The organism is Embleya sp. NPDC055664, assembly GCF_053618075.1.
This window is the reverse complement of record NZ_JBSHGZ010000007.1, coordinates 1-56,934: the sequence shown is the minus strand read 5'-3', so window position 1 is coordinate 56,934 and position 56,934 is coordinate 1. Positions and strand designations below refer to the sequence as shown.

Below are 56,934 nucleotides of genomic sequence, written 5' to 3'. Positions count from 1 at the left end.
AGCGCGTCCAGGGCCTGGGCGACGATGCCGAGCGCCCGGTCGGCGGGCATGGTCGTGGCGCCGGCGGCGGCCGACACCGCGTCCAGCGGCAGGCCGTCGACGAGTTCCATCACGATGTAGGCGACGCGCGGTTCCGATCCGCTCTCGCCGTAGTCGTGTACGTCGACGATGCCCGGGTGGTCGAGTGCCGCCAAGACCTTGGCCTCACGCCGGAACCGCTCGGCGAACCTGGCGTCCTCGAGCAGCGCGGGCAGCAGGATCTTGACCGCGACCGGCCGTTCCAGCACGCCGTCGTCGGCGCGCCACACCTCGCCCATGGCACCACCGCCCAGCCGCTCGGCCAGCGTGTAGCGGTCGCCCAGCACCGTGCCCCGACCCCACATGCCCCGTTCCCCCGTAGGCTCCAGAGTTTCCGCGCGTCGGCGACGCACGATTCGTCGGGGGCGCTCTGTCCGGGTCCGGAGCCCGGAAGTGCCCTCGGCAGGCGATCATTTCATCGCACGGTGACACCGGGGGTCGCATGGGACTCCCTCGATCGGCTTCGGGGATCATGCCTCCGGTTCCGTCGCCGAAGGCCCGCATCGCGATGGCCGCGGTCGCGGCGGGGGCCGTGGTCATGGCCGCCGTCCTGGTCGTCCCGCCACTGCTGGACGGTGACGGGGACGCAGACGGCGGCGAGGACTCCGGGTCGGCCGACGGCTCCGGCACCGACCCCACGGACGGCGCCCCGACCGCGGCGCCGGTGGTGACCCTTCCGCGCCGGGGCGCGCCGGATCCCCGTGGAGCACGGCGGAGCACGAGTGGCGCACCTCTATATATAGGGGCGCGCCCGGCGCGACTTTCGACGCGAGGGAATCCGCTTTCCCGACGGCCCGGATCGTGATAACAACGGCCCTTTCCCAGGGCGCCGGCTTCCGGAAGGATGTCTTCCGTGCCGGTGTCCTTCGAAAGGGGCTCAAATAGCCCCTCGTACGGGTGAAAGTGGCGCGGGTCACAACTTTCCATGTGGCCTGGATCGCATTCGGCATACTTTTCCGGCCGGTGGCGGAACGCTCTCGCAGCGTACATATGCCCAGGTTGGAAAGGGTGTCCAGGTCGACTGCCGGCCGGTTATACCCGCTGTGCCCACCGACTGCCACGGTCGGATTTGTGATGCCGCTCACTCCACACGTGTAAGTCGGACATAAAGGTGTTTAAGGCTCCGTCGAAATACCGGTTCCAGGCCGCTCGGGCGCGTGATCGTTCGATCGCAACCGGTGATAATTCGACACTGTGTCACGGAGTGAGCGCACAGCGTGTAGAGCTGGTGGTCAAAACGGGCAAAAGGTTCCCAGGTTTGCGGCGCGGTAAACGCGAATCCGGCCCGGAACGGGCTCCCGAGCACTGCTCTCGGCATTTCCGGTACCTATCCTGACCTGCGTAAATGCAAGAGCGGGTTGATAAGGGCCGGATCACCTGTTTATGGTCCTGGCGATGTGCAAATCGCACCTCCTGGGTTCCCGCCGGCACGGCATGGCGGAACTCGCGGTCTGGGAGGGCCGCGGGGTTGCGGCATCGGACATCACGTCTCCGGCGTGAACGTTCGGTTCCGGGCGGGGGTGATCCGCAAGGATCGCGCCGGTCCATCCGCCCCAGGGGAATTCCGAGAGGAATGTATGTCTCTCCGCAACGCTTTCGGTCGTACCAACACGCACCGCGGCATGGGCCGTACCCAGCGCCGCCTGCGCACCGCGACCATCGTCGGCGTCGTCGCCGCCACCCCGCTCGTCGGGCTCGCGACCGCGACCTCGGCCGGCGCTGCCACGACGTCCACGTGGGACAAGGTCGCCGAGTGCGAGAGCGGTGGCAACTGGTCCATCAACACCGGCAACGGCTACTACGGCGGCCTGCAGTTCACGCAGAGCACGTGGCGTGCCAACGGCGGTACGGGCAGCCCGCAGGGCGCCTCGAAGGCCGAGCAGATCCGGGTCGCCGAGAACGTGCTCAAGTCCCAGGGCCCGGGCGCCTGGCCGGTGTGCTCGAAGAAGGCCGGTCTGACCCGCGGCGGCGGCAGCCCGTCCGACTCGGGCAGCACCACCTCCTCGAAGGCGTCGACTCCGAAGAGCACGACTTCGAAGACCACGCCGAAGAAGGCCGTCGCGCCGCAGAGCGAGACGCCGAAGAAGTCCGCTCCGGTCACCAAGTCGGAGCCGACGACCGCCAAGGTCGAGACCACCACCACCGCGACCGAGGGCACCTACGTCGTCAAGACCGGTGACACCCTCAGCGCGATCGCCGCGGCGAACAACGTGAGCGGTGGCTGGCAGTCGCTGTACGCGAAGAACCAGGGCGTGGTCGGCACCAACCCCGACCTGATCCTCCCGGGCCAGAAGCTGGTCCTGCGCTAGAACCACCCGGGGCCGTGGGTCCAGAACGGTTCGGCGTACGCCGTGTGTCGGTCGCGACGCGGTGCACGGCGGTCGAGTGAAGAGCGCGAAGACGGTCGGGGGCGGCCGCATCTCCTGTGTGTACACCGGGAGATGCGGCCGCCTCCGGTCGTTGTGGGAAGACGGCCGCCCGCGGCCGTCGTAGAGGGACATGTTTCCGGTTCGGTCACCACGGCACCGGCAGCACTACGGCGTGCCGTGGAGGGGACGGAACGTCGCGAGGACCCCGGACCGGTCTCGAACAGGCCCCGGTGGTCCGACAGTCGGCCCGGGCGGCACCGTCAGGCGCGGCCCGGGCCGCGCTGCCTCGCGGCCGCCTCGGCGGCGCACAGCGACTCCAGGCGGCGGGCGATCGAGGCCGCGCGCTCGACCAGCAGCCGGGCACGCTCGTGCTCGGCGTCGCTCCACTCGCCGGGGTCCGCGCGATGGCCGCCCGGATGATGACCGTTGTTGCCCATAACCGCTTGGTTCCCACCCGATGGGGAAAATCATTCACGATGCGCCGGCCGATCACTCGTGATGCCGATCACGTCCACCTTCCGGGCGGTGCGGACACCTCTGCGGGAGGCCGCCCGTTCGGGCCACACTGGCGACCATGACGACTCTGATCGCCGGGGCGAACATCCCGGTTCCCGCGGGTCCGTTGACCCTGGTGATCCGCCGTGCGGCGGACGCGCCGAGTGTGGACGCCTCGGCGCTGCTGCTCGGATCGCACGGCAAGGTGCGTACGGACGCGGACTTCGTGTTCTACAACCAGCCCACCGGCGCGGACGGCGCGGTGCGCCACGTCGGTTCGAACGCCGAGGGCGAGAGTGTTCGGGTCGATCCCGGTGCGCTGCCCGCCGATGTGGAGCGGGTGGTGCTGGCCGCCTCCGTGCATGAGGGCACGTTCGCCGGCGTGGGTGGGTTGTCGCTGGTGGCGCTGGACGCTGCGGGCGCGGTCGCGGCGACCTTCGAGGTGCGGGCGGGCGGGGCCGAGACGGTGATGGTGCTCGGCGAGTTGTACCGGCGGCAGGGCGCGTGGAAGTTGCGCGCGATCGGGCAGGGGTACGACAGCGGGCTGGCCGGGCTCGCGAGCGACTACGGCGTGGACGTGGGCGAGGAGGACCAGGTCGCGGAGGCCGCCGGGGTGCCGGTCGGGGCCGGTGTGCCCGTCGGGACGTTGCCGGTGGTGCCGGTGGGCGGCCCGCCGCTGGGTGTCACGCCCGGGTGGGCGCCGCCGCCGTACAGCGACGAGCCGACCATGCGGTTGCCCGCACCCTCGGACGACCCGCAACTGGCCGGGCTGCCGCCGGAGGTGGGCGCGCGGATCTCGCTGCGCAAGGAGGCGGTGCGGATCTGCCTGGAGAAGAAGGGCCTGCACGGGGTGCGGGCCCGGGTGGCGATCGTGCTCGACCGCTCCGGCTCGATGCGCGCGCAGTACGCCGGGGGCGCGGTGGGGCGCCTGGTGGAGCGCATGGCACCGATCGCGGCTCGGCTCGACGACGACGGCGAGTTGGACGCGTGGATTTTTGCCGACGAGTACGCGCCGCTCGACCCGGTGCGGATCCCGGAACTGCCGCGCTGGATCGCGGACAACGTCTACATCGACGGCGGTGGCCGCCGCCCGCAGTCGCCGCCGCTGCCGGACGGGTCGCAACGTTCGCCGGACCTGCTGGCCGGGGTGTACGGCGGCAACAACGAGCCGGCGGTGATCGAGGACATCATCGCGCGCTACCGGCGTGAGCCGGGCGCGCCGGTGCTGGTGCTGTTCTTCTCGGACGGCGGGGTCAACCGGAGCAAGCAGATCCAGCGGTTGTTGACGGACGCCGCCGGGTTGCCGATCTTCTGGCAGTTCGTCGGCCTGGGGCGGTCCGACTACGGGATCCTGGAGCGGATCGACACGATGCCGGGGCGGCTGGTGGACAACGCCGGGTTCTTCCAGGTGGACGACATCGACCGGATCTCCGACGTCGAGTTGTACGAGCGCATCCTCTCCGAGTTCCCGCAGTGGCTGACGGCGGCGCGGACGGCGGGCGTGGTGCGCTGAGTCGGGGCTCGGGCGAGGTTCGCCTACGCCGTGTGCCGTGTGCCGCGCGTTCGTGGAGTGCCGTGTGCCCGACGTGATTGGGGGCTGACGCGACGTCACCGGGGCGGTCACAATGGGACATTGCGCCGTCCTTTCACACCACGTCGTCGGGCAGTCGAGGCACGCGGAGGGATTCCATGGCGGTATCGGGCGAATTCGCCGATTGGGCCACAGAATTGACGTTGCGTCATATACCGGTCACGGTACGGCGGGCGACGGGTCGGCGGATCCTGACGGCGATCGCGGGCGGGGTCGGCGCGGCCCGGGTGGGCGTCGTCGACCCGGCCGTGCACGTCGCGGTCGGCATCGGCGGCCCGCCCGAGGCGGAACTGATCGGCCATGCCGCCGGCCGGCTCGCCGCGCCCGCCGCCGCGCTCGCGAACGGGATGCTGATCGGCGCGGCGGGCCCCCAGCCCGATAACCCGGCCGGCGCGATGGCCGTGGTGCTGCCGGTGGCGCTCGCGGTGGGCCAAGAGGTCAAGGCGCGCGGCGACGAGGTGTTGGTGGCGGTGGTCGCCGGGCACGAGATGGCGTGCCGGCTGGCCGACCGGGACGGCTCGCCCTCGATCGGGATGCTCGGCGCCGCGCTGGCGGCGGCCCGGCTGATGACGCTCGACCGTCGCCGGATCCGGGACGCGGTGGGCATCGCGGGGGAGTTCGCGGGCGGCCCGGTCGGCCGGGGCGGCACCGTCGGGGTGGCCGAGGGAGTCGCGGCCGGCAACGCGGTGATCGCCGCCCGCCTGGCCGCCTCCGGCGCGAGCGGCCCGGTCGGCGGCATCGACGAGTTGTGCCGGGCCCGACGGCTGCACCCGGAGGCGGTACTCGACGGCCTGGGCGGTCTCGGCGGCAGCTGGGCCTGCGAGCGGCACCCGGCGGCCGAGGTGACGGACTACCAGTTCGATCTGGAAACCTGCGAACTCCTCGGCGGCCGGCGCCGCGACGCCAGGGCCCTGGTCGCCGAGATCCGCGCCCTGGCCTTCGCCCCGTCCCTCGACTCGATCCTGTCCCTGACGGTCAAGGTCGCAGCGGGCACGTGAGAGTCGGCCGGGCGGGTGTGGCCCGACGCGTTACCAGTGGCAGCCCCAGTCGATGCGGCGCAGGGTGCTGCCGATGTCGTGGCGGGTGACGCGGTGGGTGTTCTCCAGGCCGCGCAGGTGGAGGAGTCGACGGTCGTCCAGCAGGCGGGCGCGCTCGGGGGAGACGTCGCCGACGATGAACCACGACGTCGGCCCACGCTTCGGCGTGAACCACCCACACTCGTGATGCGCCCACCCGTCGGTGAGCGAGGCGACCACGGCGAGACCCCGCCCGGACTCCAGTCGCCGACGGGGCAAGTGGGTGAGCCCAACCTCGCGAAACACCACGGCCGGCGCGGGCCGCCCCTCGGCCGTGGCGCCCGTGACGTCCAGAACATACGACGTCGCCTCGCCCGCGAAGAGCGCTTCGCTCACCAACTCGGTGACCATCAACCCGACATCGCCCCGCCGCTCACCGTCGATCCCGATCCCGTCCCCCACCTCCCACACGAGACGCCGCGCAGCCCCCGCCGCCTCCGCAACGGCCGGCAGCGACCGCGACACGACGACGAGCACCGCCTGCGGCGCGGCGGGCGCCGATGTCGTGACGTGGCCGAACGACGTGAATGGCTTGCTCACGACGAGCCCCTTTCCGAGATGTTGTTCGCCGAGCCACGGCCCGGGCCCGAACGGGTCGGCACGACTCGGGCGAAAGCGACGTGATGCGGCACTCGACGCCCGGCAATGTCCGTGTGGGTAGCATCAGGCCGAAAATGCGGCGATCGGGGACGGATTGTCCCCGGTCGCTTTGTGTACCCGCTTCGCTACGCGACGATCAGGCCGATCCGGTTGGCCGGCCGAAGAGCGTCCTCACGCACGGTTGCCCCGCCGTGGTCGACCAAGCCGGAGACCAGCGTCCGGCCGATGGGAGAGTAGGTGAGCGTCTCGGAACTGGTGCGCCAGGACCGATCGAGCAGGCTTGCCGCCGCGAGTTGGTCGCCACGGTGATGGGCACCCCGAGCCGGCTCGATCCAGTGCCGGGCCCGCCGTTCGACGCTGGGGATCGAGAGCGGGTCCAGTCGGTCGGCCTTGCGCTGCGCCTCACCGGCTTGCCCGAGTTCCACGTCGATCATGACGTCGTAGAGGTCGACGATCGCGTGACCGAAGCCGTGCCACGGATGCGAGTATCCGTCCGGCAACTGCGGCACCACTGCGGCAGCCTTGTCGAAGTAGCGGCGCGCTTCGCCCTCTTGGCGCTCCCGTGCTGCGGTCAGTGCGGCACAGTCGTCCGATGCGTGGGCCGCCGCCATCGCTCGATCCGCGACGAGCCAGACCAGCCGCGGCTCGGCCTGCCATGCCAGGTACGCCTGCGCCAAGTGGTAGACCTCGGACAACAGCGCCTGTGCGGTCCGCCGTTCGTCTCCGTCGTAGGTCTCGGCCGCTCGCTCGGCCTCGTGCAAGAGCCCCGGAAGGGCCCGGCCGATCTCGGTCCGCTGCTGCGTCGATGTGTGCCAGGTCCGCCATGCGCTGTCGAGTTGGGCCCTTGCCCGGTCGAGCGTCGGCGGCTCCTCGGTGGCAGCGTCGAGTGGGTACGCCCCCGTGGGCGGTGCGGTGTGACGTAGGGCGGGGGGCGGTACCCTGCCTGTGATGTGAGTCATCGTCAGGTTACGCCTGCTGGTGACGGATACGGCCCCGTCGTCCGGTTCGTCACCGACGCGGGGCCGTTGTCTCGATGCTGTACCGACCATGAAAAAGGCCCTCTCCGGTTTCCCGGAGAGGGCCTTTGATCTGCTGTGCGCTCGGCAGGATTCGAACCTGCAACCTTCTGATCCGTAGTCAGATGCTCTATCCGTTGAGCTACGAGCGCTTGGTCGGCTTGACCGAGGTCAACAATACATGGTCCCCCGCTCGGGGTGAAATCCATTGTCCGGTGGTGGTGTGAACAGGGCATTTCGTGAGCAATGGGGTTCGGTTGGCGCGGGATCCGCAGCCGAACGGGTGAGGGTGGGCGAGGGGGTGCCGGCGAGTGGTGGGGGCTTGGGTCGTGCGGACGGGTGGCGCGGCGTGCGTGGGTGTGGCTTGGTTGTGTTCGCTGCCGGCTGAATTGGGCCTTTCGGGCATGTCGGCGGACGGGGGGTATGGCGGGTGTGATCCGTCGAGGGGAAGTCGCGGCGGTGTTCGCTGTGATGGCGGATGTGCGCGGGTCCGGGCGAGGGCTTCGGATATGAGCCTTATATCGGACATCGTGGCCCGAGTCGTGACCCGGGGTCGCCGCGCGATCACGGAAAGGTCACGACGGTGGGCGCGAAACAGCCCGCCTGGTGGGACCAGACGGGCTGTTCGTCGAGCGGAGGCTCCGGGATTTGAACCCGGGATGGGGATGAACCCAAACCGCATTAGCAGTGCGGCGCCATAGACCGGACTAGGCGAAGCCTCCATCGGTGTTTGCCGACGAGGAACAGATTACTAGGCTCGTCAACGTGACTGCAAAAACAATGGGATAGTCGGTCGTGACATGCCCCGGCGGCGACGGGCAAGATGGCCGTCGCGCAGTCCGAGGACCGGAGGAGGTACGCGCTTCGTGAGCAGCAGGCCATCCCGAGGCGCTGCTCGCCTCGCCGCCATACTCGACGCCCTGCCGGACGCCCTCCTGCTGGTGAATCGCAACGGCACCGTCGTCAACGCGAACGCCATGGCACTGGAGGTCCTGGAGGCGCCGGGCACTCCCGTGGTGGGTCGCGGTCTCCTCGACCTGCTCCCGTCGTTCGACCACCGGCGTATCCCGGGATCGGTACGGGCCACCAACGACACCCGCGACACCCGGACCAAGCCGACCCGGATGTCCGCGCACCGCACCGACGGCGGGGTCTTCCCGGTCGAGGTGACCAGTGCCAACCTGCCGGCGGGATACGACGACGAGTTGCTGATGATCGTCGTGCGCGACCTCACCGGCAAGGTCGACGTCGAGGCCGAACTCGCGCGCCAGCAACGGCAGACCGAAATGATCCTGCGCGCGGCCTGCGAGGGCATCATCGGCATCGACGCCGAGGGCGACATCGTGCTGGCCAACCCGGCCGCCGCCCGGATCCTCCGCCACCGGGCCAGCGACCTCGGCGGCCGGAACGTGCACGAACTGCTCATGCACGCCCGCGCCGACGGCTCCCCGCTGCCCGCCGAGGAGTGCCCGCCGCTGGTGACCTTGGGCAACGGCCGCCGGCAGCGGCTGCGCGACCAGGTGTTGTGGCGCGGCGACGAGGGCTTCGTGACGGTGGACATGATCACCGCGCCGATCCTGCTCGGCGGTGCCGTGGTCGGCGCCGTGATGACCTTCAGCGACACCGCGCGCGAGAAGTTGCTCGGCGAACGCCGGGCCCAGCTGGCCGAGTTGGTGGACACGGAGATACTGGGCCGACTCGAAGCGGTACGCGGTCGGCTGAAGAAGGTGGCCGACGGCGGCGCCGGCGAGGTCGGCCACGGCGCCCGTCGGATGGTGCGTCAGGTCGCGGGCGAGTTGGAAAGCCTGGAGGAACTCGCGAGCGAGGTGCTCGCCCACCAGGCGGCCGACGCCGACCCGACCCCCGCGGCGGACGACGCGGAAACCCCGGCCGAACCCGAGCGCATGCCGACCACGGTGGACGACCTGGTCGACCGCGCCATGGAGACGGTGACCTATCTCGCCCGCGGCGCGGGTGTGGAGTTCGCGGTCAACGCGTCCCCCGTCGGAGTCCGGGTGGACGTCGACGCGATGACCCGCGCCCTGGGTCACCTGCTCGCGGACGTGGTCGCGGCCGGCCCCGAGGGCTCCACCGTCGTGGTCGCGGCGGCCCAGCGCGGCAACCTCGCCCGAATCGAGGTACGCGGCCCCGAGAGCCGCAACAGCAGCGTCCGCGTGCCGCTCGCCCGCGCCGTGGTCGAGGCGCACGGCGGCACGATCGAATCGCACACCGTGGCCGGCCGGGGCAGCACGTACGTCGTCGAACTGCCCGCCGACGAGGAGGCCGCCGAACTGGTGGTCAGCTCCGGCGAACACCGCGCGGCCAAGGGCCGCCGCGCCCGCCAGTCGGGCCGCCCTGACCCGGGCACCGACAAGACCGGCAAGGCCGGCAAGAACGACAAGACGGATGAGGCCGGCAAGGCGGCCAAGGACGAGCAGGACGCGGACGGCGACGAGGCGGCGAAGCCGGGCAAGGCCGCCGCCGGCGCCCCGAAGCAGGCCGACGAACCCGACGACTCCGACGACTCCACGCCCGCCGCGGACGAGTCACCCGACTCCGACACGGACACCGCGCCCGCATCGACCCCGGCGAAGCAGACGGCGACCGCCGACCCCACCGCCGCCCCCAAGCGCCGCATCGGCGCGGCCGTCACCCCCCGCAAGCCCGCGACCCCCGACGCACCGGCCGCCGCCGACCGCGAGAGCGCCGACCACGACCCCGAGGACCGCCCCGCCCCCGGCGCCGGCGTCGAACTCGCCGTCCGCGGCCGCGGCGCCCAGCCCCCACGGGCCCGCCTGGAGCCGGCCGGCTCATCCACCCCGCCCGTACCCGCGCCCCCGCCGCCCGGCTCGGTCGCCCCCGCGCCGCAGGGCCCGTTCGCCCTGCCCGCCGGCACCGTCGCACCGGTGCCCCTGGTGCCCGCGAGCGCAGGCTCCGACGAGGGCCGGCACGAGCGGCCCGACGCCGACGCATACGACGAGGCCGAGGAGGCCGCGCGCAACAACAGCGGCGCGTTCGAGGCGGTCTACCCGCCCCGTTCCCGCCGCGGCCGCGCCGCCCGCGAGCTGCCCGAGGCCGCCGACAACCCCGCCGGGGCATCCGGTTCGCACCGCGGCGCCGCCCATCAGGACCCGGCCACCACCCCGGGCCGGCAACCCGCGACCCCGGCGACCCCCGCCGCCGGCGGCCGGCTCAACGGCGCGCACACCCCGCAGGGCGCCCAGACCCGCCGCCGCCTGTCCACGCCGCCCGCGCCGATCCCGGCGCAAAACCGCGCGGCCGACCCGACCGGGCGCACCACCAGCGTGCAGGACCGCCCCGGCCGCCCGGCCGCCGCCGACATGCCGACCGAGGTGTTGCCGCCGATCCCGGCCGCGCCGGACCAGCCGATCCCGTTCCAGGGCCGACGGCCCGGATTCCCGGCCGGCCCGCCTGGTGACGCCGAGGCGATGTCCGGCGCCGACCTGCCGACCATGGTCAGCCCGGCGCCGGACGGACAACCGCGTCGGCTGCTGGTCTGGCCCGAGCCGGACACCGCGACCGCGGGTGCGCTGACCGCGCGCGGCTGGAGTCCGCTCCTGGTGCGCTCGCGCGAGGAGGTCGACGCGAGCGTCCCCGTGCAGCCGGCCGCGCTGTTCGTGGACCCGCTCACCGGCCCGATCACCCGTACCGCGCTCCAGTCGCTGCGCACCGCCGCGACCGCCGCGCAGATCCCGGTCCTGGTCACCGCCGGCCTGATGCAGGCCACCCGCGACGCCGCGTTCGGCGCCGACCCGGCCGTACTGCTGCGCTCGCTCGCCCCCGCGGACAGCGCCGGACACGCCTCGCGGGTGCTGCTCGTCGAGGCCAACCCGGACATCGCGGCCGCGTTCACCGCGTCGCTGGAGCGGCGCGGGATGGACGTGGTGCACGCGGCCTCGGAGAGCGAGGCGGTGTCCAAGGCGTCCAGCGTCGAGCCCAACCTCGTCGTGCTCGACCTGATGCTGGTGCGCCGGCGCCGGATGGGCGTGGTCGACTGGCTGCGCAACAACGCGCGGCTGCACTCGACGCCGATCGTCGTCTACACCACGCTCGACCTCGTCGAACACGACCTGCACCGGCTCCAGACCGGCGAGACCGTGCTGTTCCTGGCCGAGCGCTCGACCCGCGACGACGTACAACAGCGCATCGTCGACCTGCTCGGCAAGATCGCCTCACCCAAGTAGGGGACGACCCCGAGCACCCCGGCCGAGCAAACCGAGTAAAGCGAGCAAACCGAACAAGCCGGCCGAACCGCCCCGCTCGATCACCCGCACCGCCGCCCCGGCATCCCGGTCCGGCGGCGCGGAATCGTGCACGTCCGCACCCGGATCGCCGGTACCCGCGGCCCGCACGGCACCCGCCTTATCCGCACCGACCCACAACGCCTCACCATGCCGCCGGCCCCCGTGCGTGCAGTCGGCGACTCATCTCACCGACGGTCAGCGCCAGTTCGGTGCCGAGGTCGACCGCCTGCGGGTGATCGTGGTGTTCGCGCATCCACCAACACATGACCTGCACGATAGGCCCGGCGGACTCCGGATGTCCGATGATCGCGGTGCGCGCGCACAACGGCCGGGCCGGGCCGTCCCGGCCGATGTGGAACCAGTAGCCGTTCCGGAAGCCGAGCACGGGGTGGCCCAACGCGTCCGGCAGCACGACGTCGTACGGCGGGTGCGGTTCGGGTCGGACCTCCAACGGGTACACGAGGTGCCCTCCAGGGGGACGTCGAGGGCTCGCCGGTCCCCCTCCGGAAGAGCGGAAAACGGGGAGTTACGGAATGCTCGCCGCGTTCCGTCGAAAACGATGTGCCATCCGGAGCAACCGGGACACCGTCGCATTCTTCCGTCCGGCTGGTCCGATCGGCCGATCGCCACGCCTGGTTCACCCGTACGGGCGCATGGCGGATCGCGACGGGCGCGTGGGTCGGCGCGTGATCCGGCCTCGCTCCGGAAACCGAGCCGCCCGGTCCGGAAACCGAAACGCGCCGCTCGAAGGGCTGACAACGACCCGATCGGCGAGAAAGAATCCCCTACACCTCGACCGGTCCCCGTCCGGCGAACGCAGGGAGGCTCCACTGTGCTGAGCACGATGCAGGACGTGCCGCTGACGATCGCTCGCATCATGCGACACGGCACCACGGTGCACGGTGGCTCGGAGGTGGTGACCTGGACCGGCGGCGCGCCGCGCCGGGCCTCCTACTCCGAGGTCGGCCGACGCTCCGCGCAACTGGCGCACGCCCTGCGCGAACTCGGCGTCACCGGCGACGAGCGGGTCGCCACGTTCTTGTGGAACAACCAGGAGCACCTGGAGTGCTACCTGGCGATCCCGTCGATGGGCGCGGTGCTGCACACGCTCAACCTGCGGCTGCCACCCGAGCAGCTGGTCTACATCGCGAACCACGCCGACGACCGGGTCCTGGTCCTGGACGGCTCGCTGGCCGCGCTCGCCGCCCCGCTGCTGCCCATGCTGAGCACGGTCGAACACGTGGTGGTCACCGGCGCGGACACCGACCTGGCCCCGCTCGCCGACTGTGGCAAGCAGGTGCACCGCTACGACGACCTGCTCGCGGGCCGGCCGACCGAGTTCGACTGGGCCGAGGACATCGACGAGCGCGAGGGCGCCGCGATGTGTTACACCTCCGGCACCACCGGCAACCCCAAGGGCGTCGTCTACAGCCACCGGTCGACCTACCTGCACAGCATGCAGGTGTGCACGATGGAGGGCTTCGGCCTGGGCCCCGGGGACCTGCTGCTGCCGGTCGTACCGATGTTCCACGTCAACGCGTGGGGCCTGCCGTACGCGGCGATGTTGTGCGGCGCGTCGATCCTGATGCCGGACCGGTTCCTCCAGCCGGAGCCGCTGGCCACGATGATCGCCGCGGAGAAGCCGACGTTCGCCGCCGCGGTGCCGACCATCTGGACCGGGCTGCTCGACCACCTCGACGTACACAAGACCGACGTGTCCTCGCTCAAGGAGGTCGTGGTCGGCGGTTCGGCCTGCCCGCCCGGCCTGATGCACGCGTTCGAGGAGCGGCACGGGGTCCGGATCATCCACGCGTGGGGGATGACCGAGACCTCGCCGCTGGGGACGGTGGCTCGCCCGCCGGCCGGGCTGACCGGCGACGAGGCGTTCCCGTACCGGATCTCGCAGGGCCGCCTGCCCGCGTCGGTGCAGGCCCGCCTGGTCGGCCCGGACGGCGCCGACATGCCGTTCGACGGCGAGGCGGTGGGCGAACTGCTGGTGCGCGGGCCGTGGATTGCGGGCGCGTACATCGGCGACGAGGGCTCGGCGGACGCCAGTGGCGGCGGCCGGTTCAAGGACGGCTGGCTGTACACCGGCGACGTCGGCACGATCACCGCCGACGGCTTCCTGCGGCTGACCGACCGCGCCAAGGACGTGATCAAGTCGGGCGGCGAATGGATCTCGTCGGTCGAGTTGGAGAACACGCTGATGGGCCACGAGGACGTGGTCGAGGCGGCCGTGGTGGGCGTACCCGACGACAAGTGGGGCGAACGCCCGCTGGCGACGGTCGTGTTGCGCGAAGGCGCGCAGACCACCGTCGAGCAACTGCGCGACTACCTCGCCGGGCAGGTGGCCCGCTGGCAGGTGCCCGAGCGGTGGAGCCTGATCGCCGCCGTGCCGAAGACGAGCGTCGGCAAGTTCGACAAGAAGGTGATCCGCCGGCAGTACGCGGAGGGCACGTTGGAGGTCAGCGAGGTCGACCGCGGCTGACCCGGGGCATCCGTCGGCCGGACCCGTCAAGGGCCCGGCCGACGGCCCGAAAACGCTCAGAACACCCCGACCGGCCCGTCCACCGCGTTGCGGTCGACGGACATGGTCCGGCCGCCGTACGTCTCGGTGACGTTGCCGCTGTACTGGTGCACCCGGCTGCCGTGCCAGTGCCCGTCGGGCAGCGCGCCGTCGCCGCTGGTCACCGCCTTGTCGTCCCAGCGGGCGTACCAGATCGCGTCCGGGATCGAGCGGCTGCCGACCGCCTGGACCACGTCGGCGACGCCGGAGTCCAGGCTGCTGTAGTAGCCGGCCACGAAGCCGCGCTCGCGGACCCGGTCGGACCACGCCGAGACGAAGTCGAGCACGGCGGTGCGGCACGCGGCGTCGGTGTTGTCGTACGCCTCCATGTCGAACCAGACCGCGCTGCCCCGGCGGAACCCGAGTGCGGTGCTGCGGTCCACCATGTCGTCCGCCTCCGCGACCCCCTGGCCTGCGGCCTGCGCCGGATCGATCCGGCCCGGTTTGCGCGACTGCGAGCACGGCGCCTGCAGGCCGACTTGGATGGGCAGGAAGTCCCAGCCCTGGTCGTGCACGGCGGTGACCCAGTCGCGGGTCAGCCGGGTGCTCTTGCAGGCCCGGTTGTCGCCCGCGACATAGATGCCGACCACCTTGTACGGCGACTCGCGCCAGGCCTGCATGGTCTCCACGGTGGGGGTCTCGCAGGTGTCGAAGCCCAGGCCGGAGACGAAGAAGGGCCGCCCCGACCGTGCGGCGGCACCCTCGGCGAGCCCGGCGGGCAGCAGGCCGAGTACGGCGATGAGCAACACGGCCGAGGCGATTCGACGAGTGAGCAGAGGACGCACGAGACCTCCTGGCATGGCGGGAACGGGCTCCCACCACGCTGGGCATGGCCGGCGGCGAAACCGACGGACCGCCCGGACGACACGCCGAAGCGTCACCCGGGCGGCCCAGTGCGGGCGGGCCGGCCGCTACTCCACGCCCAGCACCAGCCCGGACGTCGGCACCCCGGTGCCCGCGGTCACCAGCACGTTGTGCACGTTCTCGACCTGGTTGACCGAGCTGCCCCGGATCTGCCGCACGCCCTCGGCGATGCCGTTCATCCCGTGCAGGTACGCCTCGCCCAGCTGCCCGCCGTGCGTGTTCGTCGGCAGCTTGCCGCCCAGCTCCAGGCCGCCGTTCGCGACGAACGCCGGCGCCTCGCCGCGCCCGCAGAAGCCGAACTCCTCCAGCTGCATCAGCACGAACGGGGTGAAGTGGTCGTAGAGCACCGCGGTCTGGATGTCGTCGGGGGTGAGCCCGGACGTCTGCCACAGCTGCTTGGCGACCACGCCCATCTCGGCCAGACCGGTCATCTCGTCCCGGTAGAAGCTGGTCATCTGGTCCTGGAGGCGACCCGCGCCCTGCGCCGCCGCGTTGATGATCGCGGGCTTTTGCCTGAGGTCCTTCGCCCGCTCGGCGCCGACGACCACGATCGCCTGCGCGCCGTCGGTCTCCTGGCAGCAGTCGAGCAGGCGCATCGGCTCGACGATCCACCGCGAGTTCTGGTGGTCTTCGAGGGTGATCGGCTTGCCGTGGAAGTACGCCTTCGGGTTGTTCGCCGCGTGCTTGCGGTCGGCGACCGCGACGTGGCCGAACGCCTCGGTGGTCGCGCCGTAGACGTGCAGGTAGCGCTGCGCGAACATGGCCACCCACGAGGCCGGGGTGAGCAGGCCGTGCGGCATGTTCCAGCCCAGGCCCACCCCCTCGACGGTGGGGTCGCGCTGGAGCACGCCGGAGCCGAAGCGGCGGCCGGAGCGCTCGTTGAACGCGCGGTAGCACACCACCACGTCGGCCACGCCCGTGGCGACCGCCATCGCGGCCTGGGCGACGGTGGCGCAGGCCGCGCCGCCGCCGTAGTGGATCCGGCTGAAGAAGGTCAGGTCGCCGATCCCGGCCGCGGCGGCGACCGCGATCTCGGGATTGGTGTCCATGGTGAAGCTGACCAGGCCGTCCACCTCGGACGGGGCGATCCCGGCGTCGGCGAGCGCGGCGCCCACCGCCTCGACGGCCAGGCGCAGTTCGCTGCGGCCGGACTCCTTGGAGAACTCGGTCGCGCCGATTCCGGCGATGGCGGCCTTGCCGCGCAGGTTGTCGGCGTGCTTGAGGCTCACGCGTCGGCTCCTTCCGGCAGCTTCACCGTGACCGTGCCGGTGACGTGGTTGCCGAGCTTGTTGGCGCCGACGACCGCGATCTCCACGAGCGGGGTGCCGTCCTCGGCGGTGGGCTTGGCGGTCACCGTGCCGGTCAGGGTCATGGTGTCGCCGGGGTAGTTCGGGGCGCCGAGCCGGATCGCGACCTTGCGCAACTCGGTCTCGGGGCCTCCCCAGTCGGTGATGTAGCGCCCGACCAGGCCGTTGCTGGTCAGGATGTTCATGAAGATGTCCGGCGAGCCCTTTTCCGCGGCCAACTGCGGATCGTGGTGCACGTCCTGGAAGTCGCGGGTGGCCAGGGCCGTTGCGACGATCAGCGTGCGGGTCAACGGGATGACCAGCGGCGGCAGTTCGTCGCCGACGGACACCTCCGCGTGGGTCAGGCTCGCCGGGTTCGCGGTCGTCATCGGTTGCCTCCCTGGGCGGGCACGTGGGCGAGCAGGTCGCCGAGCGCGGCGAGGTGCTGGATGCCGCTGCCCAGGGTCACGTCGATCTGACGGCCCCACAGGAAGTGGCGGTGGATCGGATGGTCGATGTCGGAGCCGGTGCCGCCGTGCAGGTGCTGGCACGCGTGCACCACGCGCTTGCCCGCCTCCGAGGCGTACCAGCGGGCCACCAGCGCCTGCTCCGTGGCCGCCTCGCCGCGGTCCATGCGCCACGCGGCCTCCAGCGTGGTGACCCGGATGGCCTCGGTGTCCATGTACGCCTCGGCGGCGCGCATCATCACGCCCTGCTTGGTGGCCAGCGGCTTGCCGAACTGCTCGCGGGTGTTCACGTGTTCGACCGTGCGGGCCAGGCCGCGCTCGCACACGCCCACCTGCTGCGCGGCCAGCGCGACCCGCGCGCGGTCGACGATCCAGGCGGCGATCTCCGTGCCCGCCTCGGCGGTACCGAGCAGCGTGGCCGGCGCGTCGGCCAGCGTCAGGTTGCCCGACGCCCACGGCGCGGTGGTCGGCGCGGCCTCGATCGCCACGCCCGCCGCGTCGGCGTCCACCGTGAACACCGCGAGCGCACCGTCCAGCGACGCGGTGACCAGGATCCGGTGGGCCACGGTCAGCCACGGCACCGCCCGCTTCGCCCCGTCGAGCCGAAAACCCCCGCCGTCGCGCCGGGCGGTGGTCCTCGGCACCGCCGGCAGCGCCGCGCCGACCTCGGCGAGCGCGCCGGCCACGATCCGCGAACCGTCCAGCAGGCCGGGCAGTTCGCTCTCGACCGCCGCCGGCGTACCGAACCGCAGCAGCGGCAGCAGCCCGTAGACGACCGTGTCCAACAGCGGGATCTGCGCGGTGAATCGGCCCTGCTGCTCCACGAGCAGCGCGAGCCCGACCAGGCCCAGGTCGCCGCCGCCGTGCTCCTCCGGGATCAGCGCGCCGACCAGGCCCGCCTCGGCGACCCGGCCCCACAACTCGGCGTCCAGGTCCGCGCCGGACTGGGCGAGCTTCTTCAGCCGCTCGTCGGTGGACTGGTCGGCGAAGATGCGCTCGGCCAGCGAGACCAGGTCCCGCTGGTCCTCGGTGAGGTTGAAGTCCATCAGTTCTCCCCGACCACTCGGAACGCGGGCACGGTCAACTCGGCGTCGTGGGTCACGAATTCGACCTGCACGCGCTGTCCGATCCGCACCTCGTCGTGCGCCACGCCCAGCACGTTGCCGAGCATCCGGACACCCTCGTCGAGTTCGATCAGGCCGACCGCATAGGGCATGTCGAACGCCGGGAACTTCGGGTAGTGCATGGTGACGTGCGAGTAGACGACGCCCGCGCCGGCCGACTCGACGCTCTCCCACTCCAGCGATGCGCAGTGGTTGCAGCCGGGCGCGAACGGGAAGCGCGGGGTGGCGCAGGCCGTGCACTTCTGGAACAGCAGTTTGCCCTCGGCCACGCCGTCCCAGTAGGCCCGGTTGTCCTTGTTGACCACCTTGCGCGGGCGCAGCGCGCGCTCCGCCGGCGCGGCCTTCGGCTTCTTCTTGTGCGGCGTGTAGCGCAGGATCCGGAAGCGGTGCGTGCCGACCAACTCGCGGCCGGCCTCGCCCTCGACGTAGATGTTGACCAGCGTGGTGATGAAGTGGCCGACACCGAGACCCGTGGTCTTCTCCTCGGACACCGTCTCGATCAGCTGGTCGTACTGCACCATCTCGCCCAGCCGCAGCGGCCGGATGTACTCCTGCTCGCAGTTGGTCGCCACGACCGAGCCGAAGCCGTTGTCGGTGAAGTGTTTGTACAACTCGCCGGTGACCGTGTTGACCGTCAGGCCCGCGTCCATCCCGCGCATGATCCACACCTGGAGCATGGTCGCGGGTGCGACCACCTCGCCGAAGTGGGTCGCCGCGGCGGCCTCGGGATCGGTGTAGACCGGGTTCTTGTCGCCCATGGCCTCGGCCCAGTGCCGGATCATCGGCCCGTTGACCGGATCGAGCGCGAGCACGCCCGACTGGTCGTGCACACCCTCGTACTTCTTGACGACCGCGAGGAAGGCGGCCTTGTCCCGGCTGGTGGTGTCCGTCATGTCGTCCTTCACCGCTTCACTCGCGTCATGCCAAGGCGGACCATGGCGACGATCTCCCGCTGGACCTCGCTGACGCCGCCGCCGAAGGTGTTGATCTGGGCGCGGCGGTTCATTGCCTCCAGGAGTCCGTCGCCGAACGCGCCGGGCGACCTCGGTCGCAGCGTCGCGTCGGGGCCGACGATCTCCATCAGGTTGCGATACACCTCGATGGCACCTTCGGTGCCGAAGAACTTCACGCCCGACGCGTCACCCGGGTTGAGCGTGTTGTTGCCGACGTCGTGCACCAGACGCCAGCTGAACATGCGTACGGCGGACAGGCGCGCGTAGGTCTCGGCCAGCTTGAGCCGCACCCACGGCTGGTCGATCACCTTGACGCCGGGTTCCACCTCGGTCTCGCGCGCCCACGCCAACACCTCGGCGAAGAAGTCCTCGGCCTGCATGCCGAGCGCGGCGAGCGCGACCCGCTCGTGGTTGAGCTGGTTGGTGAGCAGCTTCCAGCCCGAGTTCTCCTCGAACACCAGGTTGTCGTAGGGCACCCGGATGTCGTCGTAGTACGTCGCCGTGGTGGTCATCCCGCCGACGGTGACGATCGGGGTCCAGGAGAAGCCCGGGTCGGTGGTCGGCACCAGGATCATCGTGATGCCCTTGTGCTTGGGGGCGTCCACGTCGGTGCGGCAGGCGAGCCAGATCCAGTCCGCGCCCTGGGCGGTGGAGGTGAAGATCTTCTGCCCGTTGATCACCCACTCGTCGCCGTCGCGCACCGCGCGGGTGCGCAGCGAGGCCAGGTCGGTGCCGGCCGAGGGTTCGCTGTAGCCGATCGCGAAGATGATCTCGCCGGCCAGGATGCGCGGCAGGTAGTAGCTCTTCTGCGCCTCGGTGCCGAACTTCATCAGGGTCGGGCCGACGGTGTTGAGGGTGACCATCGACACGGGCGCGCCGGCGCGATACGCCTCGTCGAAGAAGATGAACTGCATCTCCGGGCCCTTGCCCTGCCCGCCGTACTCGGTCGGCCACCCGATGCCGAGCCAGCCGTCGGAGCCCAACTGTCGGCGCACCCGCCGGGTGGTCGGACCGCCTGCCTCGCCCTCGCGGTCGAGGTCCGCGCGGACGTCGGGGGTGATCAGCCGGGTGAAATAGTCCCGCAGCTCTGCCCGCAGAGCGTCCTGCGCCGGGGTCGGGGCGAGATGCACGTCACTGCTCCTTCACGTGCGTGGATCGCGTGGTCGCGACGCGGGTCGACGCCCGCCGGGCACGGAAGGGTCGCGGTCGGGTCTGCCCCGCGCTGCACATCGATACGGACCGGGAACGCGTGTCACCCGGCACGTCGAATCTCTCCGACTCGGGATCGCTTGTCAATATCAAGCATTTTTTCGATGCCGGCCGGCCCGCGGAAAACGGGTGGTTCGGGCTCGGGTGGGGCCGCCACACTTGCGGGCATGGACATACCCGCCCGGCAGATCCGCGCGCTGTGGAGCGAGGACACGATCACCGTGTACCAGGCGTACAAGCCGCAGATCGCCGACGCGGCCGTGCGGGACGGGCGATTTCCGGACACCTGGAGCCGGGAGCGGATGACCTGGGTCAAGCCCAGCTTCACCTGGATGATGTACCGCTGCGGGTGGGCGACCAAGCCGCGCCAGGAGCGGGTGCTCGCACTGGAGATCGACCGCACGGGTTTCGAGGCGGCGCTCGCGGGGGCGTGCCTGAGCCACTACGAGCCCGGCACCTACCCCGACCGCGACGCGTGGGGCCGACGGCTGCACGCGACCGCGGTGCGGATCCAGTGGGATCCCGAACGCGACCTGCACCTGCGGCCGTTGGCGCATCGTTCGCTGCAACTCGGGCTGGCCGGGTGGGCGACGCGCGCCTACGCCGACGAATGGACACGCCGGATCACCGACGTGACCGCGCTCGCGCATCGGGTGCACGACCTGGTCCGCGCCGGTGATCACGACGGCGCCCGCGCGTTGTTGCCGGTCGAGACGGTGTACCCGTTGCCGGCGGAGCTGGTGCCGGTGATCGGGGCCTCGCCGGTGGGCTGAGGGCCTGTCGCCGGGAGCCGTCCGCGGCCCGGCGGCCGGCTCAGTGCACGGTCAGCCCGCCGTCGATGCTGACGATCTGGCCGGTCATGAAGCTGCCCGCGTCGGACGCGAGCAGCAGGGCCAGGCCGGTCATCTCCTCCGGCGCGGCGATCCGGTTCAGCGGCGCCGCGCCCCGCATCCGGGCCATCGTCTCCGGGCCGGTCTTGCGGACCATGTCGGTCTCCACCGCGCCCGGGGCCATCGCGTTGACCCGGATGCCGTGCGCGGCCAGCTCGCCCGCCATGGTGCGCGTGAACGCGACGAGGCCGGCCTTGCCCGCGGCGTACAGGCCCTTGCCCTCGGCACGGGTGAACACGGCCGCGCTGACCACGTTGACCACCGAACCGCGCCCGGAGGCGATCAGGTGCGGCAGCGCGTACTGGACCAGGAACACCGGTCCGCGCAGATTGACCGAGAACGACTTGTCCCACGCCTGCGGGGTGATCGCGCCGAGCGGCTGGGCGAGTTCGTTCGCCGCGTTGTTGACCACGATGTCGATGCCGCCGAAGTGCGCGACGGTCGTGTCCACCAAAGCGGCCAACTGCTCCAGTTCCCCGCAGTGCGTGGCCACCGCGAGCGCCCGGCCGCCGGCGTCGGTGATCTCCTTCGCCACCGCCTCGCAGGCGTCCGCCTTGCGGCTGGCGATCACCACCGAGGCGCCCGCCGCGGCATAGGCGTGCGCGATGGCCCGTCCGATGCCCCGACTGCCCCCTGTGACGATCGCCACCCGACCACTCAGGTCGAACATCGCGTTCGCGTCCCGTACTTCGCGCGTGTCGCCGCTCATCGGCCACCCGTCCCGTCCGCCACCTCGGTGGCTCGTCCTCCGTGCGTGCCCGTGGATGCGACACGTGTGGAGATTTGTATTGCACAGTCAACTACTTCGGGGCAAGGTGTCGGGCGAATCGACGACCGGCGGAAGGCACGTACATGGCTGGGCTGATCGACGCGCGACGCACGTGGGAACTCGCCGAGAATCGACTGGCCGAGGAGCGTGATCCGCGCCGCCGCGCGATCTTGACCACGCTGGTCGCGCACATGCACGCCGAGCACGAGGGCGATCTCGACGCGCTGATGGCGACCGTCGCACCGAACGCGTGTTATCACCAGTGGGGCGCGTCGGTTGTGGACAGGGCCCCCAAGAGTCACGCCGAGGTCCGCGAGTTCTATCGTGCCGTGGTCGAGAACGACTGCGGCCGACTCGCCCACCACATCGACCGGTTGACGGTGGATCGGGACACCGTGGTCACCGAGGGGATCCTGCGGATCGCCTACCCGGGCCGGGTCCTGCTCGGGATGGGTCGGTCGGTGCCGGACGTCGACGCGTTCTACCTGTACGAGACCCGAATGGCGATCGTGTGGGCCTTCGACGAGCAGGCGCTCGTGGTGTGCGAGGACAGCTACTCCACCGGCGACGGGTTCGCCGACATGCGCCGACTCGGGCCGGACGAGGTGCCCGCGCGGATGGGCGTCTGACGGCGTGTCACCGGGGCCGGCGGCGGCGCCCCGGCCCACCATGGGACTCCCGCGCGGCGGCCGACGCGGGCGGTTCGCGGTCCTGTCGGTGCTGTCGTTGTCCACAGGAGCTGCGCGGCAGCCCCCACATATTTCCACAGCCTGTGGATAACTTATGCACAGATGGGATCCCGATCTGTCGGTGGGCCGGCGGATCGGTGATCGTTCGTGTCCACAGGGGCTGGCGGGAATGCATTCATGGTTGGCGTTTCCGCCACTCACTCCGACTTCGCCGCACCGGTCAGGATCGGAGACGAGCCGGAGGCCCCCCGCTCACCTCCCGACCGCAAGCGCGTTCCGGGGTGAGGACGCCGATCGGCTCGCTCCCTCCATCGAGCACGGGGTCGTTGGAGGAGAGTGCTCCACGGGGGATGGGTCCGCGCACACACGCCGTCGCGGATCGAGGTGCGGCCGTTCCCCGCATCTCCGCGCCGGCCGCGGTCGCGACCGTGAGCCTCCCCCGGTTCGCGGGTCGCACCGGGCCGGCGCGCACACCCACCGCACGTTCGTGAGGGATAGGTTGCCGCCATGCGTCGCGTGGGGATCGTGCTGTTCGACCCGGTTCGAGTGTTCGAGTACGCGGTGGCCTTCGAGGTCTGGGGCGTCGACCGCACCACCCGGGGCGTGCCGCCGTTCGAGGTGCGCGTGTGCGGCCCGGGGCGGGCGGCGGTCGAACTGGGCGCGGGAGTGGTCTGCGTCCCCGATCACGACCTCGACGGCCTGGCCGACTGCGACCTCGTCGTCGTCCCGGGCAACGAACACCGGACCGCGCCACGCCGCGAGGAATTCCCCGAGGAGGTCCTGGCCGCCCTGCGCGCCGCGCACGCCCGCGGTGCCACCATCGCCTCCCTGTGCTCGGGCGCGTTCGTCCTGGCCGCCGCCGGCCTCCTCGACGGGCGACGGGCGACGGCGCACTGGATGGACACCGAGGACCTGGCCCGACGCCACCCGGACGTCGCGGTGGACGCCAACGTGCTGTTCGTCGGCGACGGTTCGATCTGGACCTCGGCCGGCTCCGCGGCCGGCATCGACCTGTGCCTGCACCTGGTCCGCCTCGACCACGGCGCGGCCGCCGCCGCCGAGATCGCCCGCACGATGGTGACCGCGCCGTTTCGCTCCGGCGGCCAGGCCCAGTTCATCGACAACCCGGTGCCGGCCGCCCCCGCCGACCCGGGCGACGCGCTCGACCGGCTGCGCGGGCGGGTGCTCGACGACCTGGGCCACCCCTGGACGGTGACCGAACTCGCCGCGCTGGCCGGGATGTCCGAACGCAGCTTCGCCCGCCACTTCGTCCGCGGCACCGGCACCTCGCCCCTGCAATGGTTGTGCACCCAGCGCGTCCTGGCCGCCCAGCGCCTCCTGGAGATCGGCGACCTCTCGATCGCCGCCATCGCCCGCCACTGCGGCTTCGGCTCCCCCCTGACCCTGCGCCAACACTTCACCCGCCGACTCGGCGTGGCCCCCAGGGACTACCGCGCCGGCTTCCGCGGCGTCGGTCCCGCCCGGCACGGCTAGATCGAATTGCGGCGACCGGTGCGTCGATCGGCGCCGGCGGACCCGGGCCGAATGGCTGAAAGGCCGTTCGAGCGCCTCGTCTCGGGGCACCCCTCCCTTCTCGGACCGTGTGTTGCCAGGGAGGCCGGATTTGCCCGCCAGTCATGTCGCACCCCGGCTGCGCTCCGGCGTGCTGCGGACGAAGCCCGTGGACGCCATCCTCGCGGAGAGCGGCCACGGCGAGGGGGAGGCCGGTCTGCGGCGCTCCATGGGGCTGCTCGAACTGACCTTCTTCAGCGTCGGCGCGACGCTGGGCACCGGGATCTTCGTGATCCTGGCCGAGGCGGTGCCCAAGGCCGGCCCGGCGGTGGTGATCTCGTTCGTGCTGGCCGCGGTCACCGCGCTGTTCTCGGCGCTGTCCTACGCCGAACTGGCCGGGACCATCCCGGTGTCCGGCTCGTCCTACTCCTACGCATACGCCACGCTCGGCGAGGGCATCGCGTGGGTGTGCGGGTGGTGCCTGCTCCTGGAGTACGGCGTGTCCATCTCCGCCGTTGCCGTCGGCTGGGGGCAGTACGTCAACGAACTGCTCGACTCCGCCTTCGGAGTGCGCCTGCCCGACGTGATCAGCCAACCCCCGGGCGACGGCGGCACGTTCAACGTGCCCGCGGTCGTCGTCGTGCTGCTCGCGGTCCTTCTGCTGGTGCGCGGGGTGTCGGAGAGCGCCGTGGCCAACACGATCATGGTCTTCATCAAGCTGATCACCCTCGCGTTCTTCTGCGCCATCGCGTTCACCGCGTTCGAGCACGGCAACCTGACCCCGTTCGCGCCGCTGGGGGCTGCCGGGATCAGTGCCGGCGCGTCCCAGGTGTTCTTCTCCTACATCGGCTTCGACGCCGCCTCCACCGCCGGCGAGGAGGCCAAGAACCCGCGCCGCGACCTGCCGCTCGCGATCCTGATCTCGCTCGGCATCGTCACCATCGTCTACGTGGCGGTCGCCCTCGCCGCGCTCGGCGCCATGCCGTGGGACCAGTTCGAGGGCAGCGAGGCGACGCTGGCGCAGATCGTCACCGACGTCACCGGCGGCTCGTGGGCGTCCACCATCCTGTCCGCCGGGGCGATCATCTCGATCGCCAGCGTCGTGCTCACCGTGCTGTACGGGCAGACCCGGATCCTGTTCGCGATGGCGCGCGACGGCCTGATCCCGCCGATCTTCGCCAAGGTCGACAGCCGCACGCAGAGCCCGGTGGCCAACACGCTGATCACCGGCGCGTGGGTGGCCCTGCTGGCCGCCCTGGTCCCGCTCGGCCGACTCACCGAGGCCACCAGCATCGGCACCCTGTTCGCCTTCACCCTGGTCAACATCGGGGTGATCGTGCTCCGCCGCACCCGCCCCGACCTGCCGCGCGGCTTCACCTCGCCGTTCTTCCCGATCACCCCGCTGCTCGGCGTGGGCTTTTGCATCTACCTGATGGCCCGGCTCTCCGGGACCACCTGGCAGGTCTTCCTGGTCTGGATGGCGGTCGGCGTGGCGATCTACTTCCTGTACGGCTACCGCCACTCGCGCTGGCGCGCCGAAGCCGGCGCCGAGGCGGACCGGTGAGCGCGGACATGCGGATCGTGGTGGGCTGCCGGCCCGAACCGCGCGGGCAGGACGCACTCGCGCTGGGCGCGCTGCTCGCCCGCCAGGCGGGTGCCCGCGTCGTGCTCGCACACATCCGCCCACCCGCCCAGCCCGGCGCCGGGGTCGGCGCGGTGGACGCGGAGTGGCGCGCGTTCCTGCGCGAGGAGACCGATCGGCTGCTCGACGACGCGGAGCGGCAACTGCGGGAGCGGGACCCGGACCTGCCGGTCGAGCGCGCGATCGGCGACAACCGGGGCAGCGGCCGGGGACTGGCCCGGATCGCCGAGGAGCACGACGCCGCGCTCGTGGTGATCGGTCCCGCGCCGGGCGGCCGGACCGGGCGCGTTGCGCTCGGCAGCACCGCGGACCAACTCCTGCACGGCTCGCCCGTGCCGGTGGTGCTGGCGCCGCGCGCCTTCGCCGAACATCCGCCGCCGCGCATCGCCCGCTGCACGATCGCCTACCAGCGCGGCGTGCAGTCGGACCAAGTGGCGGCCTGCGGCGTCGCGTTCGCCCGGCTCCTGGACGCCGACGCGCGGCTGCTCACGCTGGTGTTGCGACCGGTCCGGCTCTACTCGGGCAAGCAGCACCAGACGGCCGAGCAGCAGGTGTTGCGCGCCGTGCGCGAGCAGGCCCGGCAGGACTTGGCGGAGGCGATCGCCGACCTCGACGGGGCGGTCGACGGCGAAACGGTCGAGGGCGACGACGTACGTGCCGCGCTCGACGCCGTCACCTGGGCCGACGACCTGCTGATCTGCGCGTCCGGCACGGTCGGCCCGGTCAAGCGGGTGTTCGTCGGCGACGTCTCGCACAAGATCGTCCGCAACGCCCGCACCCCGGTCATGGTCCTCCCGCGCGGCGTCCGCGCCGACGCCTGGAAGACACGCGCCCCGTCCACGCCCTGACCCACCGCACCCGCCGTCCCGGCCGGCGTAGCCGTCCTCCGCGCCTCAGCCCGCCGGCACCGCGGACCCGCTCGACACCGCCGGAATCACCACCGGCTCCACCGTCGCCTGCTCGGCCGGCGCCGCCGGTGCCCAGCGCTCCGGCGCCGCCGCCACCTCGCGCCACCACGGCTCCACCTCGGCCCCGTCCACCAGGGCCGGTTCGAACAGCGCGCCGGGCCGCGGGACCACAAGCCCGGTGCCCAGCGCCCGAGCCGCCGCCACCGACCGCTCGGCCGGCTCCTCCCACGCGTGCGGCGCCAGATCGAACGTGCCCCAGTGGATGGGCAACATCAGCCCGCCGCCCAGATCCGCGTGCGCCTGCACCGCGCCCTCCGGGTGCAGATGCACGTCGGGCCACGCCTCCGCGTACGCCCCGGCCTGAATCATGGTCAGGTCGAACGGCCCATGTTCGCGGCCGATGTCGGCGAAGCCCGGGAAGTAGCCGCTGTCCCCGCTGTGGAAGACCCGGTGTCGGGGCCCGGCGACCACCCACGACGCCCACAACACGGTGCCGAGCACCCGCGCGCCGCGATTGCAGTAGTGCCGCGCGGGCGTCGCGGTGAAGGCGAGCCCGGCGACCTCGGCCGACTCGTGCCAGTCCAGCTCGGTGATCCGGTCCTCGGCGACGCCCCACCGCTCCAGATGCGCGCCGATCCCCAACGGCACCACGAACAACACCCGCTCACGCCTGGCCAGCGCCACGATGGTGGCCAGATCCAGATGGTCGTAGTGGTCGTGCGAGACGACCACGACGTCGGGGTCGGGCAGATCGGCGAAGCGCACCGGCACCGCGTGCAGCCGGGCCGGGCCGAACGCCGCCGACGGCGAACATCGGGTGCTCCACACCGGGTCGAACAGGACCCGCACCCCGTCGATCTCCACGAACACCGTGGCGTGCCCCAGCCAGGACGCCCGCAGCCCGGTCGCCGGTGCCGGTGCGAAGTCCGCCGCCGACGCGGTGACCAGGGGAATCGCCCCGGCCGGTCGACGCAGTCCGGACGCGGCCCGTTGCGCGCGCATCATCTTGCCGAGCGCGCCCGGACTGCCACGGCGCGTCGGCACGGGATTTCGGAACGCGCCGTCGCGGAAGTGCGGCGATCTGCGGACACGCTCCAAGCGCTTGCCGGCGGGTCTGGCGCCGAACGCCGCGGGAGCCAATGACGTGAACACGTGCCCGGCCACATGGACTCCTCGGGCAAGCGGGGTCTTCGGCCGACCGTACTGGGGTCGAACCGGCGACCGGTGATCGGGACGAGTGGAGATTAACCCCGCGCCCGACGCTGAAACGTCGTCCACGGGGAGGGGTCGCGGCCCCGATGATCCTCCCGGCGGAGTAGGGGTCGGGAGCACGTCGGAGCACTTTGCCCGACAACGAACCCGTCGGTCCCGAGATGCGCCGGCCGGGTGAACGGGCCCACCCGGCCGGGGGAATGGGCACCGCGTCCGGGCAACCGTCCGCCCGCCCCCACGCTGTCGGCCGACGTGAGTAGTGTTCGAGTCGTCGCCACCGGGGATGACGGGGCATCAGTCCCCTTGCAACAGCACGGTTTTCCCGCCCCGTCGTGGAGGTTCGGCATCCCCCAACCCACTCAGCGGAGCCAGGAGTCGTCATGCCCGAGACCCGTACCTACCTTGAGCTGTCCGAGGAAGGCGACGGCGCGCACAAGTACTACGAAGTGGTCGTCGACGGCTGCGACGTCACGGTCACGTACGGGCGGATCGGGGCCAAGGGCCAGACCGGGACGACCACCCACGCGACGCCGCAAAAGGCCGAGGCGGACGGCAAGAAGAAGGTCGCCGCGAAGCTGCGCAAGGGCTACGAGCCGGCCGTCCAGGGAGTGCGCAAGCCCAGGGCGATCACCCGCCGCGAGATCGTCTCCCGGCCCAGCACGGCCCGCAACTCGGCGCCGGTGTTGTGGCGCTACCGCACCGGCTCCTCCGCGTTCGGCATCTTCGTCGACTCCGAGCGGGTCCTGGTCGGCAACCAGCGCGGCGACGTCTGGTTCCTCGACCACGCCGGCGAGGTCACCGGCCGCTACCAACTGCCCGACGGCGTCAAGTGCATCGTCGCCGACGACTCGTGGATCTACGCCGGGTGCGACAACGGCAACGTGTACGACGTCGGCGGCAAGGCCCCGCGCGTGGCGTACGAGATCACCGACAACATCGACATCTACTGGCTGGACATCCACGACGGCGTGCTCGGCGTGTCCGACTCCAACGGCGGCTGCACCACGATCGACCACGAGGACGAATCGCTCTGGGCCGCGGCCACCAACGGCACCGGCGCGTGGATGGTGCGCTGCGACGAGAACGCGATCTACCACGGACACAGCGCCGGGGTGCAGGCGTTCGCCGCCGGCGACGGCAAGGAGTTGTGGACCACCAAGACCAAGGGCGGCGTGCTCTTCGGCTGGCAGGAACGCGACGACGTGTACGCGGGCACCACCGGCAACAAGGTGCACCGGATCGCCAAGTCCGACGGCAGCATCCGCACCACCTACGACTGCGACGCGTCGGTGTTCTCCTGCGCCACCGCCGAGAACGGGAAGTACGTCTTCGCCGGGGACAGCTCCTCGACGGTGTACTGCTTCACCGAGGACGGCAAGCGGCTGTGGAAGCTGGGCACCACGTGCGGCTCGGCCTTCTCCATGCAGTACCACGACGAGAAGTTGTACATCGTCACCACCGACGGCTCGCTGGCCTGCATCGACGTGAGCGAGGCGGCGATCGCGGCGGCCCAGGGCGGCACCGTGCCGCAGGTGCGCGACGTCAAGGTGGCCGCGATGGAGGCCGTGGTGCCGACCACCGAGGTGGCCACCACCACCGAGGCCGGCACCGGCGTGGTGGTCGAGTGCGTCGACCAGGGCAACGGCCGCCTGCGGGTGCACGTGGTCACCGCGGGCTACGAGAGCGGCTGGAACGTGCAGTTCCCGAAGAACGTGCGGGTCGTGGGCGCGCGCTACGTGGTGGACGCGGTCAGTCCGGCCGAGCGCGGCGGGTTCTACCGGGTACGCGGCGAGATCCGCCGCCTGGTCTGAGCCGACCCGGAGGACTCCGAAGACCCGAACCACACCGAAGCCCCGAACGACCGAAGGGCGGCACCCCCGCGAGGGTGCCGCCCTTCGGCGTGGCCGAACCCGGTGATCAGGGCTGCTTGTGCTCGGCCGGCTCGCGCTGCTCCGCGGTCCAGCCGTCCAGCGGCGGCGTCGCCTCGGCGGCCTTGCGCTTGGTCATCGAGGCCACCCGCTGCTCGTGCCGGGCGCCGAACAGCTGCGGCAGCGTCGGCGTGGTCAAAAAGCCCTCGGCCCGGGCGCTCGCGATGCCGATCCGCGGCAGCTCGCTCGCCTTGCGGAAGCAGATGTAGCGCGGCTCCCAGATCGGGCGGTACTTCTCGTTGGCCCGGTACAGCGACTCGATCTGCCACCAGCGGGAGAAGAACACCAGGACCGCGCGCCACAGCCGCAATACCGGCCCGGCGCCGAGCTTGTTGCCGCGCTCGAACACCGAGCGGAACATCGCGAAGTTCAGCGAGATGCGCTCGATGTCGATCGGCGAGGACGCCTCGGCGGGGGCCTCGGCCTCCGGCTCGGCCGGCTTGCCCTTGCCCTTGCCGCCCTTGGCGGGCTTCGCGTTCGCCGCGGCATACGCCTTGGCGCCTTCTATGACGTCGAGCACCATGAACTCGATCAGCCCGTTGTCCGACTCGCGGTCGCGACGCATCAGGTCGAGCGAGACGCCCTTGGCACCCCACGGCACGAAGCTGAGCACCGCGCGCAGCCGTCCCTCGTCGTCCATGCACTCGACCATCAGGCAGCGCCCGTCGTCGGGGTCGCCGAGCCGGCCGAGCGCCATCGAGAAGCCGCGTTCGGTCTGCCCGTCGCGCCAGTGGTCGGCGAGGTCGAGCAGTTCGCGCATCTCCCCCTCGGGGATGTCCTCGTGGCGGCGCACCCGGGTGGTGTACCCGGCGCGCTTGACCCGGTTGTACGCCTGCCGGACACCGCGCATCGCGCGGCCCTCCAGGCTGAACTCGGACACCTCGACGATCGCCTCGTCGCCCAGCTCCAACGCGTCCAGACCGTGCCGGGCGAAGATCGTGCCGGCCTCCTCGCTGGCCCCCATCACGGCCGGCACCCAGGCGCGGTCCTCGGCCTCGGCGAGCCAGCGGTCGATCGCGCCGGGCCACGCCTCGGGGTCGCCGATCGGGTCGCCGGAGGCGAGCGAGACGCCGCCCACGACCCGGTAGGCCACCGCCGCCTTGCCGCTCGGCGACCACATCACCGCCTTGTCCCGACGCAGCGCGAAGTAGCCGAGCGAGTCCCGCTCGCCCTGCTTGTCGAGCAGCTCGCGCAGCAGCACCTCGTCGTCGGGGGTGAGCAGTTCGCGACCCTTGGGCGCGCGGAAGAGTACGTAGAGCACCAGCAGGAACAACACCACGCCGGCCACGTTGATCACGATGTCGACCCAGCGCGGCACCGAGACGCTGCCCAGGTCGCTGTCCGGGGCGAGGGTGAAGATGCGCAACACCGCGTACAGGATCCGGTCGCCCATGCTGGAGTCGGCGATCCGGTCGGTGGCGTTGACCAGCGTCGAGCCCAGGACCACACCGACCACCGCGCCGCCGGCCAGCACCAGGCCGGCCTTGAGCACGTTGCCCCGGTCGCCCTTGGCGCCGAACTCGGCGAAGCTCAGCAGCAGCGCGACGCAGATCACGAACGTGAGGATCGTGGAGAACCAGTTGAACGGGTGTTGCCGCAGGTCGTCGAACCACAGCGCCCAGATGTAGACCGCGGTGGACGGGACGAGCAGGATCGCCGTGAACGCCCAGGCGGCCCGCTTGCGGCGGGCGAGCATGATGGCGAGGAACGCGGCCAGCGCGGCCGACGTGAATCCGGACGTGACCAGGAACGGCGTGTAGTACTCGCCCGTGTCGTGGTGACGCACCCGGTCGCGCAGCGGCACCGAGACGGCCGACACGAAGTCGAGTGCCGCCACGATCCGCAGGTACCAGATCAGCACCCCCGCCGAGATCCCGCGCACGCGCTCGGCGGCCGGGGTGCCGGTGCCGTTCTTGTTGTGGCCGTTCGCGGCGGCCCGCGTCGTGGCAGACACCGTGCTCCTCGATTGTGGGGTGGTGGAAGAGTCTCATGGCCTATGTCCAGAATTGCGACTCTTCGTAACGCTCGCAGAACAGCGTAGACACCCACGAAGTAATTTGGATGCGCACGATGGCCCTTTGGTACGTCATCCCACGGAGGGATACCCGATCGTTTGCTAATCCCAATGGTGGACAAGCGCGGTTCGGACATACGGCGGGGCCGGTGCGGCATCAATGGACACGCCGCACCGGCCCCGCCGGTTTCACCGGGCTCTCAACCGAATGAGAACCGGTTCGATCAACCCCCGATCGGGAGTCCGCCGAGGGAGGGCACGGCGGGCAGGGACGGGGCCGCGGGGGCGCCGCCACCGGTGAGCTGACCGGCCGCGGGGGCGGCCTGGCCGACCGTTTGGCCGGCGGCGGGAGCGACCGCCGCGGCGCCGTCGCCGACCGTCCTGTTCGCGTTCGTGGCGGTGGTAGCGGCCGTCTGACCTGCGGTCTTCGAGGCCGCGGGGACGGTCTTGGACGCCGTTCCACCGGCCGCGTTGCCCGCGCCCTCGGAGGCCGCGGGGACCTTGTCGGCCAGGCCGCCGACGTCCGGCTGGGTCAGCGCGCCGAGGCCACCCGTGGGCAGTTCCGCCGCGTGCGCGGCGGACGCGCCCAGGATCGGCGCGGCGCCGGCGGCGATCAGCAGGGCGGCCTGGGCTACGCGGCGCGAGATGTGCGTCATGGTGCTCCTCGTGGTGTCACGGTGAGGTCGGGCCCCTCCGGCACCGACCACACTGACTACCGCTCGAAGCACGATCGGGATGCGGGCGCTGTTGGCAAAGTGTTGGCAATGAGCAGGCGTGTCGTCACTATTTGCGGCTGACCGGCTGTTTGTCGGGATCATCCCGCGAATCGGGATCATCCTGCTTTGACTCCGGCAAACGAGTGATCACATCCGACTCACCCGCCCCAGCCGTCACCGGTGTGCTAATCGCGTCGGCGACCCCGACCCCGACCCCGGGTCCGGCCCCCGCCGCGACGGCGACCGGCTCGGCGTCGGGTGCGGCGACCGGGTCGACCGAGAAGGCCGAGCGGCCGGTCAGCAGGTACTGGACCACGAAGCCCAGGGTGACCACCGCGGCGCCACCGACCGCGTCCATGATCCAGTGGTTGGCGGTGCCCATCACCACGATCGTGGTGGACAGCGGGTAGAGCAGACCCAGCCAGCGCCAGCCCTTCGGCGCGATGGCCAGGATCATCAACCCGCACCACAACGACCAGCCCACGTGCAGCGAGGGCATCGCCGCGTACTGGTTGGAGATCTTGGTGAGCGCGCCGAAGTCCGGGTTGTTCAGGTCCTGCACCCCGTGCACGGTGTCGATGTAGTCGTAGCCCGGCATCAGCCGCGGCGGTGCGAGCGGGTAGAGCCAGAACCCGACCAGGCCGGTGAGGGTGGCCACGCTCAGCACGGTGCGCGCCGAGCGATAGGCGGCGGGCTTGCGTACGTACAGGATGGCCAGGATGGTCAGCGGCACGATGAAGTGGAACGTCTCGTAGAAGAAGTTCATGCTGCTCTGCAGCCAGCCGACCTTGGCCACGAAGTGGTTCAGGCCGCGCTCGACGTCGACGTGCAGGAATTTCTCCAGGTCGATGATCTGCTGCCCGTGCTCCTCGGCCACTTGGCGCTGGTCGGGCACCGACGCCCGGATGAACGAGTAGACCTGGTAGCCGACCCGGATCATCAGCAGTTCGAGCAACAGGTTCGGCCGGGACAGCGGACGCCAGCCGAACGGCAGCGCCGGGATCCAGGCGAACCGGCCCTTGTCCGCCACCCCCTGCGGCACCGCCCGCGGACTCCACTTGGCCGACGCCTTGGTGATGAACGGCACCGCGCACGCCGAGGCGATCGCGAGCAGCAGCGGCCCGTTGTCGGCGATCGTGCGGACGGCGGCCAGCTTGCCCCAGACCAGCGTCTTGCTGTCGAAGGTCATGATCATGAAGACCGCGACCGGCCACACCATGCGGTCCGTCTGCCTGGCGCCGAGCCGGGCGACCGCGACGAGCAGGATCCACAACTGCTGGTGCTGCCAGGACACGGGGGAGACCGCGACCATCACACAGCCGGCCAGCGCGGCACCGAGCAGCGCCTGTCCGTCCTTGGCGTAGGCCACCGCGCGCGGCACGCCGAACCACAACACGGCGGCGGACAGCAGCACCACGAGCACGATCTCCAGCGGCCCGGACAGGCCGACCCGCAGCAGCAGACCGTGCAGCGACTGGTTGGACAGCGCGTCGGCGTCGCCGCCCAGGCCCGCGCCGGCGACGTGGTGCACCCAGTACGTGAAGGAGTCGTGCGGCATGGTGACCCAGGCCAGCGCGGTGCAGCCGAGGAAGGTGGCCGTCGCGTTCGCGGCCGCGCGCTGCTTGCCGGTCAGCCACAGGTGGACGGCGAACAGCAACATCGCCGGATGCAGCGCCGCGGCGACGCCCATCGCTATCGAGGCGACCCGGCCCGGAGCGGCTCTGAGCATCGCGGGCAGCGCGAGCAGGACCGGGAGCAGGCTGAGCTGGCCGAGCGACAGGTTGCCGCGCACCGGAAGGGACACCACGAGCAGGGTGATGATCAGCGGCGTCGCGAGCAGCCGGGCGCGGCGGGTGCGGAGGCCGGGCACCGCCCCTGCGACCAGCACCGCGATCGCGGCCACGATGAGCAGGGTGGCCACCGTCCAGGCGACGCCCAGCGTGTGCTCCGCCGCCCGGGTGAGCGGGCGCAGCACCCAGCCGGCGAAGGGTGTGCCATTGAAGGTGGTGCCGCGCGCGTCGGCGTCGTAAAGCGAGCCCGGCAGGTGCAGTACGCCGTCGGGACCGAGCCAGGCGTCCAGGTCCGGCAGCCTGCGGTCCTCGGGTCGGTCGAGTACTTCGTTGGCCTGTCGGACGGCGACGCATGCGGCGAGCAGCCACAGACCCACCAGGGCCAGGGAGAGCCTGGTCCTCCGTATGTCCAGCAGCCGGCGAACGCCTGCCCTCACCATGTACGGCTTCTCCCGTTTTCCTGGAGTTTCTGGGTTTCCCGGGTTTGGTCCTGATTCGTCGCCCGGTGGCCCCCGATTCATGGCGGGGCCATCCGGTTGCCGGCTTCCGGACACCTTGTCACCGCCCGACCGCGACCGAAAGCGGAGGGCCCCTCTCGGGACCCACGCCGTACGCTCGGGGACGGCATGGAACACATTGCCGAATCGACGAGGGGCGAGAGACAACCATGGTGCCGCAGGACGCGTGGACCCGAACGCAGGAGTCCCCCGACGAGGTCGTCGCCGTCGGCTTCCGGCAGGCCGGACCAGCGGATATCCCTGCCCTGCTCGAACTGGTCGAATCCGCCTACCGCGGCGAGGCGAGCCGCGCGGGCTGGACCACCGAGGCCGAACTCCTGGAGGGGCAGCGCACCGACGCGGACGGCGTCGCGGCGGTGGTCGAGGGCTCGGACAGTGTGATGTGGATCGCCGAGCGGGACGGCGTATTGCTCGGCTGCTGCCAGTTGGAGCGGCATCCGGATTCGGTCGTGTACTTCGGCATGTTCGCCGTGCGACCCGGTCGCCAGGGCGGCGGCCTGGGCCGAGCGCTGCTCGCCGAGGCGGAGCGGGTCGCGGTACGGCGGTGGGACGCCAAGCGCATGCGGATGACGGTCATCCGCCAGCGCGAGGAGCTGATCGCCTGGTACGAGCGGCGCGGTTTCGTCCGCACCGGGGCGCGCACCCCGTTTCCCTACGGCAACGAGCGGTTCGGCAGGCCACTGCGCGACGACCTGGAGTTCGAGGAGCTGACCAAGGACCTGTGAGCCGCGCGCGGGACGCGGCCGGGCGGTCGGCGCGGCGCGTTCGTCCGGCGGCCCGCGCATCGGCGGTGGTCGGGGTGGGGATTCCCTCGAATCGGTGCTCACTTTGCCCGGACTTCGGTGGACCGGCTCCGGCACGTCCGGATCGTGACAGCATGGATGTTCGGGGACAGTTCGCCCCCGGCACCGGTCGCCTTGGGGGTCGAAGCCCGTGTCGCACCACGAACCGCCGCCGTATCCGCAGCAGCCGCACCGACCGCCGCCGACGCAGGGCGGCGGTCGCCGCGGCAACCCGCTGATCATGCTGGTGATCGCGCTCGTGCTGGTGGCGGGCGTGGTGACCGCGGTCATCCTGATCAGCCGCGGGGACAGCGACGACGACGGTCCGAAGAAGACCCCCTCGACCCAGGGACCCAAGCAGCCGGGTCTGCCCTCGGGGGTGTTGCCGAGCGGGTTGTTGCCCTCGGACATCGACAGCCTGTTGCCGGACCTGCCGTAGGCCCGGTCGGGCGGACCGACGGGCCGTCTCGGCGCGGATCGGCGCGGATCGGCGGGCCGTTTCCGCGCGGCCTCGGTTGGGACGGCCCGACCGCCCGGTGTGGTGCGGGCGTTGCGACAGCCGGGTGATTCCGCGGCCCGCCCCCGGTCGGGTCCCCGGATCGGCGCGCGGGCTGCCTACAGTCGGCTGACATGGCCAAGCTGATCATCCGATCGTCCGTGGTTGTCCTGCTCGCCGGTGTCCTGGGCGCCGGACTCGTCGTGGGGCCGGCCGCGCCCGCCGAGGCGGTCTCGGACGACGTCTGGGACCGACTCGCCGAGTGCGAGAGCAGCGGCCGCTGGAGTCTCGACTCCGGCAACGGCTACTACGGCGGACTCCAGATCCTGCCGAGCACGTGGGACGAGGCGGGCGGACAGGAGTACGCCGACCGGCCGGACCGGGCCACCCGCGAGGAACAGATCGCCGTCGCCGAGCAGATCCTGAGCATGCAGGGCTGGGAGGCCTGGCCGCAGTGCGCCCGACAGATCGGCATGCTCGGCTCGCGGTACACGGTCAAGGCGGGCGACACGCTCTCCTCGATCGCGCGCGACCTCGGCGTGATCGGCGGTTGGCAGGCGCTCTACGCGGCGAACCTGGACGTGATCGGCCCGGATCCGGAGCACCTGGTGCCGGGGACGGTCCTGAACGTGCCGAAGGCCGCTCGCAGGAGCGGCCCTCGATTGATCAGGATCACGAAGTGATCGGTGCTCACGACTGGGATCGAACCAGTGACTTCCTCGGTGTGAACGAGGCGCTCTCCCGCTGAGCTACGCGAGCGTGCGTAGTTGCGTGCCCATCTTAACCAGTAGTGGCGCCGGGGTTAACCGGCCCCGGGTGAGTGGGTCGCCCCCTCCCCGTGACGGGGCGGCCCACTCGTACTCACCGCCGAGTGGTGCAGACTCCAGGGTGCGGCCTTCGGCGGGGTCGATTCAACCGGATTTCCCCGCCCGGTCCGGCCGCGCAGCGCCACCAGCAGACCGGACAGGCCGAACACCAGGGTGACCAGTGGCGCCGGTTGCCGCAGCAGCCCGATCAGGTTCGGATTCGCCGGGAGCCCGGACCGATGGACCGCCGCCAGGCACAACACGGCGCCGGCCACCGCACAGAGCGCACAGGTGACGAGCGGGGTCGAAATCGGGTGCCTGCGGTCGGTCTGTCGAGCTGTCACGGTGAACTCCCGGACGGGCTTGGCGCGTTTCCTCCAGCCTGGCCGGACGGCCGCCGCGCGACCAGGTAGGTGCCTGGCCGATCGGGGGTGGGGCCAGCCCCACCCTGCGCCGGGTCCCGCCGAAACCGCCACCGTGTCGGTGCCGTGTGCCTATCCTGGCTGCCCGTGATCGCCGACCGGAGGCGCCCCGCTTCATGAAGCTGTTGCACGCCGCCGACCTGCACATCGACAGCCCGCTCCGCGGCCTCTCCGGCTACGAGGGCGCGCCCGCGGCACAGATCCGCGGCGCGGCGCGGCGGGCCGTGGTCAACCTCGTCGACCTGGCGCTCGCCGAGGCGGTCGACGCGGTGCTGCTCGCCGGCGACATCTACGACGGCGACTGGAAGGACTACCACACGGGGTTGTTCTTCGGCGTGCAGATGCGCCGCCTGGAGGAGGCGGGCATCCGTGTCCTGCTGGTCGCGGGCAACCACGACGCCGACAGCCGGATCACCCGGGAGTTGCGGCTGCCGGCCAACGTGCACCGCTTCTCCACCGCGCGCCCCGAGACGGTCGCCTTCGAGGACCTGGGCCTGGCCGTACACGGTCAGGGCTTCGCGGTCCGGGACGTGACCGACAACCTCGCGCTCGCCTATCCCGCGCCGCGCGGGGGGATGTTCAACGTCGGCCTGCTGCACACCGCGCTGACCGGCGCCGAGGGGCACGCCACCTACGCGCCGTGCAGCGTCGGCGACCTCGTCTCGCGCGGCTACGACTACTGGGCGCTCGGCCACGTGCACGCGCGCGAGGTGGTGCACGAGCGCGAGCCGTGGATCGTCTTCCCGGGCAACATCCAGGGCCGGCACGCGCGCGAGACCGGGCCCAAGGGCGCGACGCTGATCACCGTCGACGACCACGGCCGGGCCGCCGTCGAGCACCGCGACCTGGATGTGGTGCGCTGGGCCCGCCTCGACGTCGACGCCTCGACCGCCGGCGGTGTCGACGACGTACTCGACCTGGTTCGGCGCGCCGTGGCCGAACAGCGCGGCGCGGCCGGCGACCGCCTCCTCGCCGGCCGGGTGCGGATCACCGGCGCCACCGACGCGCACGAGGCGCTGTGGCGCGACGAGCGCCGATTCGTGTTCGAGACCCGGGCGCTGGCCGCCGAGTTCTCCGGGGTGTGGCTGGAGAAGATTCGCCTGGAGACCCGACACGCCGACTTGGCCGACGCCGGGTTCGAGGTGCCGACGCTGGTGGAGGACCTGGCCCGGACGGCCAGGGCGCTGCGCGCCGACCCGACCGCGCTGGAGCAACTGGTCCGGACCGTGCCCGGGATACGCACGCTCGACCCGAAGGTCGCCGAGGAGGGCATAGCCCCCGCCGACGCGGCCTGGCGCGCCGACATCTTCGATCAGGCCGTGGAGTTGCTCACGGCGCTGGTCACCGGGACCGACGGGGAGCACGCGTGAGGATCGACCGGCTCGACCTGATCGCGTTCGGCTGCTTCACCGACCGCCACATCGAACTCGGCGCCCCGGGCGTGCACGTGATCAGCGGCCCGAACGAGGCCGGCAAGTCGACCGTGCGGCACGCCCTGGACCAACTGCTCTACGGGATGGACCGACAGACCTCGTACGACTTCGTCCACGCGATGCGCGACCTCAAGCTCGGCGCGTTGGTGCGCGACGAGCACGGGCGGGTGCTCGACGTGGTGCGGCACAAGCGCGACCGGGATCCGCTCACCCGCGCCGACGGTTCGGTCCTGGCCGAGGCCGAGCTGACCCGGATGCTGGCGGGCGTGGGCCGCGACGACTTCCGCCAGGTGTTCGCGCTCGACCACGCCGGGCTGCGCGCGGGCGGGGCCGAACTGCTGCGCGGCGAGGGCGACGTGGGCCGGGCCCTGTTCGAATCGCGCTCCTCGGCCCGGCTCGGCGAGGTGCTGACCCGCCTCGAGGAACGTGCCGCGCAGTTGTACAAGATCCGCGGCAAGAACCAGCGGATCAACGCGGGCCTGGTCGAACTCGGCCGGCTGCGCAAGCGGGTGCAGGACGACGGCCTGGCCCCCGCGGTCTTCGGCGAGGCGGTCAAGGAGAGCCGGCGCGCCGAGGAGGAGCGCGACCGGCTGGGCCGCGACCGCAGCGATGCGCGGGTCCGGTTCGAACGCCTCGACCGGGTCCGCCAGGCGCTGCCGGTGCTGGCCAAGCGGGCCGAACTGGACGCCGCGCTGGCCGAGACGAGTGCGGGCGGGCCGCCGGTGGGCCCCGACGTGGCGGCAGCGCTGGCCGCGCTCGACGCGCGGGCCGCAGAGGCGGCGGCGGAACTGGCCCGGATCGAGCGAGAGTCGGCCCGGGCCCGCGCCGAGTGGGCCGAACCGGGGGCGGACCGCGACCTGTTGGCGGCCGGCGCCGCCGTGGACGCGCTGCACGCCGACGTCGCGGCGATTCGCGACGCGGTCGAACAGGCCGACTACGCCGACGCCGAGGCCACCGAGGCCAGGGGCGTGGCCGCCGAACTGCTGGCCCGGGTGCGCCCGGACCGCGCCCTCGACGACCCGACCGCCTACGAGCTGCCCGCGGGCGTGGCCGCGCGGGTCACCGCGCTGCGCGACGACCTGACGGTGTGCGAGGCCCGACTCGCCGGCGCCGTCGAGCAGGTCGCGCACCGCCGGGCCCGGCTCGACGCGGCGCGCGCGGCCTGTGCGGCGATCCCCGAGCCCGCCGACCCGGCCGTGCTGCGCGCGCTGTTGCGGTCGGTGCCGGGCGATCCGGTCGAGGACGTTGCGCGCGACGAGCGTCGGCTGGCCGAACTCGACCACGAGGCCGCCGATCTGCGGGGCCGACACGGCCTCGCCGACCTGGACGTGCGCGCCGACGAGCACCCGGCGCGGTTGCGGCTGCCGGGGCGGGAGTGGGTCGCCGACCGGCTGGGCCGGCTGCTGCGGGTCCGGGCCGAGCTGGAGGAGACGGCGGCGGCCGAGCGGGCGCTGCTGAGCGAGCACGACCGGCGCCTTCGTGAACTGGCCGAGTCGTCCCTGGCCGACCCGCCGCCCACCCCCGACGACTGGACGGCGGCCCGGGCCGAGCGGGACCGGCTGTGGACGCTGATCTGCGCGAGCCCGCCGCTGACCGACGACCGGATCGACGCCTACGAGCGGGCGGTGGTCGTGGCGGACGAGATCGCCGGACACATCGCGCGCCGGGCCGAGGAGGCGGTGCGGCGTGGCCGCCTGGAAGCCGACCTGGCCCACGACGAGCGCACGCTGGCCCGGTTGGCCGAGCAACGGGCGGCGGCCACCGGTCGGGCGGCCGAGCTCGACGCGGACTGGGCCCGCGCGTGGGCGCCCAGCGGCCTGCCCGCGCCCGACCCGCACGACGCCGTCGCCGTCCTGGACGCGATCGGCGAGCTGGCCCGGGTCGAGGTCGAGGCGCGGGGTGTGCGCGACCGGCTGGCCGCTGGCCGGGCCCGGGTCGCCGCGCTGGTGGCCGATTTCCGCACCGCGCTGGCCGAGTCCGGCGCGCCCACCGGGACGAGCACGCTGCCCGCGTTGATCGCGCAGGCCGACGCGCGCCGCGACGCGCTGGTCGACGCGGTGCGCGAGCGGGAGGCGGCGGTCGCGGCGGTACGCGAAGCCGAGGCCGAACTTGCCGAGGCGGTCGCCGAGTCGGAGCGGGCCGAGGGCGAACGGGCAGCCTGGGAGCGGCGGCGGCACGAACTGGCGAGCGAGCTGGACCTGCCCGAGGGCGGCCCGGACACGATCGCCGCCGCGGTGGCCACGCTGGCCGAGGTGGCGGCGGCGGTCGGGCGGGCCGACGAGGCGGACCGACGGCGCGTCCGCGCGGCCGACCGGGTGGCCGGATTCGGCGCCCGCGCGGCCGAGGCGTTCCTCGCGTGCGGGCGCCCGGCGCCGAGCGAGCCCGCCGGTCGACCCCCCTTCGCGGCGGTCCTGGACCTGCATCGCGAGCTGACCGCGGCGCGCGGCGTGGAGGCGGCCCGCACCGGCCTCGCCCAGCGCATCGCGGACCTGGACCGGGCGTTGCGCGCCGGCCGCGACGCCGTGGCCCGCATCGAGGCCGAACTCGCCGCGCTGGTCGCCGCGTCCGGTGCCGCCGACCTCGGCGACCTGCGCGCCGCGGTGCAGCGTTCGGCCCGGGTGCGCGAGCTCGAAGCCGCGCTGGCCGAGCACCGCGCGCTGCTGTCGCCCGAGGTCGAACAGGAGGCCGCGCGCTACGCCCCCGACGAACTCGACGTGGAGATCGAGGACGCCGCACGCCGCGTCGAGGAGGCCGACGCCGCCTACGCGCAAGCCGGCGAGACGCTGGGCCGACGCCGACAACGCATGCTCGACCTGGAGCGCGAGTCGGTGGCCGCGGCACAGGCGCAGGAGGAGGTGGCCGGCACGGTCGCCGCGATCGCCGAGGATACCGAGGAGTTCGTCCGGCTGCGGCTGGCCCGCGAGGTGCTGCTGCGGTGCATGGAGGACTACCGCAAGGAGAACCAGGCCCCGGTCCTGGCCCGGGCGGAGGAGGTCTTCACCGCGCTCACCGGGGGCCGCTTCGACCGGCTCGTGGTGGAGACCGAGGGGCGCAAGGGCGCGCCGGTGTTGCGCGCGCGGCGCGCGGGCGCCGGGTCGGGGGCCGGTGTGCTCGGGGTGGACGAGATGAGCGAGGGCACCCGCGATCAGCTCTACCTGGCGCTGCGGTTGGCCTCGCTCGACGCCTACGCCGACGCCGGGCGGGCGATGCCGATCGTGCTCGACGACGTGGCGATGACCTTCGACGACGGCCGCACCCGGGCGATGCTCGCGGTGCTGGACGCGATGGCCGACCGGTTCCAGGTGGTGGTCTTCACCCACCACCCGCACCTGGGCCGGCTCGCCGTGGACACGCTCAAACCGGGCCGGGCGCACGTGCACGAACTGCCGGTCCACGTACCGCCGTCCCGGGCGGGCGTACCGGGGGAGTGACCCGGGCGACCGGGGCCGGCGTGCGGGCCGGCGCGGGGACCGGCGGCGGGTCAGGCGGTCATCGCGAGCCGGAAGCGCACACACTTGCCGCCGGGCTCGGGCACCGATTCCCAGCCGTCGGACAACGATTCGACCAGTATCAGGCCGCGGCCCGTGGTGTCGTCGTCGGCAGCCTCGATCACCTGGGGTGCACGGGCGTCCGTGTCGTGTACCTCGATCCACACGCAGGCGGCGCCGTCGGGCGCGCGATCTCGGCGGACCACGACGCTGAACGGGCGTCCGAGACCCGCGTGACGCACGGCGTTGGTCGCCAGTTCGGAGGCGAGAAGTACGGCGGTGTCGGACAAGGAATCGAGATCCCAGACCTGCAGCGCCACGCGGACATGCTCCCGCACGGCGGACACGCACGCGGGCATCGCCGGCAGCGTGATGGTCGGGCTGACCTCGTCCGCTTCGTCCGCCACTTCCGGATCGGCCAGGGTGGTCATGCAGCTACCTCCTGTTGCGTGGGCTGCGTTTGCCCCCGCAAGCGGCCCCGCCCCGTCCCGTCGCTTTAAGTGATCTTGTAAGCGCGTAAAGTGAGGGTGCTCGGTAGGATGCTCCACGAAACCCGGCGGTGCAACTCTCGCCGCCACTTCGGTGTCCGCGTGTACACGGTTCACTCGATCGGGCGATGTCCCTGACCCTCACATGGAGGTCGGCTCCCACCTGGGGGAGGGGTTCGTGTCGCCCGGCGGCGGGACCTCGACAAGTCAGGGGTGACGGGCCGATGGCGACCTGGTCGCAGGAAACCTACGCACCGACGTGGCGACGGAGCTCGTACAGCAGCGTGCAGGGAAACTGCGTCGAAGTGGTGAACCGGCGGCCCAGCGAGGTCGCGGTGCGCGATTCCAAGCAACGGGCCCGTGCGGTCCTGCGGTTCACCGATCGTGAGTGGACCCACCTGTTGGTTGCCCTTGTCTCGCACCGGATTTGATGACCAGTCAGATCACTCTCCGGGCAGATCGTCGGTAAGCACCGGGGATTCGCTCCAGCGGAAGACGTGAGCCAGTACGGGTTCCACGATCGCCCCGGGTATCTCGCCGTCGAACCAGCGATCCACATGCGCCCAGTGATACGGGTTCAGCAGATATTCGCCGGTCAATCCCTCGATCGTGGCGAACTCCTGTTCCCACGCGTGGGTCCACGCGGTGTCGCCCCCGACCGGGTCCACCCGGGACAACGCCCAGGAGCGGATGGTCCCGATGTGCTCCGGCATCGCGATCAGATCCGACTCGAACTCCGCGAGCACGTCGGCGGGAGTGCCCGCGCGCACGGTCAGCAGCAGGGTGCGCTTGATCCGCGGACCGGTCAGCGGCACGAACCCGGCGCGCACCGGGCGCAGGGCGATCGCGTCGGCGGACGCGGGCAGTTCGGGCCGCGCGTCGGCGCGCAGATCCCACGACCAGCCGAGCCCGCCGACGCTGCCGGGCAGATCCGGCCCCGCCGACAGACCCTCGGCCGCGAGTACCGAAGACCCGGGAGCGGGCGGCCCGTCCGCGCGGACCACCCACCGCCTCACGCGGACACCCCCGAGCCGCCCTCGGCCGGTTGCAGCGCCCGCCGCTGCCGCTCCAGCGCGTAACCGTCGGTAGCCGCCCAGAACGCCGCCACCTCCGGATCGGCCGCCGCGGCCCCGCGCATCGCGTAGAACGCGCGGATCCCCGGCAGGATCCACAGGATGTGCACGGTGGTCGCGTCCCGACCCGCGGGCGAGCGCCAGACCCGCTCCAGGCGCATCCCGCGCCGTTGCGCGCCCGGCAGATAACGATCATGGAACTGGCCCAGCCACCAGGCGACCTGATCGTTCGTCAGGGTCACGTGGTCGAGGATGCTCACGGTCTGTGGGACGGGCGTCGCGGGGGTGTTCACAGCTTGTCCGCGACGGTCTCGCGGTAGTGCGCGATCCGCTCGCGCAACACCCGCAGCCCCCGCGGCCCGGCCAGTTCGGCCGGGTTGGGGGCGAACACCAGGCGGCTCGCGCCCGCGTCGGTGAACCGGCGCACCCAGTTCGGGTCGTACTGGAGGTCGCGATCGCACGAGCCGGGCCACGCGGTGATCTCCACCGCGTCCGGGGCCCGACCGGCCGCGGCCATGCTCGCGCGCAGCAACTCGGCGCGCGCCTCGAACTCGTCGGGGGCGATCGTGTACGGGAACCAGCCGTCGCCGATCCGGCCCGCCCGGCGCACCGCCGGCTCGCTGTTGCCGCCGAGCACCACCGGTACCGCGCCGCGTTCGGGGCGCGGCAGACAGTGCACCCGCTCGAACGTGGTGAACCTGCCGCGGAACGTGGCGGGCGCGTCGGCCCACAGCGCGCGCATCGCGCCCACACACTCCTCGAGCCGGGCGCCGCGCTCGGAGTACGCCGCGCCGACCGCGGCGTACTCCTCCTTCTGCCAGCCGATGCCCAGGCCGAGCAACAACCGGCCGTCCGAGTGCCGGTCGATGGTGGCGGCCCGCTTGGCCAACACCACCGGGCTGTGCAGCGGCGCGACCACCATCGCGGTGCCGAAGCGCAGGGTGCGCGAGGCGCCCGCGAGGAAGGCGATGGTCTCCAGCGGGTCGGGCATCGGCACCACACCCGCCGCGCTGGGGGTGCGGCCGGAATCCGAATACGGGTACAGGGGCTCGTAGTCCTCGGCGACCACGACGTGTTCGACGGTCCACACGGACTCCACGCCACACTCCTCCAGCGTGCCGGCGAAGTCGCGCAGGAAGCCGCCGGAGGTGATCAGACCGTCCGCGAAGGGCGCCATCACGCCCAGCTTGATCGTCATTCTGACGCCCTTTCAGATCCCGTGTCCGCACCCTGCCCCGGTGGGCGTGCGAGCGCAAGACCCGACCGACGGTGTCGTTGGACACGCGGCCGAGGGGTCGTTCGGGCGGTACGCGCGGCCCGCCGCATGCCGCGCGCGCCCGCCGTCGGGGTGCGGGCGCACGCGGTGGCCGCGAGCGGGCCGGGCGGGAGCGACCTACGAAAGCTCGACCAGCTCGTCGTGGCGGTACAGCGGGCGCAGGCCGTCCGCGAAACGCACCGAATACCACTGATACGGGGACAGCGGTGGCCGGTGTGCGTCCGCGAACACCTCGCAGACCTCGCCGATGTGCCCGGTGCTCAGGCCCACCTGCACCCGTACCCGGGTGCCGACCTCGAATCCCTGCCAACGGGTCGCCCCGCCCCCGAGAACCTGCTCCCGATCTTTCGTCGTCGCGTCGCCCATGACGGGCACCGCCCTTCTGCCGATGGGTAGTTCCTCGACTGTCGAGACAATTCCCCTACCCGATATCGGCCCCGGCGCTCGCCCGCTTGACCGGAGGACTCCGTTCGCGCGCGGACTTCACCCGGAAGGAGCGCCCGGGTGGCGCGACGGAGCCGGCAGGCTTCCGATGTGGACGTCTTGTTGTGGATCACCGCCGTTTCCGGTCTCGCCTGGGTCTATCTGACCCTGTTTCACGGCTGGTTCTGGCGCACTGACGTGCGCCTGGCACGGCCCGCCGCGCCACCCTCGGGCAGCGCCTCGGTGGCGGTGATCGTGCCCGCGCGCGACGAGGCCGCCGTGCTCGGGGAGAGCCTGCCCACGCTGCTCGCGCAGGACTTCCCCGGCCGGGCGCGGGTGGTGCTGGTCGACGACGGCAGTACCGACGCGACCGCCGAGGTGGCCCGCCGGTTGGGGGCCGATGCCCGGGTGTCGCTGACCGTGACCTCGCCCGGGGAGCCGCCCTCGGGCTGGACCGGCAAGCTGTGGGCGCTGCGGCACGGCGTGGAGTCGGTCGGCGAGGTGGACTGGATCCTGTTCACCGACGCGGACATCGCGCACGCGCCCGATTCGCTGGCCCGGCTGGTCGGCGAGGCCGAGCGGGACCGGCTCGACCTGCTGTCGGTGATGGCCCGGCTGCGTACGCACACCCGGTGGGAGAAGTTGATCGTGCCGGCCTTCGTGTACTTCTTCGGCAAGCTCTTCCCGTTCCGCCGGGTGAACCGGCCGACGTCCCGCGTGGCGGCAGCCGCCGGCGGATGTGTGCTGGTGCGGCGCACCTCGCTGGAGCGGGCCGGCGGGGTGGCGGCGATCCGGGACGCGGTGATCGACGACGTGTCCCTCGGCGCGGCCCTCAAGCGCTCCGGCGGCCGGATCCGGCTGGTGCTCGCGGACGGCCCGGCGCGGCACGTGGACAGCGTGCGGCCCTATCCGGGGCTGGCCGACCTGTGGAACATGGTCGCGCGCAGCGCGTTCGCCCAGCTCCGGCACTCGTGGCTGCTGCTCGCCGGCACCGTGGTGGGACTGGCGCTGGTCTATCTGGCCGCGCCGGTCGCGCTGGTCGCCGGGCTCGTCGGCGGCGATGTGCCGCTTGCGCTGCTCGGGCTCGCGGTATGGGCGCTGATGACCGCGACCTATGTGCCGATGGTGCGCTATTACGGACGGCCCGCGGCGGAGGCGGTGTTGTTGCCGGCGGCGGCCACGCTCTACCTGGGGATGACCGTGCACTCGGCGGTGCGGCACGCGCGTGGGCGCGGTGCGGCGTGGAAGGGTCGAACGTACCCGGCGCCGGCCGAATAGGCTCCCTTCGTGCCCAGACCGGACTCCACAGCCCGTCCCTATCGCGACGGCGTTCCCGAACACGGCCGCGTGCCCAAGTCGCACACGGTGAAGATGCGCCTGCTCCAACTCATGGACGAGTTGGGCGAGGACGCCCTGCTGCCCTCCGAACGCGAACTCGCCGCCGACTACGGCGTCGCCCGCTCCACGCTGCGCGCGGCGATCGGCGAGTTGGTGATGGAGGGCCGACTGCGCTCGGCGCGCGGGCGCGGCACCTACGTCGCGCCGCCGAAGCTGATGCAGCCGGTGAGCATGGGCAGCTACACCGAGGCGGTGCGCGCGATGGGGCTGACCCCCAGCCGACGTGTGGTCACCCTCGAACACCACGTCGCCAAGCCCGACCTGGCCGAACGGCTGCGGATCCGGGCCGGCGACCTGACCGTGCACGTGGAGCGGGTGCTGCTCGCCGACGACGAGCCGATCGGCCTGGAGAGCACCTACCTGCCGCTGGACCGGTTCCCCACGATCCTGGACGTGCTGCGCCCGGAGGGGTCGTTGTACAAGTGCCTGCAGGACGACCTCGGGGTGGTCTTCGCGGAGATGCACGAGACGGTGGAGACCGTCCTGGCCGCGCCGCGCGAGGCGCTGCTCCTGGAGACCAACCCGGCGCTGCCGATGTTGCTGGTCATGCGCACCTCCTACGACCCGCAGGGGGTGCCCATCGAGCGGGTGCGGGCGCTGTTTCGTGGTGATCGGATGGGATTCGCGACGCGTATGCGGGCCTGACCGACCGACGTTTATAACGACGAGATAACAGGTTCGGACCTTAACGGACTGTTCACCCGGACGACATACCGCCTCCGTGTGCTCGGCATCGGCCACTCCCAAGCTGGTCGCATTCGCCCCCGAGAACACGGAGGAAGCCGGTGCGAGTCATTGTCGTCGGAGGTGGCGTGCTGGGCACCATGCACGCCTGGCAGGCCATCGAGCGAGGCCACGAGGTCGTGCACATCGAGCGCGAGCGCGAGGCGCGCGGTGCATCGGTGCGCAACTTCGGCCTGGTGTGGATCGGTGGCCGCGCCGGCGGCGACGAACTGGACACCGCGCTGCGGGCCCGCGAGATGTGGGAGCGCATCGGCGCCGACGTGCCCGGCATCGGCTTTCGCCCCAACGGCTCGCTCACCGTGTGCCGCGGCGCCGAGGAGGTCGCGGTCGCCGAGGCGGCGCTCGCCCTGCCGGACGCCGCCGAACGCGGGCTGAAACTGCTCACCCCGGAGGAGGCGCGCGGCCACAACCCGGCCCTGCGCGGCTCCTTCGACGCCGCGCTGTGGTGCGAGCGCGACGGCGCGGTCGAGTCCCGCGTCGCGCTGCCCGCGCTGCGCGGCCGGATGGCCGGCTCCGGCCGGTACACCTGGCTGCCCGGACGTGAGGTGCGCGACCTGCTGCCCGCCGGCACCGGGGTGCGCGACGACCACGGGCAGACGCACGAGGGCGACCTGGTGGTGCTGTGCACCGGCGCGTGGCTGAGCGGCCTGGTCCGCGAGCTGGCCCCCGCACTGCCGGTGCGCCGGGTGCGCCTGCAGATGATGCAGACCGACCCGCTCGACGAGGCGCTGACCACCTCGGTCGCCGACGGCGACAGCTTCCGCTACTACCCGGCCTACGCCGGCACCGCCCTCGAGGCGCTGCGCGCCGCCCGCCCGCAGGCGCCGGTGCCCACCGAGCACCGCATGCAGCTGCTGATGGTCCAGCGCCTCGACGGCGGGCTGACCATCGGCGACACGCACGAGTACGACGAGCCGTTCACCTTCGACGTCGACTCCGCGCCCTACACGCACCTGGTCGAGGTGGCCGAGGCCCTGCTCGGCCGACCGCTGCCGGCCGTGCGCCGCCGCTGGGCCGGGGTGTACGCGCAGACCGTCGACACCACCCGCGTCGTGCACCGCGAACAGGTCGCCCCCGGCACCTGGCTGGTGACCGGCCCCGGCGGGCGCGGGATGACCTGCTCGCCCGCGATCGCGGAACGCACCGCCGACACCGTCGGCCTGTGACCCGGCCGCCCCTTCCCGCCCCACCCGTCGTCCAAAGCCCCCCGGAGCACCACTCATGACGAACTATCAGCTCGCCGTCCTGGACATGGCCGGCACCACCGTCGCGGACGACGGCCTCGTGGTCGAGGCGTTCACCCGGGCGATCGGCGCGGTCGGCGTCGAGCCCGGCACGGCCGACTTCGAGCGCAAGCTCGGCTACGTCCACGACACCATGGGCGAAAGCAAGATCACCGTCTTCCGGGCCCTGCTCGACGGCGACGAGGAGCGCGCCCAAGCGGCCAACCTCGCGTTCGAGGGCGCCTACGCCGACCTGGTTGCCGAGGGCCGCTGCGCGCCGATCGAGGGCGCCGAGGACACCATCCGCGCGCTGCGCGCGGCCGGCGTCAAGGTCGCGCTGACCACCGGCTTCGGCCGCCCCACCCAGGACGCGATCCTGGCCGCGCTCGGCTGGGCCGACCTCGCCGACCTCACCCTGTGCCCGGCCGAGGCCGGGCGCGGGCGGCCCTACCCCGACATGGTGCTCACCGCGGTGCTGCGCCTGGGCGTGGACGACCTGCGCGCGGTCGCCGTGGTCGGCGACACCGCGTTCGACGTACTCACCGGACTGCGCTCCGGTGCCTCCATCGCCGCCGGTGTGCTCACCGGCGCGCACGACCGCGCCGTGCTCGAAGCGGCCGGCGCCACCCACGTACTCGGCTCCATCCGCGATCTTCCCGCCCTGCTCCAGGGCTGATTCGACGTCTCGAAAGGGCGATTCCCCATGCGACGCATCCTCGGCCTCACCGCCGCCGCCACCGTGGTCGTGCTCGGCGCGAGCGCCTGCGGCGGGACCGGCGGGAGCGGCTCGGACGACACCAAGCCGGCCGCCAACGCCGCCCCCGGCGGCGCGCCCGCCAAGGGCTCCGGCAGCGTCACCGTCTACTCGGTGGACGGCCTCGCCGACTGGTACACCAAGCGTTTCGCGGACTTCGAGAAGAAGACCGGGGTCAAGGTCAACCTGGTCGAGTCCGGCTCCGGCGAGGTGGTCACGCGCATGGAGAAGGAGAAGGGCAACCCGCAGGCCGACGTGGCGATCACGCTGCCGCCGTTCATCCAGCGCGCCGCCCAGGCCAACCTGCTCACCGCCTACACCCCGGCCGGCTCCGACAAGGTGCCCGCCACCGGCAAGGACGCCCAGGGCCGGTTCACCGCCGTGGTGAACAACTACGCCTCCTGGATCTACAACCCGGACACCGCCAAGCCCGCGCCGACCAAGTGGGCCGAGCTGACCGACGGCCGGTTCAAGTCCAAGCTCCAGTACTCCACGCCCGGCCAGGCCGGCGACGGCACCGCCGTACTGATCCAGCTCCAGCACCTGTACGGCAAGCAGGGCGCGCTCGACTACCTCAAGCGGCTCGAATCCAACAACGTCGGCCCGTCCTCGTCCACCGGCAAGCTCCAGCCCAAGGTCGGCAAGGGCGAACTCAGCGTGGCCAACGGCGACTTGCAGATGAACCTGGCGTCGATCCACAACGACAAGTCCAACTTCAAGGTCTGGTTCCCGGCCGACGACGCGGGCAAGCCCTCGACGTTCGCGCTGCCCTACTTCATGGGCCTGTCCTCGGGCGCCCCGCACGCCGACAACGGCCGCAAGCTGATGGACTACCTGCTCTCCACCGAGGCGCAGACCTCGGTCTCCGCCGACGCGCTCGGCCTGCCGGTCCGCGAGGACGTCAAGCCGACCGACGCGAACGCCGCCGAGATCACCAAGGCCCTGGAGGGCGTGGAGATCTGGGCTCCGGAGTGGGACACCGTCCTCAAGGACCTGGACGCCGACCTGGCCGCCTACAACAAGGCTGTCGGTCGCTGAACCGCCGGCGCACACGTCCGAAATCAACCGCGGACAGGGAGGGAACCCGCATGACCGCACCAGCCATCGAGCGCACCGCGTCCGCCGTCGCGAGTGCCGCGCCGACCGAATCGGCGATCGGCATCCAGGATCTGACGGTCCGTTATGGATCCGTCACGGCCCTGGAGGGGCTGACCCTGGAGGTCGCCCGAGGCGAGACGGTGGCCCTGCTCGGGCCCTCGGGCTCGGGCAAGTCCACCGCGCTCAAGGCGGTCGCGGGTTTCCTCCGGCCCGCCTCGGGCCGGATCACCCTGGCCGGCCGCGACGTCACGTACGAGCCGCCGAACAAGCGCGGCATCGGCGTCGTGGTGCAGAACTACGCGCTGTTCCCGCACATGCGGGTCGCCGACAACGTGGCGTTCGGGCTCAGGGCCCGCCGGGTCTCGCGCGCCGAGGTGGGCCGCCGGGTCACCGAGGCGCTGGACATGGTGGGGATGGCCGGCTACGCCCGGCGCTATCCCCGCGAGTTGTCCGGCGGGCAGCAGCAGCGGGTGGCGATCGCGCGGGCGTTGGCCATCCGGCCGCCCGTACTGCTGCTCGACGAGCCGCTGTCCGCGCTCGACGCCACGCTGCGCGCCGATCTGCTCGGCGAACTACAGCGACTGCGCGGGGAGTTGCCCGACGTGGCGATCATGTACGTGACGCACGATCAGACCGAGGCGCTGGCGCTCGCCGACCGGATCGCGGTGATGCGGGACGCGCGCCTGGTCGACCTCGACGCGACGGACCGGCTCTACCGTCGGCCGCCGAGCGAGTTCACCGCGTCCTTCCTGGGCGCGGCCAACCTGCTCGACGCGCGGGTGCTGGCGGATTGCACGGCCGGGGACGACGCGGTGCGGGTGACGGTGGGCGGGCTGACCGTCGCGGCCGATCCGACCGGGGCGTTCGTCGAGGGCGCGCGGGCGCTGCTCGTGGCCCGCCCGCACACCCTGGGGGTGACCGAGGCCGACCGGGCGGACACGCTGCCCGCGCGACTGGTCGCGACCCAGTGGCGCGGCGCCGACTACCGGCTGACCTGCGTGTTGGAAGGCGACGCCGAGCGGGAGATCCGGATCGACGTCACCGACCTGGCCGCGGTGCCCGCGCTCGGCGAGCGGTTGGGCGTCGCGCTGCCCGCCGAGCCGTGCGTCCTGGTCCCGGCGGGAGCGGGCGGATGACCGCGACGCTGACCGAGCCGCCGATCGCGACGAAGCCGGCCCCGGCCCCGGTCCGCGAGCGGCGGGCCCGCGGCGGCGCGACCCGCGCGTTGTGGGTGCTCCCGCCGCTCGTGCTCGCCGCCGGGTTCTTCCTCTATCCGCTCGCGCTCGTGGTCAAGCAGTCCTTCGTCGACAAGAAGGAGAACGTCGGCCTCGACGTGTGGCGCGACGTACTGAACTCGCCCTCGTTCGGCGACGCGCTGTGGAACACGGTCGAGATCGCCGTGTTGTCCACGCTCGGCTGCCTGGTGGTGGGCTTTTTCCTGGCCCTGGTGTTGTCCTTCGTGCCCTTCCCCGGCTCGCGCGCGGTGAGCAGGATCGTGGACACCGTGCTGGCCTTCCCGTCCTTCCTGATCGCGCTCGCCTTCACCTTCCTGTACGGCACGGCGGGCGTGGTCAACGCGGCGGCGGACAAGCTCGGCCTGGGCGAGCCGCTGGTCGGCTTCCTGTACTCGCCGTGGTGCGTGGTGCTGGCCGAGATCACCTTCTACACCCCGTTCGTGATGCGCCCGCTGCTCGCGGCCTTCGCGCTGGTGCCCCGGGAACGCCTCGACGTGGCGGCCTCGCTCGGCGCGGGTCCGCTGCGGGTGATCCGACAGGTGCTGCTGCCCGAGGCCTGGCCTGCGCTCGCGGCCGGCGGCAGCCTGACCCTGCTGCTCACCCTCAACGAGTTCGGGATCGTGCTGTTCATCGGCGCCAAGGACGTCACCACGCTGCCGATGCTGGTGCACGCCAAGGGCGCGGTCACCTTCGACTACCCGGGCGCGTGTGTGGTCGCGGTGGTCGAGGTCGCGCTGTCGCTGACCCTCTACACCGTGTACCGATTCGTCTTCTCCCGGACAGGAGCCGGCCGTGCTGGTCTGGTCGCGTAGCGGACGCGCCCTCGTCTGGGCGCTGTTCGCACTCGTCTTCGCCCCCCTCGTGCTCGCCCCGCTGGCGATCCTGGGCATCGCCGCCTTCGCCGGCGACTGGAACAGCGTGCTGCCGGCGTCCTGGACGAGCGAGAACATCCGCGAGGCCACCGCGGGCACCAACTACGACAGCCTCGTGGTGAGCATCGAGACCGCGCTCGGCGCCTCGCTGATCGCGATCGTGGTCGGCACGTGGGCGGCGATCGCCGCGCGCGGTGCGCCGCGCCTCGTACGCCGGCTCACCGACGCGGTGTTCCACCTGCCGGTCGCGGTGCCCTCGGTGGTGGTCGGCCTCGGCATGCTGGTGGCCTTCAGCGACGGTCCGATCCTGCTCAACGGCACGAAGTGGATCGTCATCGCGGCGCACGCGGTGCTCGTGGTGACCTTCGCCTACTCGACGGTGTCGGCGGGCCTGGATCGCACCGACGCGGCCTTCGCCGAGGTCGCCGCCTCGCTCGGGGCGAGCCCGACCCGGGTGCTGCTGCGGGTGCGACTGCCGATGTTGCTGCCCTCGATCACCGCGGCGGCCAGCCTGGCGATCGCCCTGTCCATGGGCGAGGTGGGCGCGACGATCATGGTCTACCCGGCCGAGTGGCGCACCCTGCCGGTGTCGATCTTCACCCTCACCGACCGGGGCAAGGTGCTCCTCGGCTCCGCGGTCACCGTCGTGCTGCTGGTCGCGACCCTGGTCGTGCTCATGGTCGTCGGCCTGCTGAAGGGCCGGGTGGAGGAGCGCCGGCGGCGACGGTAGCGGGTCGGGGCCGGCCCACCGCTCAGTTCTTGCCGAACGTACGCGCGGGCGGGGCCGGCGACGCGACCGCCGTGGTGTCGTGGACCACGGCGGCGCCGCCGGTGAAGTCGGCCAGCGCGGGACCGTGCTCGACCCGGCCGGGGAACGGATCGGCGGCGGTACGCCGGGCCAACTCGGCGATCGGCAGTTCGCCGTGCGAGGCGACCAGCACGACATTGCCGAACCGCCGCCCGCGCAACACCGCCGGATCGGCGACGAGCAACAGGTTCGGGAAGACCGACCGGATCGTGGCCACCTGCGTGCGCACGAAGGAAAGCGGCCCGCCGTCGGCCAGATTCACCGCGTACACCCCGCCGGGGGCCAACGTCCGGGCCACCTCGCCGACGAACTCGGCCGAGGTCAGATGCGCGGGCACCCGCGAGTCGGCGAACACGTCCACCACGGCCAGGTCGAACGCGGCGTCCGGTGCCCGGGCGGCCACCTCGCGGGCGTCACCGGTGCGCACCCGGATCTGCCAGGCGCGATCCCACGGCAACGCGCGCCGCACGAACTCGACGAGTTCCTCGTCCAACTCCACCACCTGCTGCCGCGAACGCGGCCGGGTGGCGGCCACGTAGCGGGGCAGGGTCAGCCCGCCGCCGCCGAGGTGGAGGGCCCGCAGCGGCTTGCCGGCGTCCGCGATCAGGTCGACCAGGTGGCCGAGCCGGCGCACGTACTCGAACTCCAACCAGGTCGGGTCGTCCAGATCCACGTGCGACTGCGGCGAACCGTGCAGCCGCAGCGTCCAGGCCCCGGCCCGATCCGGATCGGGTTCGAGCTCGACACTGCCGGACGCCACCTCGGCCCGGACCGGCTCGGGGGCGCGACCGCGTCGACGCTGCTTGTCTGCCATCGGTCCAGTATCGAGCCGCCGTGTGCCCCACCCCCGCGGCAGGTCGGCCGGCGTCAGCGGCCGGTGGTGACGAACCGCTCCAGGCGATCGTCCTCGCCGCCGCGCAGCGTCCGGTCGCCGGTCACGGCGGAGACGGTGATGTTCCCCTTGTTCAGTTCGGTCCAGTCGGCCCGCCGCTTGGTCTCCGGACGGCAGAAGGTGCCGGGCGACGCGCAGTCGCCCTGGCCGATCGCGAACGTGTCGCCGTCGACCGCGGCCGTGTAGCGGATCGCGACCACGGTCTCGGTGCCGATCTCGGTCCAGACCGGTCGGCCGATCCGCTCGCCCGGCACCACGTTCGGGTGGTTGATGTTGACCACGTACCGGTCCGACAGCACGTTGCGGTCCTTCAGCTGTGCCACGTACGAGGGCAGGAAGTCGGCGAACGCCCGGTAGGTGGCCGGGGTCACCTTGAACGTCTCCATGTCGAAGCCGCCGCTGAGCGCGATGGCCGGTTTGCCGTTGTCGTTCGCGGCGATGGCGGCGCCCAGCGTGCCCGAATCGTTGGTGACCGAGGCGACGTTGGGCCCGGAGTTGATGCCGGTGAGCACCAGGTCGGGACCGTCGTGCCAGCCGACCTTGGCGGCGAGGCCGCCGCGCAGGGCCAGTCGTACGGTGTCCACCGGTGTCGCGCTCGGGGTCGTCGGGCCGCACGGGGCGCTGCCCTTGCACACGCCGAAGACGGCTCCCTTGCTCGGCGCCCCGGCACAGTCGCCCTCGAAGCCGGCCGGCAGCGCGGTGCGCCTGGACACGGTGAGCGCGCCGCCGCCGGTGGCCGCGGTACCGAAACCGCTCATGTACTGCCACGGTGCCATCACCACGACGTCGGCCCCGGCGGTACACAGCGCCCGGCGTACCTCGTAGATCCCACGGCCGTCGGCGCCGTCCGGCTTGGCGTTCTGCATCGAGTCGTCGTTGCTCAGCAGGATCCGCATGCCGGCCACGGAGGGGCGGTGGTCACCGTGCTTCGGGGCGGCGTCGGCGCTCCCGGTCAGGGCCAGGAGCAGGGCGCCCGCGCCGAGGGCGGCGGGCAGGGCGGCGATGCGCTTCCGCTGGAGCTTCATGGGTCCTCGACTCGACTTCGTACCGAATGCGGAGGAATCGGTCGGCGAGTGTTCACGACTCGAACACTCGCCACCGATTCGGGTGCGAGTGAACGTAGAAGCTGAACCTAGTGAGTGAAAGGTTTGAGATCTAAACGTTACCGATGAGCTTCAGTCGAGGGCTCTCCGCGGGCGGCAGGGCCTGCCACGAACAGCTCTCCGCGGCGAAGAAGCACTGCGACCGACCGACGACATCGCCTGCGTCGACCGGCTCGTAGGCTCCGGGCCCGTCGACCGGATCGAAGTCCAGATAGAACAGATCGCCGTAGGTCTCGTCGGTGAATCGCGAGAGCACCGGGTCGAAATAGAGCATTCCGGAGAAACCCTTGCCGTGTTCGACCCGATAGTCCCGAAGCCCCGTAAGAGTGAACTCCACGGGAATCCACGGCCAGCCGTGTTCCCGATCCCTGGCATCGACCAGGACGCGGGCGGTGGCGCCGTTCGGACTGAACGGATCCTCGATGTGGACGCGGGTGACACACCCGTTCCCGAAGTCGAACAAGCCCAGGAGGTCGCCCAGGCTGTCCGGGGTGAGCAGCGACATGGGGCCCTCCGGTCGGTGGCGGTGCGATGCGGTCCTTGCACCCATCATCGCGACTGGTGCGCCGCCACCGTACGGAAGTATCGAGCCGATCGTGATCGCGCTCAGACCCGGCGGGCCAGGCGCTCCAGCAGTGCGGCGGCCCCGAGGTACACGAGAACGGCCAGGCCGCAGTTCACCGTGACCCGGACCTTGGGGTTGTCGGGGGTGAAGAAGTCCTTCGCCCAGCGGGTGAGCCAGTCCGACCAGTCGGCGATCGTGTCCACCGCGTCGTTGGCGGGATTGGCCTCGAAGACGAACAGAACGATGTGCAGGACGATGATGACCACGATCACTGTGACCACGGCGCGTATGACGGTCACGATCGGGTTCGCTCGTCGTGCTCGGGAGGTCACCATGCCGGGAGTCTGCTCGCGTTCGAACAGCCGAAACGGAGCCTGTCCGCGCCGGTTTGCGGTCGGGACCGGGCACCGGTAAGGTCCTCCAAGTTGCCCGACAGGGAGACCTGAGACAGACACGAGCCTAGGTGCTTGTGCTGGCTGGTCCCGGGGCGGCGAATCCGATCATTCGAACGAAGTGTGCTGCGCCCTGCGCATCACACGCGTAGTTCCGTGCTCGGGTGTCCCCGCAGATTGCCGGAACGCGAATTGCCACCGATTAGACGGTGGGAAATGCGATCCGCTAATGTTCGGGGGTCGCGGAAAGCAGCGGGAAGAACAAATTTCCGAAGCCGAAGCAACGAGCGAAGCGGGTCGGAAGACCTGCTAGGCTCGAAGGGCCGGAAGCCGAAGGAACGAGAGTTTCGAGGCGGAAAGCAAACGGACGAAAAGCGGGTCGGAAGATCTGCTAGAGTCTGAAAGGCGGAAAGCGCGGGAACGCGCCGGACGCCGAAAGCGAGGAAAGCGAAGCGGCCGAAACGGTGTGCTAAGCTGGAGACGCGAAAGCGAAACAAGAGAAACACAAAAGCAACACAAATCGAACGTCAAACGCCCGGAGGGCGCGGTTGATTCCGCACCGAAGGAAGCGTCCGTTCCTTGAGAACTCAACAGCGTGCCAAAAGTCAACGCCAAA

The 56,934-nt window shown here is 71.8% G+C and carries 51 protein-coding genes and 3 tRNA genes (1 of these 54 only partly in view); 25 read left to right on the top strand and 29 right to left on the bottom strand.

Annotated elements, in window-relative coordinates:
• Positions 1–383, bottom strand: partial view of a protein kinase domain-containing protein gene (locus ACWGR4_RS14565; RefSeq protein WP_452132249.1) — the 5' end (the start) only. The gene continues 1,594 nt to the left of window position 1, outside the view; only the first 383 of its 1,977 coding nucleotides appear in the window; the start codon lies at positions 381–383; the stop codon falls past the left edge of the window.
• A gap of 1,317 nt (positions 384–1,700) precedes the next feature.
• Here ACWGR4_RS14565 and ACWGR4_RS14560 point away from each other — a divergent pair.
• A complete protein-coding gene (locus ACWGR4_RS14560; protein WP_452132248.1) occupies positions 1,701–2,387 on the top strand; it encodes a LysM peptidoglycan-binding domain-containing protein in 687 nt (228 codons plus the stop codon).
• Between the two features lie 320 nt (positions 2,388–2,707).
• On the opposite strand, the gene ACWGR4_RS14555 is transcribed toward ACWGR4_RS14560, so the two are convergent.
• Positions 2,708–2,884 carry a hypothetical protein gene (locus ACWGR4_RS14555; protein ID WP_380003217.1) on the bottom strand — a complete coding sequence of 59 codons (177 nt, stop codon included), beginning with the start codon at positions 2,882–2,884 and terminating at the stop codon, positions 2,708–2,710.
• Between the two features lie 137 nt (positions 2,885–3,021).
• Here ACWGR4_RS14555 and ACWGR4_RS14550 point away from each other — a divergent pair, with 137 nt between their 5' ends.
• A complete protein-coding gene (locus ACWGR4_RS14550) occupies positions 3,022–4,455 on the top strand; it encodes a VWA domain-containing protein (RefSeq protein WP_452132266.1) in 1,434 nt (477 codons plus the stop codon).
• Between the two features lie 176 nt (positions 4,456–4,631).
• Positions 4,632–5,531: an MmgE/PrpD family protein gene (locus tag ACWGR4_RS14545; protein ID WP_452132267.1), complete on the top strand. Its 900-nt coding sequence runs from the start codon at positions 4,632–4,634 to the stop codon at positions 5,529–5,531.
• A 30-nt stretch (positions 5,532–5,561) separates the two neighbouring features.
• Here the strand turns inward: ACWGR4_RS14545 and ACWGR4_RS14540 are convergent, their stop codons facing one another.
• The 4 genes from ACWGR4_RS14540 to ACWGR4_RS14525 form a co-directional block, all read right to left on the bottom strand.
• Positions 5,562–6,149 (bottom strand): hypothetical protein, encoded by a 588-nt coding sequence (locus tag ACWGR4_RS14540; protein WP_452132268.1) that lies wholly within the window; start codon positions 6,147–6,149, stop codon positions 5,562–5,564.
• A 185-nt stretch (positions 6,150–6,334) separates the two neighbouring features.
• Positions 6,335–6,970 (bottom strand): hypothetical protein, encoded by a 636-nt coding sequence (locus ACWGR4_RS14535; RefSeq protein WP_452134205.1) that lies wholly within the window; start codon positions 6,968–6,970, stop codon positions 6,335–6,337.
• A 334-nt stretch (positions 6,971–7,304) separates the two neighbouring features.
• Positions 7,305–7,377, bottom strand: a tRNA-Arg gene (locus ACWGR4_RS14530).
• Between the two features lie 481 nt (positions 7,378–7,858).
• Positions 7,859–7,947 (bottom strand) — tRNA-Ser (locus ACWGR4_RS14525).
• A 144-nt stretch (positions 7,948–8,091) separates the two neighbouring features.
• Between ACWGR4_RS14525 and ACWGR4_RS14520 the strand changes: the two genes are divergently transcribed.
• Complete coding sequence (locus tag ACWGR4_RS14520; protein WP_452132270.1) at positions 8,092–11,430, top strand: PAS domain-containing protein; 3,339 nt, start codon at positions 8,092–8,094, stop codon at positions 11,428–11,430.
• Positions 11,431–11,632: 202 nt separating this feature from the next.
• Here the strand turns inward: ACWGR4_RS14520 and ACWGR4_RS14515 are convergent, their stop codons facing one another.
• A complete protein-coding gene (locus tag ACWGR4_RS14515; protein ID WP_452132271.1) occupies positions 11,633–11,950 on the bottom strand; it encodes a hypothetical protein in 318 nt (105 codons plus the stop codon).
• Positions 11,951–12,322: 372 nt separating this feature from the next.
• Between ACWGR4_RS14515 and ACWGR4_RS14510 the strand changes: the two genes are divergently transcribed.
• Positions 12,323–13,978, top strand: a complete 1,656-nt coding sequence (locus ACWGR4_RS14510; protein ID WP_452132272.1) for a long-chain fatty acid--CoA ligase — start codon at positions 12,323–12,325, stop codon at positions 13,976–13,978.
• A gap of 56 nt (positions 13,979–14,034) precedes the next feature.
• On the opposite strand, the gene ACWGR4_RS14505 is transcribed toward ACWGR4_RS14510, so the two are convergent.
• The 6 genes from ACWGR4_RS14505 to ACWGR4_RS14480 form a co-directional block, all read right to left on the bottom strand.
• On the bottom strand, positions 14,035–14,841 hold the full coding sequence (locus tag ACWGR4_RS14505; protein ID WP_452132273.1) for a DUF1906 domain-containing protein: 807 nt from the start codon (positions 14,839–14,841) through the stop codon (positions 14,035–14,037).
• A 126-nt stretch (positions 14,842–14,967) separates the two neighbouring features.
• Positions 14,968–16,149: a lipid-transfer protein gene (locus ACWGR4_RS14500; RefSeq protein ID WP_380003208.1), complete on the bottom strand. Its 1,182-nt coding sequence runs from the start codon at positions 16,147–16,149 to the stop codon at positions 14,968–14,970.
• On the bottom strand, positions 16,146–16,595 hold the full coding sequence (locus ACWGR4_RS14495; RefSeq protein WP_439675789.1) for a MaoC family dehydratase: 450 nt from the start codon (positions 16,593–16,595) through the stop codon (positions 16,146–16,148). The genes ACWGR4_RS14500 and ACWGR4_RS14495 overlap by 4 nt, the downstream gene beginning before the upstream one ends.
• Positions 16,592–17,719, bottom strand: a complete 1,128-nt coding sequence (locus ACWGR4_RS14490; RefSeq protein WP_452132274.1) for an acyl-CoA dehydrogenase family protein — start codon at positions 17,717–17,719, stop codon at positions 16,592–16,594. Before ACWGR4_RS14490 ends, ACWGR4_RS14495 begins: the two co-directional genes overlap by 4 nt.
• Positions 17,719–18,690 carry a bifunctional MaoC family dehydratase N-terminal/OB-fold nucleic acid binding domain-containing protein gene (locus ACWGR4_RS14485; RefSeq protein WP_452132275.1) on the bottom strand — a complete coding sequence of 324 codons (972 nt, stop codon included), beginning with the start codon at positions 18,688–18,690 and terminating at the stop codon, positions 17,719–17,721. The genes ACWGR4_RS14490 and ACWGR4_RS14485 overlap by 1 nt, the downstream gene beginning before the upstream one ends.
• Positions 18,691–18,698: 8 nt before the next feature.
• Complete coding sequence (locus tag ACWGR4_RS14480; protein ID WP_380003204.1) at positions 18,699–19,880, bottom strand: acyl-CoA dehydrogenase family protein; 1,182 nt, start codon at positions 19,878–19,880, stop codon at positions 18,699–18,701.
• A 246-nt stretch (positions 19,881–20,126) separates the two neighbouring features.
• Between ACWGR4_RS14480 and ACWGR4_RS14475 the strand changes: the two genes are divergently transcribed.
• Complete coding sequence (locus tag ACWGR4_RS14475; protein WP_452132276.1) at positions 20,127–20,732, top strand: DUF4291 domain-containing protein; 606 nt, start codon at positions 20,127–20,129, stop codon at positions 20,730–20,732.
• A gap of 40 nt (positions 20,733–20,772) precedes the next feature.
• Here ACWGR4_RS14475 and ACWGR4_RS14470 read toward each other — a convergent pair whose 3' ends face one another.
• Positions 20,773–21,558, bottom strand: a complete 786-nt coding sequence (locus ACWGR4_RS14470) for an SDR family NAD(P)-dependent oxidoreductase (protein WP_380003202.1) — start codon at positions 21,556–21,558, stop codon at positions 20,773–20,775.
• Positions 21,559–21,701: 143 nt separating this feature from the next.
• Here ACWGR4_RS14470 and ACWGR4_RS14465 point away from each other — a divergent pair, with 143 nt between their 5' ends.
• The 4 genes from ACWGR4_RS14465 (at position 21,702) to ACWGR4_RS14450 (ending at position 26,309) form a co-directional block, all read left to right on the top strand.
• Complete coding sequence (locus tag ACWGR4_RS14465) at positions 21,702–22,247, top strand: nuclear transport factor 2 family protein (protein WP_452132277.1); 546 nt, start codon at positions 21,702–21,704, stop codon at positions 22,245–22,247.
• 567 nt (positions 22,248–22,814) lie between these two features.
• Positions 22,815–23,801 (top strand): GlxA family transcriptional regulator, encoded by a 987-nt coding sequence (locus tag ACWGR4_RS14460; protein WP_452132278.1) that lies wholly within the window; start codon positions 22,815–22,817, stop codon positions 23,799–23,801.
• Between the two features lie 130 nt (positions 23,802–23,931).
• Complete coding sequence (locus ACWGR4_RS14455; protein ID WP_452132279.1) at positions 23,932–25,383, top strand: amino acid permease; 1,452 nt, start codon at positions 23,932–23,934, stop codon at positions 25,381–25,383.
• Positions 25,380–26,309 carry a universal stress protein gene (locus ACWGR4_RS14450; protein WP_452132280.1) on the top strand — a complete coding sequence of 310 codons (930 nt, stop codon included), beginning with the start codon at positions 25,380–25,382 and terminating at the stop codon, positions 26,307–26,309. Before ACWGR4_RS14455 ends, ACWGR4_RS14450 begins: the two co-directional genes overlap by 4 nt.
• 45 nt (positions 26,310–26,354) lie before the next feature.
• Here the strand turns inward: ACWGR4_RS14450 and ACWGR4_RS14445 are convergent, their stop codons facing one another.
• Positions 26,355–27,533: an MBL fold metallo-hydrolase gene (locus ACWGR4_RS14445; RefSeq protein WP_380003196.1), complete on the bottom strand. Its 1,179-nt coding sequence runs from the start codon at positions 27,531–27,533 to the stop codon at positions 26,355–26,357.
• A gap of 428 nt (positions 27,534–27,961) precedes the next feature.
• On the opposite strand from ACWGR4_RS14445, the gene ACWGR4_RS14440 reads away from it, so the two are divergent.
• Positions 27,962–29,392, top strand: coding sequence for a WGR domain-containing protein (locus ACWGR4_RS14440; protein WP_452132281.1), 1,431 nt, complete (start codon positions 27,962–27,964; stop codon positions 29,390–29,392).
• A gap of 106 nt (positions 29,393–29,498) precedes the next feature.
• Here the strand turns inward: ACWGR4_RS14440 and ACWGR4_RS14435 are convergent, their stop codons facing one another.
• The 3 genes from ACWGR4_RS14435 to ACWGR4_RS14425 all read right to left on the bottom strand — a co-directional run bounded on the left by ACWGR4_RS14435 (position 29,499) and on the right by ACWGR4_RS14425 (position 34,469).
• Entirely contained in the window at positions 29,499–31,463 is a 1,965-nt protein-coding gene (locus tag ACWGR4_RS14435) for a phosphatidylglycerol lysyltransferase domain-containing protein (protein WP_439675778.1), read from the bottom strand.
• A gap of 284 nt (positions 31,464–31,747) precedes the next feature.
• A complete protein-coding gene (locus tag ACWGR4_RS14430; protein ID WP_452132677.1) occupies positions 31,748–32,179 on the bottom strand; it encodes an ATP-binding protein in 432 nt (143 codons plus the stop codon).
• Positions 32,180–32,306: 127 nt separating this feature from the next.
• Positions 32,307–34,469, bottom strand: coding sequence for a bifunctional glycosyltransferase 87/phosphatase PAP2 family protein (locus ACWGR4_RS14425; RefSeq protein ID WP_380003192.1), 2,163 nt, complete (start codon positions 34,467–34,469; stop codon positions 32,307–32,309).
• Between the two features lie 227 nt (positions 34,470–34,696).
• Between ACWGR4_RS14425 and ACWGR4_RS14420 the strand changes: the two genes are divergently transcribed.
• The 3 genes from ACWGR4_RS14420 to ACWGR4_RS14410 all read left to right on the top strand — a co-directional run bounded on the left by ACWGR4_RS14420 (position 34,697) and on the right by ACWGR4_RS14410 (position 36,508).
• The gene (locus ACWGR4_RS14420; protein WP_380003191.1) at positions 34,697–35,272 is read left to right on the top strand and encodes a GNAT family N-acetyltransferase; all 576 of its coding nucleotides are present in this window, start codon (positions 34,697–34,699) and stop codon (positions 35,270–35,272) included.
• Positions 35,273–35,480: 208 nt separating this feature from the next.
• Positions 35,481–35,768: a hypothetical protein gene (locus ACWGR4_RS14415; RefSeq protein WP_380003190.1), complete on the top strand. Its 288-nt coding sequence runs from the start codon at positions 35,481–35,483 to the stop codon at positions 35,766–35,768.
• Positions 35,769–35,959: 191 nt separating this feature from the next.
• Positions 35,960–36,508, top strand: coding sequence for a transglycosylase family protein (locus tag ACWGR4_RS14410; protein ID WP_452132678.1), 549 nt, complete (start codon positions 35,960–35,962; stop codon positions 36,506–36,508).
• A gap of 4 nt (positions 36,509–36,512) precedes the next feature.
• Here the strand turns inward: ACWGR4_RS14410 and ACWGR4_RS14405 are convergent.
• Positions 36,513–36,584 (bottom strand) — tRNA-Val (locus ACWGR4_RS14405).
• A gap of 43 nt (positions 36,585–36,627) precedes the next feature.
• Entirely contained in the window at positions 36,628–36,975 is a 348-nt protein-coding gene (locus tag ACWGR4_RS14400) for a hypothetical protein (RefSeq protein WP_380003188.1), read from the bottom strand.
• A gap of 194 nt (positions 36,976–37,169) precedes the next feature.
• On the opposite strand from ACWGR4_RS14400, the gene ACWGR4_RS14395 reads away from it, so the two are divergent.
• Together ACWGR4_RS14395 and ACWGR4_RS14390 are read left to right on the top strand one after the other, a co-directional pair.
• Positions 37,170–38,423: a metallophosphoesterase family protein gene (locus ACWGR4_RS14395; RefSeq protein ID WP_452132679.1), complete on the top strand. Its 1,254-nt coding sequence runs from the start codon at positions 37,170–37,172 to the stop codon at positions 38,421–38,423.
• Complete coding sequence (locus ACWGR4_RS14390) at positions 38,420–41,917, top strand: AAA family ATPase (RefSeq protein WP_452132680.1); 3,498 nt, start codon at positions 38,420–38,422, stop codon at positions 41,915–41,917. The genes ACWGR4_RS14395 and ACWGR4_RS14390 overlap by 4 nt, the downstream gene beginning before the upstream one ends.
• Positions 41,918–41,967: 50 nt before the next feature.
• Here the strand turns inward: ACWGR4_RS14390 and ACWGR4_RS14385 are convergent, their stop codons facing one another.
• Positions 41,968–42,405: an ATP-binding protein gene (locus ACWGR4_RS14385; protein ID WP_380003184.1), complete on the bottom strand. Its 438-nt coding sequence runs from the start codon at positions 42,403–42,405 to the stop codon at positions 41,968–41,970.
• Positions 42,406–42,590: 185 nt separating this feature from the next.
• Here ACWGR4_RS14385 and ACWGR4_RS14380 point away from each other — a divergent pair, with 185 nt between their 5' ends.
• Positions 42,591–42,893, top strand: a complete 303-nt coding sequence (locus ACWGR4_RS14380; protein WP_452134204.1) for a DUF397 domain-containing protein — start codon at positions 42,591–42,593, stop codon at positions 42,891–42,893.
• Between the two features lie 12 nt (positions 42,894–42,905).
• Here ACWGR4_RS14380 and ACWGR4_RS14375 read toward each other — a convergent pair whose 3' ends face one another.
• The 4 genes from ACWGR4_RS14375 to ACWGR4_RS14360 form a co-directional block, all read right to left on the bottom strand.
• A complete protein-coding gene (locus tag ACWGR4_RS14375) occupies positions 42,906–43,478 on the bottom strand; it encodes a Dabb family protein (protein ID WP_452132682.1) in 573 nt (190 codons plus the stop codon).
• Complete coding sequence (locus ACWGR4_RS14370; RefSeq protein WP_380003178.1) at positions 43,475–43,777, bottom strand: NIPSNAP family protein; 303 nt, start codon at positions 43,775–43,777, stop codon at positions 43,475–43,477. Before ACWGR4_RS14370 ends, ACWGR4_RS14375 begins: the two co-directional genes overlap by 4 nt.
• 47 nt (positions 43,778–43,824) lie before the next feature.
• Positions 43,825–44,733, bottom strand: a complete 909-nt coding sequence (locus ACWGR4_RS14365; protein WP_452132683.1) for a TIGR03619 family F420-dependent LLM class oxidoreductase — start codon at positions 44,731–44,733, stop codon at positions 43,825–43,827.
• Positions 44,734–44,928: 195 nt separating this feature from the next.
• Complete coding sequence (locus ACWGR4_RS14360) at positions 44,929–45,177, bottom strand: hypothetical protein (protein WP_380003175.1); 249 nt, start codon at positions 45,175–45,177, stop codon at positions 44,929–44,931.
• A gap of 168 nt (positions 45,178–45,345) precedes the next feature.
• Here ACWGR4_RS14360 and ACWGR4_RS14355 point away from each other — a divergent pair, with 168 nt between their 5' ends.
• The 8 genes from ACWGR4_RS14355 to ACWGR4_RS14320 all read left to right on the top strand — a co-directional run bounded on the left by ACWGR4_RS14355 (position 45,346) and on the right by ACWGR4_RS14320 (position 53,288).
• Entirely contained in the window at positions 45,346–46,512 is a 1,167-nt protein-coding gene (locus ACWGR4_RS14355) for a glycosyltransferase (RefSeq protein WP_452132689.1), read from the top strand.
• A gap of 87 nt (positions 46,513–46,599) precedes the next feature.
• Positions 46,600–47,277 (top strand): GntR family transcriptional regulator, encoded by a 678-nt coding sequence (locus ACWGR4_RS14350; RefSeq protein WP_380003526.1) that lies wholly within the window; start codon positions 46,600–46,602, stop codon positions 47,275–47,277.
• A 140-nt stretch (positions 47,278–47,417) separates the two neighbouring features.
• On the top strand, positions 47,418–48,542 hold the full coding sequence (locus ACWGR4_RS14345; protein WP_452132684.1) for a TIGR03364 family FAD-dependent oxidoreductase: 1,125 nt from the start codon (positions 47,418–47,420) through the stop codon (positions 48,540–48,542).
• 55 nt (positions 48,543–48,597) lie between these two features.
• Positions 48,598–49,275, top strand: a complete 678-nt coding sequence (locus ACWGR4_RS14340) for a phosphonatase-like hydrolase (RefSeq protein WP_380003172.1) — start codon at positions 48,598–48,600, stop codon at positions 49,273–49,275.
• Positions 49,276–49,302: 27 nt separating this feature from the next.
• Entirely contained in the window at positions 49,303–50,391 is a 1,089-nt protein-coding gene (locus ACWGR4_RS14335) for a 2-aminoethylphosphonate ABC transporter substrate-binding protein (protein WP_380003171.1), read from the top strand.
• A gap of 50 nt (positions 50,392–50,441) precedes the next feature.
• Positions 50,442–51,587: an ABC transporter ATP-binding protein gene (locus tag ACWGR4_RS14330; RefSeq protein ID WP_452132685.1), complete on the top strand. Its 1,146-nt coding sequence runs from the start codon at positions 50,442–50,444 to the stop codon at positions 51,585–51,587.
• Positions 51,584–52,498, top strand: a complete 915-nt coding sequence (locus tag ACWGR4_RS14325) for a 2-aminoethylphosphonate ABC transporter permease subunit (RefSeq protein ID WP_452132686.1) — start codon at positions 51,584–51,586, stop codon at positions 52,496–52,498. The genes ACWGR4_RS14330 and ACWGR4_RS14325 overlap by 4 nt, the downstream gene beginning before the upstream one ends.
• Entirely contained in the window at positions 52,479–53,288 is an 810-nt protein-coding gene (locus tag ACWGR4_RS14320) for an ABC transporter permease (RefSeq protein ID WP_452132687.1), read from the top strand. The genes ACWGR4_RS14325 and ACWGR4_RS14320 overlap by 20 nt, the downstream gene beginning before the upstream one ends.
• Positions 53,289–53,310: 22 nt before the next feature.
• Here ACWGR4_RS14320 and ACWGR4_RS14315 read toward each other — a convergent pair whose 3' ends face one another.
• The 4 genes from ACWGR4_RS14315 to ACWGR4_RS14300 form a co-directional block, all read right to left on the bottom strand.
• Positions 53,311–54,180, bottom strand: coding sequence for a spermidine synthase (locus ACWGR4_RS14315; RefSeq protein WP_452132688.1), 870 nt, complete (start codon positions 54,178–54,180; stop codon positions 53,311–53,313).
• A gap of 53 nt (positions 54,181–54,233) precedes the next feature.
• Complete coding sequence (locus ACWGR4_RS14310; protein ID WP_395800438.1) at positions 54,234–55,283, bottom strand: 5'/3'-nucleotidase SurE; 1,050 nt, start codon at positions 55,281–55,283, stop codon at positions 54,234–54,236.
• A gap of 130 nt (positions 55,284–55,413) precedes the next feature.
• Positions 55,414–55,866 carry a hypothetical protein gene (locus ACWGR4_RS14305; protein WP_126640126.1) on the bottom strand — a complete coding sequence of 151 codons (453 nt, stop codon included), beginning with the start codon at positions 55,864–55,866 and terminating at the stop codon, positions 55,414–55,416.
• 101 nt (positions 55,867–55,967) lie between these two features.
• Positions 55,968–56,225, bottom strand: coding sequence for a hypothetical protein (locus ACWGR4_RS14300; protein ID WP_380003164.1), 258 nt, complete (start codon positions 56,223–56,225; stop codon positions 55,968–55,970).
• Positions 56,226–56,934 lie beyond the last annotated feature (709 nt).

What these genes read in the sequence shown, in the direction of transcription:
- ACWGR4_RS14560 (WP_452132248.1), top strand. Translation starts at nt 1,701, where the DNA reads ATGGGCCGTACCCAGCGCCGCCTGCGCACCGCGACCATCGTCGGCGTC.
- ACWGR4_RS14555 (WP_380003217.1), bottom strand. Translation starts at nt 2,884, where the DNA reads ATGGGCAACAACGGTCATCATCCGGGCGGCCATCGCGCGGACCCCGGC.
- ACWGR4_RS14550 (WP_452132266.1), top strand. Translation starts at nt 3,022, where the DNA reads ATGACGACTCTGATCGCCGGGGCGAACATCCCGGTTCCCGCGGGTCCG.
- ACWGR4_RS14545 (WP_452132267.1), top strand. Translation starts at nt 4,632, where the DNA reads ATGGCGGTATCGGGCGAATTCGCCGATTGGGCCACAGAATTGACGTTG.
- ACWGR4_RS14495 (WP_439675789.1), bottom strand. Translation starts at nt 16,595, where the DNA reads ATGACGACCGCGAACCCGGCGAGCCTGACCCACGCGGAGGTGTCCGTC.
- ACWGR4_RS14490 (WP_452132274.1), bottom strand. Translation starts at nt 17,719, where the DNA reads ATGGACTTCAACCTCACCGAGGACCAGCGGGACCTGGTCTCGCTGGCC.
- ACWGR4_RS14485 (WP_452132275.1), bottom strand. Translation starts at nt 18,690, where the DNA reads ATGACGGACACCACCAGCCGGGACAAGGCCGCCTTCCTCGCGGTCGTC.
- ACWGR4_RS14475 (WP_452132276.1), top strand. Translation starts at nt 20,127, where the DNA reads ATGGACATACCCGCCCGGCAGATCCGCGCGCTGTGGAGCGAGGACACG.
- ACWGR4_RS14470 (WP_380003202.1), bottom strand. Translation starts at nt 21,558, where the DNA reads ATGAGCGGCGACACGCGCGAAGTACGGGACGCGAACGCGATGTTCGAC.
- ACWGR4_RS14465 (WP_452132277.1), top strand. Translation starts at nt 21,702, where the DNA reads ATGGCTGGGCTGATCGACGCGCGACGCACGTGGGAACTCGCCGAGAAT.
- ACWGR4_RS14460 (WP_452132278.1), top strand. Translation starts at nt 22,815, where the DNA reads ATGCGTCGCGTGGGGATCGTGCTGTTCGACCCGGTTCGAGTGTTCGAG.
- ACWGR4_RS14440 (WP_452132281.1), top strand. Translation starts at nt 27,962, where the DNA reads ATGCCCGAGACCCGTACCTACCTTGAGCTGTCCGAGGAAGGCGACGGC.
- ACWGR4_RS14430 (WP_452132677.1), bottom strand. Translation starts at nt 32,179, where the DNA reads ATGACGCACATCTCGCGCCGCGTAGCCCAGGCCGCCCTGCTGATCGCC.
- ACWGR4_RS14425 (WP_380003192.1), bottom strand. Translation starts at nt 34,469, where the DNA reads ATGGTGAGGGCAGGCGTTCGCCGGCTGCTGGACATACGGAGGACCAGG.
- ACWGR4_RS14420 (WP_380003191.1), top strand. Translation starts at nt 34,697, where the DNA reads ATGGTGCCGCAGGACGCGTGGACCCGAACGCAGGAGTCCCCCGACGAG.
- ACWGR4_RS14410 (WP_452132678.1), top strand. Translation starts at nt 35,960, where the DNA reads ATGGCCAAGCTGATCATCCGATCGTCCGTGGTTGTCCTGCTCGCCGGT.
- ACWGR4_RS14395 (WP_452132679.1), top strand. Translation starts at nt 37,170, where the DNA reads ATGAAGCTGTTGCACGCCGCCGACCTGCACATCGACAGCCCGCTCCGC.
- ACWGR4_RS14385 (WP_380003184.1), bottom strand. Translation starts at nt 42,405, where the DNA reads ATGACCACCCTGGCCGATCCGGAAGTGGCGGACGAAGCGGACGAGGTC.
- ACWGR4_RS14380 (WP_452134204.1), top strand. Translation starts at nt 42,591, where the DNA reads ATGTCCCTGACCCTCACATGGAGGTCGGCTCCCACCTGGGGGAGGGGT.
- ACWGR4_RS14365 (WP_452132683.1), bottom strand. Translation starts at nt 44,733, where the DNA reads ATGACGATCAAGCTGGGCGTGATGGCGCCCTTCGCGGACGGTCTGATC.
- ACWGR4_RS14360 (WP_380003175.1), bottom strand. Translation starts at nt 45,177, where the DNA reads ATGGGCGACGCGACGACGAAAGATCGGGAGCAGGTTCTCGGGGGCGGG.
- ACWGR4_RS14340 (WP_380003172.1), top strand. Translation starts at nt 48,598, where the DNA reads ATGACGAACTATCAGCTCGCCGTCCTGGACATGGCCGGCACCACCGTC.
- ACWGR4_RS14335 (WP_380003171.1), top strand. Translation starts at nt 49,303, where the DNA reads ATGCGACGCATCCTCGGCCTCACCGCCGCCGCCACCGTGGTCGTGCTC.
- ACWGR4_RS14330 (WP_452132685.1), top strand. Translation starts at nt 50,442, where the DNA reads ATGACCGCACCAGCCATCGAGCGCACCGCGTCCGCCGTCGCGAGTGCC.
- ACWGR4_RS14325 (WP_452132686.1), top strand. Translation starts at nt 51,584, where the DNA reads ATGACCGCGACGCTGACCGAGCCGCCGATCGCGACGAAGCCGGCCCCG.
- ACWGR4_RS14315 (WP_452132688.1), bottom strand. Translation starts at nt 54,180, where the DNA reads ATGGCAGACAAGCAGCGTCGACGCGGTCGCGCCCCCGAGCCGGTCCGG.
- ACWGR4_RS14310 (WP_395800438.1), bottom strand. Translation starts at nt 55,283, where the DNA reads ATGAAGCTCCAGCGGAAGCGCATCGCCGCCCTGCCCGCCGCCCTCGGC.
- ACWGR4_RS14305 (WP_126640126.1), bottom strand. Translation starts at nt 55,866, where the DNA reads ATGTCGCTGCTCACCCCGGACAGCCTGGGCGACCTCCTGGGCTTGTTC.